General features: G+C 61.8%; 43 protein-coding genes and 7 pseudogenes (1 of these 50 cut by a window edge). 28 read left to right on the top strand and 22 right to left on the bottom strand.

Translation table 11 applies throughout. The annotated features are described in order from the left end of the window. The first annotated feature begins 11 nt into the window (after positions 1-11). Positions 12-191, top strand: a complete 180-nt coding sequence (locus C4Q26_RS27785; RefSeq protein WP_371919573.1) for a hypothetical protein — start codon at positions 12-14, stop codon at positions 189-191. 90 nt (positions 192-281) lie between these two features. On the opposite strand, the pseudogene C4Q26_RS27780 reads toward C4Q26_RS27785, so the two are convergent. Then, positions 282-1,278 (bottom strand): annotated as a pseudogene (locus C4Q26_RS27780) (GlxA family transcriptional regulator). Positions 1,279-1,437: 159 nt separating this feature from the next. Here C4Q26_RS27780 and pssA point away from each other — a divergent pair. Continuing rightward, complete coding sequence (gene pssA / locus C4Q26_RS27775) at positions 1,438-2,766, top strand: CDP-diacylglycerol--serine O-phosphatidyltransferase (RefSeq protein WP_104882534.1); 1,329 nt, start codon at positions 1,438-1,440, stop codon at positions 2,764-2,766. Positions 2,767-2,891: 125 nt separating this feature from the next. After that, on the top strand, positions 2,892-4,043 hold the full coding sequence (locus C4Q26_RS27770; protein WP_081669660.1) for a GGDEF domain-containing protein: 1,152 nt from the start codon (positions 2,892-2,894) through the stop codon (positions 4,041-4,043). A gap of 32 nt (positions 4,044-4,075) precedes the next feature. Here C4Q26_RS27770 and ppnN read toward each other — a convergent pair. Both ppnN and C4Q26_RS27760 read right to left on the bottom strand, forming a co-directional pair. Next, a pseudogene (gene ppnN / locus C4Q26_RS27765) lies at positions 4,076-5,448 on the bottom strand (nucleotide 5'-monophosphate nucleosidase PpnN). Between the two features lie 150 nt (positions 5,449-5,598). Beyond that, complete coding sequence (locus tag C4Q26_RS27760; protein WP_027907192.1) at positions 5,599-6,660, bottom strand: YeiH family protein; 1,062 nt, start codon at positions 6,658-6,660, stop codon at positions 5,599-5,601. Positions 6,661-6,771: 111 nt separating this feature from the next. Here C4Q26_RS27760 and C4Q26_RS27755 point away from each other — a divergent pair, with 111 nt between their 5' ends. Together C4Q26_RS27755 and C4Q26_RS27750 are read left to right on the top strand one after the other, a co-directional pair. Then, a complete protein-coding gene (locus tag C4Q26_RS27755; protein ID WP_104882533.1) occupies positions 6,772-7,659 on the top strand; it encodes a LysR family transcriptional regulator in 888 nt (295 codons plus the stop codon). A gap of 167 nt (positions 7,660-7,826) precedes the next feature. After that, a complete protein-coding gene (locus tag C4Q26_RS27750) occupies positions 7,827-8,696 on the top strand; it encodes an RHS repeat-associated core domain-containing protein (protein ID WP_104882532.1) in 870 nt (289 codons plus the stop codon). Positions 8,697-8,919: 223 nt separating this feature from the next. Here C4Q26_RS27750 and C4Q26_RS27745 read toward each other — a convergent pair whose 3' ends face one another. Next, positions 8,920-9,513, bottom strand: coding sequence for a cupin domain-containing protein (locus C4Q26_RS27745; RefSeq protein ID WP_023380252.1), 594 nt, complete (start codon positions 9,511-9,513; stop codon positions 8,920-8,922). A gap of 343 nt (positions 9,514-9,856) precedes the next feature. On the opposite strand from C4Q26_RS27745, the gene glnT reads away from it, so the two are divergent. The 4 genes from glnT to C4Q26_RS27720 all read left to right on the top strand — a co-directional run bounded on the left by glnT (position 9,857) and on the right by C4Q26_RS27720 (position 14,207). Beyond that, positions 9,857-11,191, top strand: a complete 1,335-nt coding sequence (gene glnT / locus C4Q26_RS27735) for a type III glutamate--ammonia ligase (RefSeq protein WP_023380254.1) — start codon at positions 9,857-9,859, stop codon at positions 11,189-11,191. Between the two features lie 66 nt (positions 11,192-11,257). Then, positions 11,258-12,163, top strand: coding sequence for a glutamine amidotransferase family protein (locus tag C4Q26_RS27730; RefSeq protein ID WP_023380255.1), 906 nt, complete (start codon positions 11,258-11,260; stop codon positions 12,161-12,163). A gap of 28 nt (positions 12,164-12,191) precedes the next feature. Continuing rightward, a complete protein-coding gene (locus C4Q26_RS27725; RefSeq protein ID WP_023380256.1) occupies positions 12,192-12,866 on the top strand; it encodes a glutamate synthase subunit alpha in 675 nt (224 codons plus the stop codon). 15 nt (positions 12,867-12,881) lie between these two features. Beyond that, on the top strand, positions 12,882-14,207 hold the full coding sequence (locus C4Q26_RS27720) for an FMN-binding glutamate synthase family protein (protein ID WP_027907194.1): 1,326 nt from the start codon (positions 12,882-12,884) through the stop codon (positions 14,205-14,207). A gap of 63 nt (positions 14,208-14,270) precedes the next feature. Here the strand turns inward: C4Q26_RS27720 and C4Q26_RS27715 are convergent, their stop codons facing one another. Next, on the bottom strand, positions 14,271-14,723 hold the full coding sequence (locus C4Q26_RS27715; protein ID WP_023380258.1) for an Lrp/AsnC family transcriptional regulator: 453 nt from the start codon (positions 14,721-14,723) through the stop codon (positions 14,271-14,273). A 111-nt stretch (positions 14,724-14,834) separates the two neighbouring features. On the opposite strand from C4Q26_RS27715, the gene C4Q26_RS27710 reads away from it, so the two are divergent. Next, positions 14,835-15,452 carry a LysE family translocator gene (locus C4Q26_RS27710; protein ID WP_023380259.1) on the top strand — a complete coding sequence of 206 codons (618 nt, stop codon included), beginning with the start codon at positions 14,835-14,837 and terminating at the stop codon, positions 15,450-15,452. 16 nt (positions 15,453-15,468) lie between these two features. Here C4Q26_RS27710 and C4Q26_RS27705 read toward each other — a convergent pair whose 3' ends face one another. From C4Q26_RS27705 to C4Q26_RS27665, 9 genes are all read right to left on the bottom strand, one after another. Then, positions 15,469-16,032, bottom strand: a complete 564-nt coding sequence (locus tag C4Q26_RS27705) for an NUDIX hydrolase (protein WP_027907195.1) — start codon at positions 16,030-16,032, stop codon at positions 15,469-15,471. Between the two features lie 2 nt (positions 16,033-16,034). Further along, positions 16,035-16,787 (bottom strand): GntR family transcriptional regulator, encoded by a 753-nt coding sequence (locus tag C4Q26_RS27700; protein ID WP_023380261.1) that lies wholly within the window; start codon positions 16,785-16,787, stop codon positions 16,035-16,037. An 87-nt stretch (positions 16,788-16,874) separates the two neighbouring features. Beyond that, positions 16,875-17,264, bottom strand: coding sequence for a carboxymuconolactone decarboxylase family protein (locus tag C4Q26_RS27695; RefSeq protein WP_023380262.1), 390 nt, complete (start codon positions 17,262-17,264; stop codon positions 16,875-16,877). Between the two features lie 135 nt (positions 17,265-17,399). Then, the gene (locus C4Q26_RS27690) at positions 17,400-17,885 is read right to left on the bottom strand and encodes a flavin reductase family protein (protein WP_104881861.1); all 486 of its coding nucleotides are present in this window, start codon (positions 17,883-17,885) and stop codon (positions 17,400-17,402) included. A gap of 13 nt (positions 17,886-17,898) precedes the next feature. After that, positions 17,899-19,380 carry an aldehyde dehydrogenase gene (locus C4Q26_RS27685; protein ID WP_104882531.1) on the bottom strand — a complete coding sequence of 494 codons (1,482 nt, stop codon included), beginning with the start codon at positions 19,378-19,380 and terminating at the stop codon, positions 17,899-17,901. Next, positions 19,377-20,210: an alpha/beta fold hydrolase gene (locus tag C4Q26_RS27680; protein WP_104882530.1), complete on the bottom strand. Its 834-nt coding sequence runs from the start codon at positions 20,208-20,210 to the stop codon at positions 19,377-19,379. The genes C4Q26_RS27685 and C4Q26_RS27680 overlap by 4 nt, the downstream gene beginning before the upstream one ends. A 66-nt stretch (positions 20,211-20,276) precedes the next feature. Then, complete coding sequence (locus tag C4Q26_RS27675) at positions 20,277-20,873, bottom strand: amino acid synthesis family protein (RefSeq protein ID WP_023380267.1); 597 nt, start codon at positions 20,871-20,873, stop codon at positions 20,277-20,279. A 303-nt stretch (positions 20,874-21,176) separates the two neighbouring features. Then, a complete protein-coding gene (locus tag C4Q26_RS27670) occupies positions 21,177-22,220 on the bottom strand; it encodes an LLM class flavin-dependent oxidoreductase (RefSeq protein WP_023380268.1) in 1,044 nt (347 codons plus the stop codon). Positions 22,221-22,286: 66 nt separating this feature from the next. After that, entirely contained in the window at positions 22,287-22,772 is a 486-nt protein-coding gene (locus C4Q26_RS27665; protein WP_023380269.1) for a flavin reductase family protein, read from the bottom strand. Between the two features lie 317 nt (positions 22,773-23,089). Here C4Q26_RS27665 and C4Q26_RS27660 point away from each other — a divergent pair, with 317 nt between their 5' ends. Then, positions 23,090-24,493 carry a cytosine permease gene (locus C4Q26_RS27660; protein WP_023380270.1) on the top strand — a complete coding sequence of 468 codons (1,404 nt, stop codon included), beginning with the start codon at positions 23,090-23,092 and terminating at the stop codon, positions 24,491-24,493. 62 nt (positions 24,494-24,555) lie between these two features. On the opposite strand, the gene C4Q26_RS27655 is transcribed toward C4Q26_RS27660, so the two are convergent. Together C4Q26_RS27655 and C4Q26_RS27650 are read right to left on the bottom strand one after the other, a co-directional pair. After that, entirely contained in the window at positions 24,556-25,707 is a 1,152-nt protein-coding gene (locus C4Q26_RS27655) for an acyl-CoA dehydrogenase family protein (RefSeq protein WP_023380271.1), read from the bottom strand. A 16-nt stretch (positions 25,708-25,723) separates the two neighbouring features. Continuing rightward, a complete protein-coding gene (locus tag C4Q26_RS27650) occupies positions 25,724-26,794 on the bottom strand; it encodes an enoyl-CoA hydratase/isomerase family protein (protein WP_104882528.1) in 1,071 nt (356 codons plus the stop codon). A gap of 395 nt (positions 26,795-27,189) precedes the next feature. Here C4Q26_RS27650 and C4Q26_RS27645 point away from each other — a divergent pair. The 7 genes and pseudogenes from C4Q26_RS27645 to C4Q26_RS27610 all read left to right on the top strand — a co-directional run. Continuing rightward, positions 27,190-27,435 (top strand): annotated as a pseudogene (locus tag C4Q26_RS27645) (type VI secretion system tip protein VgrG); the annotation flags it as partial. A gap of 131 nt (positions 27,436-27,566) precedes the next feature. Beyond that, positions 27,567-28,247, top strand: coding sequence for a hypothetical protein (locus C4Q26_RS27640; protein ID WP_256583349.1), 681 nt, complete (start codon positions 27,567-27,569; stop codon positions 28,245-28,247). A gap of 288 nt (positions 28,248-28,535) precedes the next feature. After that, the gene (locus C4Q26_RS28000; RefSeq protein ID WP_158664931.1) at positions 28,536-28,943 is read left to right on the top strand and encodes a hypothetical protein; all 408 of its coding nucleotides are present in this window, start codon (positions 28,536-28,538) and stop codon (positions 28,941-28,943) included. Positions 28,944-29,033: 90 nt separating this feature from the next. Next, positions 29,034-30,869 (top strand): annotated as a pseudogene (locus tag C4Q26_RS27625) (RHS repeat-associated core domain-containing protein); the annotation flags it as partial. An 18-nt stretch (positions 30,870-30,887) separates the two neighbouring features. Next, positions 30,888-31,484: an Imm26 family immunity protein gene (locus tag C4Q26_RS27620; RefSeq protein ID WP_158664868.1), complete on the top strand. Its 597-nt coding sequence runs from the start codon at positions 30,888-30,890 to the stop codon at positions 31,482-31,484. A 13-nt stretch (positions 31,485-31,497) separates the two neighbouring features. Next, positions 31,498-32,773: pseudogene (locus C4Q26_RS27615) on the top strand (RHS repeat-associated core domain-containing protein); the annotation flags it as partial. Positions 32,774-32,857: 84 nt separating this feature from the next. Then, positions 32,858-33,607 carry a hypothetical protein gene (locus C4Q26_RS27610; RefSeq protein WP_104884011.1) on the top strand — a complete coding sequence of 250 codons (750 nt, stop codon included), beginning with the start codon at positions 32,858-32,860 and terminating at the stop codon, positions 33,605-33,607. 33 nt (positions 33,608-33,640) lie between these two features. On the opposite strand, the pseudogene C4Q26_RS27605 reads toward C4Q26_RS27610, so the two are convergent. Beyond that, positions 33,641-33,796: pseudogene (locus C4Q26_RS27605) on the bottom strand (helix-turn-helix domain-containing protein); the annotation flags it as partial. Between the two features lie 15 nt (positions 33,797-33,811). On the opposite strand from C4Q26_RS27605, the pseudogene C4Q26_RS27600 reads away from it, so the two are divergent. From C4Q26_RS27600 to madM, 10 genes and pseudogenes are all read left to right on the top strand, one after another. Then, positions 33,812-34,588 (top strand): annotated as a pseudogene (locus tag C4Q26_RS27600) (RHS repeat protein); the annotation flags it as partial. Between the two features lie 147 nt (positions 34,589-34,735). Next, on the top strand, positions 34,736-36,397 hold the full coding sequence (gene mdcA / locus C4Q26_RS27595; protein ID WP_104884010.1) for a malonate decarboxylase subunit alpha: 1,662 nt from the start codon (positions 34,736-34,738) through the stop codon (positions 36,395-36,397). Positions 36,398-36,480: 83 nt separating this feature from the next. Then, positions 36,481-37,323 carry a triphosphoribosyl-dephospho-CoA synthase gene (locus C4Q26_RS27590; RefSeq protein WP_023380289.1) on the top strand — a complete coding sequence of 281 codons (843 nt, stop codon included), beginning with the start codon at positions 36,481-36,483 and terminating at the stop codon, positions 37,321-37,323. Position 37,324: 1 nt separating this feature from the next. Next, positions 37,325-37,624, top strand: coding sequence for a malonate decarboxylase subunit delta (locus C4Q26_RS27585; protein ID WP_023380290.1), 300 nt, complete (start codon positions 37,325-37,327; stop codon positions 37,622-37,624). Beyond that, the gene (locus C4Q26_RS27580; protein WP_023380291.1) at positions 37,617-38,465 is read left to right on the top strand and encodes a biotin-independent malonate decarboxylase subunit beta; all 849 of its coding nucleotides are present in this window, start codon (positions 37,617-37,619) and stop codon (positions 38,463-38,465) included. The genes C4Q26_RS27585 and C4Q26_RS27580 overlap by 8 nt, the downstream gene beginning before the upstream one ends. Then, positions 38,462-39,253, top strand: coding sequence for a biotin-independent malonate decarboxylase subunit gamma (gene mdcE, locus C4Q26_RS27575; RefSeq protein ID WP_104884009.1), 792 nt, complete (start codon positions 38,462-38,464; stop codon positions 39,251-39,253). Before C4Q26_RS27580 ends, mdcE begins: the two co-directional genes overlap by 4 nt. Before the next feature lies 1 nt (position 39,254). Then, positions 39,255-39,869 (top strand): malonate decarboxylase holo-ACP synthase, encoded by a 615-nt coding sequence (locus C4Q26_RS27570; RefSeq protein WP_027907785.1) that lies wholly within the window; start codon positions 39,255-39,257, stop codon positions 39,867-39,869. Then, complete coding sequence (gene mdcH, locus C4Q26_RS27565; protein WP_104884085.1) at positions 39,866-40,786, top strand: malonate decarboxylase subunit epsilon; 921 nt, start codon at positions 39,866-39,868, stop codon at positions 40,784-40,786. Before C4Q26_RS27570 ends, mdcH begins: the two co-directional genes overlap by 4 nt. 136 nt (positions 40,787-40,922) lie before the next feature. Continuing rightward, the gene (gene madL / locus C4Q26_RS27560; RefSeq protein ID WP_104884008.1) at positions 40,923-41,345 is read left to right on the top strand and encodes a malonate transporter subunit MadL; all 423 of its coding nucleotides are present in this window, start codon (positions 40,923-40,925) and stop codon (positions 41,343-41,345) included. Positions 41,346-41,347: 2 nt separating this feature from the next. After that, positions 41,348-42,112 (top strand): malonate transporter subunit MadM, encoded by a 765-nt coding sequence (gene madM / locus C4Q26_RS27555; protein ID WP_027907787.1) that lies wholly within the window; start codon positions 41,348-41,350, stop codon positions 42,110-42,112. An 89-nt stretch (positions 42,113-42,201) separates the two neighbouring features. Here the strand turns inward: madM and C4Q26_RS27550 are convergent, their stop codons facing one another. From C4Q26_RS27550 to C4Q26_RS27530, 5 genes are all read right to left on the bottom strand, one after another. Then, positions 42,202-43,113 carry a LysR substrate-binding domain-containing protein gene (locus C4Q26_RS27550; RefSeq protein ID WP_023380297.1) on the bottom strand — a complete coding sequence of 304 codons (912 nt, stop codon included), beginning with the start codon at positions 43,111-43,113 and terminating at the stop codon, positions 42,202-42,204. Between the two features lie 60 nt (positions 43,114-43,173). Continuing rightward, positions 43,174-44,274 carry an LLM class flavin-dependent oxidoreductase gene (locus tag C4Q26_RS27545; RefSeq protein WP_104881853.1) on the bottom strand — a complete coding sequence of 367 codons (1,101 nt, stop codon included), beginning with the start codon at positions 44,272-44,274 and terminating at the stop codon, positions 43,174-43,176. A 287-nt stretch (positions 44,275-44,561) separates the two neighbouring features. Continuing rightward, positions 44,562-45,356: a class II aldolase/adducin family protein gene (locus tag C4Q26_RS27540; protein WP_023380299.1), complete on the bottom strand. Its 795-nt coding sequence runs from the start codon at positions 45,354-45,356 to the stop codon at positions 44,562-44,564. Further along, positions 45,353-45,730, bottom strand: coding sequence for a hypothetical protein (locus C4Q26_RS28575; RefSeq protein ID WP_238546547.1), 378 nt, complete (start codon positions 45,728-45,730; stop codon positions 45,353-45,355). Before C4Q26_RS28575 ends, C4Q26_RS27540 begins: the two co-directional genes overlap by 4 nt. A gap of 215 nt (positions 45,731-45,945) precedes the next feature. Beyond that, positions 45,946-46,707 carry the 3' portion of a LysR family transcriptional regulator gene (locus C4Q26_RS27530; protein WP_023380301.1) on the bottom strand. 132 nt of this gene lie beyond the right edge of the window, so 762 of the gene's 894 nt are visible here — the last part of the coding sequence; the start codon falls outside the window, past its right edge; its stop codon occupies positions 45,946-45,948.

Below are 46,707 nucleotides of genomic sequence, written 5' to 3'. Positions count from 1 at the left end.
GTGGCTTTGCCTTGTGTTTCAACGTGGCCAATGCGCTGTTCGGCGGCACGGCTCCGTTCATCGCCACCTGGTTGATTCAACTGACGGGCAACAAGCTGGCCCCAGCGGGGTATCTGCTGGCTGCAGCGCTGGTGGCGTTGGTGGCGATGCTGATGTGCCGGGAAACGGCGCATGCGGCCTTGAAGGACTGAGCCGTCGATACGCGCCTGATGGGCGGCGAGCCGGTTACTACGCAGCGCAAGCCGAACCCGCCAGGCGCCGGCTTGCCGGCGATCAGGCTGTCAGTGCAACGAAGCCTGTCGCCGTTCGCCCAACGGCGACAAGCCAAAGAACCGGCTATAGCTCTTGGAAAAATGCGCCGGCGAGCTGAACCCGCAGGCCAACGCCACTTCCCGCACCTGCACATTGCTGCGCAGCAGCAACTCCCGCGCCCGCGACAGGCGCAATTCCAGGTAGTACTGGCTAGGCGTGCGCTGCAGGTACTTGTGGAACAAACGCTCAAGCTGGCGGACGGTCACCTCGTTGAGGCTGGCCAGTTCCTCCAGGCCCAGCGGCTCCTCAAGATTCGCCTCCATGATCGCCACCACCTGGCTGAGCTTGGGCTGTGCGCTGCCCAGCAGAGTGCGCAAGGGCACCCGCTGACGTTCCCGCTCACCGCGTACCCGGTCGCACAGCAGCAGCTCGGCGGCCTTGGCGGCGATGTCCTGCCCACCGGCTTCACGGGCCACCAGCTGCAGCATCATGTCCATGGCGGCCACACCGCCGGAGCAGGTATAGCGGTCGCGGTCGAGCTCGAACAGCTGGCTGGAGATGACGATGCCGGGGAAACTGCTCCTGCAGGGTCTGTAGGTCTTCCCAGTGGATGGTGCAGCGGTAGCCTTTGAGCAGGTCGGCCCGCGCGAGCAGGTAGCTGCCGGTACAGATACCGCCCAGCGGCAGCCGTTGTCGCGCCAGTTGACGCAGCCAGTCGATGAGTGGTCGATTGCTCTCGCGCCCTCGATCGATGGGGTTGGCGCCCACCACGAACAGGGCATCCAGCGCCGGGCTGTTGGCGATGCTATGGTCAGGCAAGACGCGCATGCCATTGCTGGCCATGACCGGGGCATCGCTGGCTGCGATCAGGACGGTGCGGAACAAGGTGCGGCGGGCTGCCAAGTTGGCCATGCGCAAGGTCTCCACCGCCGAGGCCAGGCCGATGGTGGTGAAGTTCGGCAAGACCAGGAATCCGAACGTTCTGGTCGTGGACGGCGTACCAATCGTTGAAGCGGGGTGGACCATTGCGATCTTCCTGTGCAAGCTGAGGCGTAATTCGTCAGGGGCAGTGAAAAATTGAAGCCTCATGTGTTTCTTGTAGTTATGGGTCGTTGCCGGGTCGATCTTACACCCCGCGTACAGCGACCAGGAATGGACCTGATTGCACAGAAAAGGTGAACGTTGGTGAAACCCGATTCCATGCTGGCTGCGCTGCCAGGTGTCTTCATGCCCGCCGAGTCGATCCAGGTACTGCCCGATGCCGCAGCCTATCGGGCCTGCCTGCTGGAGCGCATCAAGGCGGCCACCCGGCGCATCGTCATCGTCGCGTTGTACCTGCAGGAGGACGAGGCCGGCCAGGAGGTACTCGACGCGCTGTACCAGGCCAAAGCCGCGCGGCCGGGGCTTGAGATCGTCATCGTGGTCGACTGGTTCCGGGCCCGGCGCGGCCTCCTGGGGGCAGGGCGCCAGCCGGGCAATGCCGCGTGGTACCAGGCCCAGCGCCAGTTGCGCGGGTTGGATGTGGTGATTCACGGCGTCCCGGTGCAAACCCGCGAGCTGTTCGGCGTGTTGCACCTGAAAGGCAGCGTCATCGACGATTGCGTGATCTATACCGGCGCCAGCTTGAATAACGTCTATCTGCATCGATTCGACCGCTATCGCCTGGACCGCTACCATCTGTTTAACTCGCCGGCGTTGGCCGATGCCGTGGTCGATCTGGTTCGACGCCTGCTGCATCATACCGCCACGCCGCGCCTGGACCTGCCGGCTCCGCCAGTGAACCGTGGCCTGCGCGCCGATATCCGGCGCCTGCGGGCTCGCTTGCGGCGCATGGCCTATGAAGTGCCAGCAGCGCAGCAGGGGGAGGGTGTGCGGGTGATTCCGCTGCTCGGCGTTGGGCGTGGCAACCTGCTCAACCGAACACTTTGCACGCTGTTGGCCACCGCCCGATCACAGATCATCATCAGCACGCCGTACTTCAACCCGCCACGGGTACTGATGCGCGAGATCGACCATGCCTTGGAACGCGGCGTGCGCATCGAGCTGATCGTCGGTCACCGAACGGCCAACGACTTCTATATCACGCCCGGTGAGCCGTTCAGTGCCAGCGGTGCCTTGCCCTACCTGTATGAAGACAATCTTCGGACCTTCGCCCGCCGTCGCGATGGCGCCATCGCCAGTGGTCAGCTGGTGGTGCGGGTGTGGAACGATCCAGGGCATACCTTCCATGCCAAAGGGCTGTGGATCGACCAGCGTTATTCACTGCTGACCGGCAACAATCTCAACCCGCGCGGGTTCAACCTGGACCTGGAAAACGGTTTGCTGATCGACGACCCGCAAGGGCACTGGCTGGTACCTCGGGCATCCGAGCTTGAGTCGTTGCGCCACCATGCACCGAAGATTGCCTCGGCAGAAGAACTGGGTATCCAGGCCGAACATCCCAAGGAAGTGCGCAGGTTTTTGCGCAGGCTGCGCTACAGTCGATTGGAGCCTTTGATCAAGCGCGTGTTGTGAGGACGGGCCAGCGTCCAGGTTAACCTGAAGGCGGCATATTCAAATGAATGTGCCCCCTCTGAAAAGCCATGACAAGCGCATACAATCAGCGGCTTTCACGTTAACCAGATAGGCCAATCCGTATCATGGCGCTTGACCCTCCTACGATGCTGACCATTTCGATCGCCCTGGCCGCCGCGGCTGCCTTGTACCTGGCAATCGAGTGGCGTAGCGTTCGCGAACCTTCTTTGCTGTTCTGGAGTGCCGGGTTCGCCACGATCACCGTCGGTTCCACCTTGGCCTTGCTGCGGGGAGTCGGCCTGCTGCTGATCGGGATCTGGTTCGCCAACGGCTTGCTGGTGGTCGCCCACGCGTTCTTCCTGGCCGGGGTAATGCATTTCACCCAGGCGCGGTGGTCCAAAGCATGGCTGCTGATCGTGCTGGCGTGGTTCGCCTTGCTGCTGCTCCCCGTGGGGCCGCAGTGGTCAAAGGTCATGCTGATGGTCAACTCGCTGCTGGTGTCGCTGTTGACGCTCTGGGCCAGCTTCCTGCTGCGCCCGCATGGCAAATCATTGAGCGTGGGTGCGGTGCAACTGCGCTATGTGTTGCTCATCCATGGGCTGTTCTACGTCGCCAAGGCGGTCATCGCGATCATGCCGGGCACCTTGATCGACCTGGCCACCTTCGGCGGGCTGATCATCCAGATTTCCCTGGTCGAGGGGGCAATGGCGATCATGCTGATCGCCTTGTCGATGACGGGCACCGTGCGCTACAGGCGCGAAGAACGTATTGCCCGACTGGCCGCGCGCGACCCACTGACGGCCCTGTACAACCGCCGTGCACTGGAAGTGCGTGCAACCCACCTGTTCAAGGATGTCAGCCCGGCGCGACCGGGGGCCTTGCTGCTGATCGATATCGACAATTTCAAGCTGGTCAACGACCTGCATGGTCATGCAGCTGGTGATCGCCTGCTGGTTACCCTGAGCGAAATGATTCGTGCGCTGCTACCAGAGCGTTCGCTGGCCGCCCGGCTGGGGGGCGATGAGTTCGTCATTCTGCTCAGCGATGCCAGTCGTGAGCGCGTGGAGGCGTTGGGTGGTCGATTGCGGGAGCAGTTTCGGGAGGCGGCGGCGCAGAACCTGCCAACACCTGAGGCGGTGACCCTGAGCATCGGTGCCAACCTGTTCGACCAGCCGCCAGTCAGTCTGGCCGCGCTGATCGAACAAGGTGATGTGGCGTTGTATCAGTCCAAGCGGGGTGGGCGTAACAGCATTCGGTTGGTTGACCGCACGGTGTAGCGCCTGCTCGGCTGGTCGCCATCGGCCGTGGGTCAGGCCACTACCTGGTAGCATGGCACGTAGGCCGCGCCGCCGGGCAGTTTCATTCGGTGCTGGTCGACGAACGCCTGCAACAGACGACCCAATGGGTCCATCACGGCGCGGTCGCCGCGAATCTGGTACGGCCCGTGTTCCTCGATCAGGCGAATGCCCTTGTCCTTGACGTTGCCGGCTACGATCCCGGAAAACGCCCGGCGTAGGTTGGCCGCCAGCTCATGGGGCGGCAGCTCCCGGCGCAGGTCCAGATCCGCCATGTTCTGGTGAGTAGGGTCGAATGGACGCTGGAAGCTCTCCTCGATCTTCAGCAACCAGTTGAAGTGGAATGCGTCGTTTCGCTCGCGGCGGAACTGCTTGACCTCCTTGAGGCCCTCGACCATGTGCCGGGCCACCTCGGCCGGGTCGTCGATGATGATCTTGTACAGGCGGTGAGCGGCTTCGCCGAGGGTCGAGCCGACGAACTGGTGCAACTGCTGCAGGTAGGGTTCGGCACTGCGTGGGCCGGTGAGAATGACCGGGAACGGCAGGTCCTTGTTGTCCGGGTGCATGAGGATGCCCAGCAGGTACAGGAACTCTTCTGCAGTACCGGCACCGCCGGGGAAGATGATGATGCCGTGGCCGACACGGACGAAGGCTTCCAGGCGCTTCTCGATGTCCGGCAGGATCACCAATTCGTTGACGATCGGGTTGGGCGCCTCGGCGGCGATGATGCCCGGCTCGGTCAGGCCCAGGTAACGGCTGCCGTGCATGCGCTGCTTGGCGTGGGCAATGGTGGCACCTTTCATCGGGCCTTCATCACACCCGGCCCGCAGCCGGTGCAGACGTCCAGCTTGCGCAGGCCCAGCTCGTGGCCGACCTTCTTGGTGTACTGGTACTCCTCGCTGCTGATCGAGTGACCGCCCCAGCACACGACCATTTTGGGCTCGACGCCCGGACGCAGGGTGCGTGCGTTGCGCAGCAGGTGGAAGACGTAGTCGGTGATGCCTTGGGAGCTTTCCAGATCGATGCGCTGGCTGGCCAGCTCGCTTTCGGTGTAGACGATATCGCGCAGGGCGCAGAACAGCATTTCACGGGTGCTGGCGATCATTTCGCCATCGACGAAGGCATCGGCCGGGGCATTGAGCAGCTCCAGGCGTACGCCGCGGTCTTGCTGGTGAATACGGACCTCGAAGTCTTGGTAGGCCTCAAGTATGGTCTTGGCATTGTCGACATGGGCGCCGGTGTTGAGGATGGCCAGGGCGCACTGGCGGAATAGGGTGTAGAGGCTACCGGTACCGACTTCACTCAGTTGTTGGACTTCACGTTGCGACAGCGTTTCCAGGCTGCCTTTGGGGCTGACGGATGCATTGATGACATTGCGTTGGGGCATCTAAGTCTTTCCTGTGCAGGTAAAACATCCTTCTTTGACACCACCATACCGACAATTTCACCTGGCAACGAGAGGGGTCAATAAAATCTTGACGTGGCATGGCCCTCTTCGCGGGTTTACCCGCGAAGAGGGCCATGCCACGTCAACCGCTCATCCGAACAGCTTTTGCACCCCCAGGGTAATGGCCAGGCCACCCCCGACCAGCCACAGGTTGAGGATCGCGCCGGTGGCCAACGCCCGGGGGCCGGCCTGGCGAATCTGGCTCAAGCGGGTTTCCATGCCCAGAGCGGTCATGGCCATGGTCAGGGCGAAGGTGTCGAGGCTGTTGACCGTCTGGATCAGCCCGCTTGGCAGGACCTGCAGCGAATTCACCAGCACCAGCGCGAGGAAACCGAAGGCGAACCAAGGCATGGCGATGCGCCCGTTGCCGTGCACCTGGCCGGCCTTGCGCGAGCGGCTGATCCACACACCCACTACCAGCAACACGGGGACCAGCAGCATGACCCGGGTCATCTTGACGATGGTAGCGATGTGCGTGGCCTCTGAGCTGATGTTGCTGGCGGCGCCCACCACCTGGGCAACTTCATGGACGGTGCCGCCGAGGAACAGGCCGGCACCGAGGGTGTCGAGCGGGATCCAGCCAGCATTGATCGCCAACGGGTAGAGAAACATCGACAGGGTGCCGAACAACACCACGCTGCCGACGGCCATGGCGCTTTTGTGCGGGGCGCTGCGCAGGGCGGATTCGAACGCCAGTACGGCGGCGGCGCCGCAGATCGCGCTGCCCGCGGCAGTAAGCAGCGCGGTATCGCGGTCCAGCTTGAGCAGTTTCATGCCGCACCAGAGGCCGATCAGCAGGGTGCTGACGACAATCAGCAGCGACACCGTCAACCCCGACCAACCGACCTCGGCGATTTCCTGCAGACTGACCCGTAGACCAAAGAATGCCACGGCAATTCGCAGCAGCTGGCGAGCAGAAAAGTTGATACCTGCCGCCCAACTGTCAGGCACGCCATGGCGCAGCGCGTTGCCATACAGGGCACCTGCGACGATGCCGACGATCAGCGGGCTGATGCCAAGATTGGCGATGGCAGGCAGGCCGGCCAACTGGGTGACCGCAAGCGCGAATAGCGCGACGAACAGAACGCCATTGAGCCGCCCTCGGGTGGCGAGGGTAGGAGCAAAGGCAGGGTGGGACGGAACCGTGGCCATGTGAGTCCTCCGGAAAGGTGTTTCGACATGACCTACGTTAATCTGGTTATAAGCTTATAAAAAATCGTAATTTAGAATGGAAAATATCCGTTTAGCTGATATTTTATTCTCATGACCCCAGAACAACTGATAACGTTCGCCACGGTTGCGGAACACGGCAACATCAGCCATGCGGCCCAGGCGCTGCACCTGTCGCAGCCGGCGGTGTCTGGCCAGCTCAAGTTGCTGCAGGAGGCCTTTGGCGAACCTCTCTATCAGCGCGCCGGCCGGGGTGTGCGGCTGACAGCTGCCGGGGAGCAGTTGCTGGCCCATGCTGAGCGCCTGCGCGAAACGTTTCGTCAGGCCCAGGCATTGCGCGAGGCCATGCGTGGGCTGGAGCGCGGTACCTTGCGCATCGGCGCCAGCACCACGCCTGCCAGCTACCTGCTGCCGTACCTAATTGCCGATTTCCATGCTCGCTACCCGGAGGTGCTGGTGAGCACTTCCAACGGCAACACGGCGGAGATCGTCGCCGCGCTCGACAGCGTCGACATCGCCCTGATCGAAGGGCCGCCGGGACAGGAGCTGCCATTGGGCACGGTGGTGACGGCGTGGCGGGAAGACGAGATCGTCGCCATCGTGCCGCGTGGGCATCCGCTGGCTGGCAGTGACCAGCAAACGCTGGCGGCGCTAGGGGCCTACCCACTGGTGCTGCGCGAGAGCGGCTCGGGTGTGCGACAGATCGTCGAGCGGGCATTTGCCCGCAGCGGCGTGGCGATGCGTGTGGCGCTGGAGATTGCCGGGGTGGAAGGGGTGAAGGAGGCGGTGCGGGCCGGGATGGGGATCGGTTTCGTGTCGGCGATGTCGATCCGTCACGAGGATGGCGCGTTGCACCGGTTGCAGGTTGTGCCGCAGGCGTTGGTGCGGCGGTTTTCCATTCTGGTCCCGCATGCCGCCTCCCCGTCGCGGGCGGCGGCGCGGTTTCTGGAATTATGTATTGGCCTGCAAGCGTCGGGTTGACTGTGTTGGCCGCCAATTACCGGCTTTGTGATCGAAGTTTATTGCCGGGGCGGTATAGCGTCGGGGGGAATTGACGCGTCAGCCAAGTGGCCTGTTAAAACTGCCAGTGTTCAGGCCATGGCTTTCTCTTTAAAGTGGCCCTTCCGTCAGGCGCGGGGTGATTCACGATGGATCGTTGTTTTCGCAGTGCCAGCTGCCACAACCGTCAGTGCCATGACCTGGCCTACACGCCCTATGGTGTGTCCGTCAGTTCCCAATGTTCATCGCGTGTTGGTTTTGCGGGCCAATGGCAGGACACACTCAGTGGCTGTTATCTGCTGGGTATGGGGCGGCGGATGTACGATCCCTCACTGGGTCGTTTTGTCAGCCCCGACGTCTTGAGCCCGTTTGGTAGCGGCGGTGTAAATGCCTATGCCTACTGCGCTGGCGATCCAGTGAATTACGTCGACCCTTCAGGGCTCAGCAGGAGCGGCGTCGGAAGGCAAGCGAATCCTCAAAAGCGCTTGGATATCAGCGTTCTGAAAAGCGCGAATCTTCGACCAAGCTTGTATCCACAGCTCGCGAACTTCAGGCAACAGGCTAAGGGAATGACTGGATGGCCCATGGAAAGGGAAACAGTAGTTGCACGGATATATAAACACGAGGTTCCGCACTACGGTTACAGTAGGTTTGATTTAACGTACAACTTTGCTGCTGATGATTTTTCAGTGAATTTTGTGTATGGGTCACCTATTTTTCATCTGCCGGCTGGTAACTATGAGGTAAAAAAGGATACCTACGTATTGGGTGTTGGAGCGTTTCAGCCCGCACGTGGGCTCAGGAATTATAAATCTCGTGAAGTCAGTAAAGCAGATTTTGGAGGGTTTTCTCTTCCTGCTGTTCAGCACCCTAGAGCGCAACTTGCAGAGTCTGCATGGCCTGAAGTCGCCAAAGCAATTTGGGATGTGCGTCTTCGACGGGAAATTGACCAATTTGACAAGATGCTGCAAAGCTATTCACCACCAGACGCCCCCACGCCACCCCCCAGGCGGCGTTAACCTGGAAAGCGAGTGCGCCTGACACCTGCCGGGACACTCAGCGGCGAACCTTGCACCGCACCGATACACTGGCCGCCGCGCTCGACCATGGCGATGAAGAAGGTTACCCGGGGGATAGCCAGAGGGCACCGCTCAGGCCCAGCACCGGCGGGTTGCGCAAGGTAAGCGCATCGCCCAGGTGTTTATCCGATCGCGACATCGGTTGTGGCCTGGCTGCGCCGTGTCACTCGTCTGCGTAATTCATGATCGACAACAGGCGGATGGGTACTTGCACCAGCTGCTCGGGGCCGTGCGGGGTCTCGCCGTCGAAGGTCAGGCTGTCACCGGCCTGCATGTGATAGAGCTGGTTGCCGTGGCGATACACCAGCTCGCCCTCCAGCAAGTGGAGGAACTCGGTGCCGGGGTGAGCGAAGGTCGGGAATTCTTCACTGGCGTCGTCCATGGTCACCATGTACGCCTCGAAGTTTTTTTTCGGCCCCCTGGCGTGATTGAGCAGATGGTAGGTGTGGCCTTTTTCGGTCCCGCGGCGAACCACCTCCAATCCTTCGCCGGCCTTCACCAGCAAGGCATTGCCGTCGGGCTGGTCATATTGGCTGAACAGCTTTGCCATCGGCATACCCAGCACGTCGCACAGGCGACTGAGCGTGTCGAGGCTGGTGGACACTTGGGCGTTCTCGATCTTGCTCAGCATGCCTTGGCTGATGCCGGCGATGCGCGCCACATCGGCGAGCTTGAGGGACTGGGCCTGGCGCTGGCGCTTGATCTGCAGGCCCAGGTACTGCTCAAGGCGGAGGCGGGGTTCGGTCTCGGTCAACATCACGTTTCCTTTCACGCGTTGCACTGTTTCAGTTCAGGAATAAAGATTTCGCACTGGGAAAGCGCAGGGTGAGGCTGCAGCAGACGCCTCTTTCCTCGGGTGAAAACTAGTTTCCCACATATATAAAAGAAAAACTGCCCCATGGCCGGACTGGCTTCATCGTCGACAAGCCGGCGCCTGCACGGGTAAAGCATTACCCCAAGCGCCGGCTTGCTGGCGACAGGGGCACTCCTGGCAAAAAGTTGGCAAGGCTGTTGCATTCCTGATAGGAAAGTAAATTTCCCGTGCGGAATTACATGCAGGTCCACCATGCCTTGCCCCCTTACCCAGGAGTGTTCAACCCATGTTGCCAGCAGAAACCCAGCGCACCCTCGATCAACACGGCATCAAGTACGTGTTGGCCCAATTCGTCGATATCCATGGCTCGGCGAAAACCAAATCGGTGCCGGTATCGGGCCTGAAGATGGTGGCCGAGGAGGGCGCCGGCTTCGCCGGGTTCGCCATCTGCGGTATGGGCATGGAACCCCATGGTCCGGACTTCATGGCCCGTGGTGATCTGTCCACACTGATCCCGGTGCCTTGGCAGCCCGGCTATGGTCGCGTGGTGTGCGTCGGTCACGTCAATGGCCAACCCTGGCCTTACGACAGCCGCTACGTGCTGCAACAACAGGTACAGCGCCTGGCCGACAAAGGCTGGACCCTGAACACTGGCCTTGAACCGGAGTTCAGCCTGTTTCGTCGGGACGAAAGCGGCAAGCTGCAGTTGGTGGATGCCTCGGACAACCTCGACAAACCTTGCTACGACTACAAAGGCTTGTCGCGTTCGCGGCTGTTCCTCGAGCGCCTGACCGAGGCCCTGCAGCCGGTCGGCTTCGACATCTACCAGATAGACCACGAGGATGCCAACGGCCAGTTCGAGATCAACTACACCTATTCCGATGCCATGGAGTCGGCCGACCGTTTCACGTTCTTCCGCATGGCCGCCGGCGAGATCGCCAACGACCTGGGGATGATCTGCTCGTTCATGCCCAAACCTGACCCCAAGCGTGCGGGCAATGGCATGCACTTTCACCTGTCGCTGGCCAGCAGCACCAACAAGAACCTGTTCCACGATCCCTCCGACAGCAGCGGCATGGGACTGTCCAAGCTGGCCTACCACTTCGCCGCCGGCCTATTGGCCCATGGGCCGGCCCTGTGTGCCTTCGCCGCGCCAACGGTCAACTCGTACAAGCGCCTGGTGGTGGGCCGTTCGCTGTCTGGCGCCACCTGGGCTCCGGCTTTCGTCGCCTACGGCGCCAACAATCGCTCGGCCATGGTGCGCATTCCTTACGGGCGCCTGGAGTTTCGCCTGCCGGACGCGGGCTGCAACCCTTATCTGGTCACCGCCGCGATCATCGCCGCCGGCCTGGATGGTATCGACCGGCAGTTGGAGCCGGGCGAGATGTGCAACGAGAACCTCTACAACCTCAGCCTCGAAGAGATCGCCGACCGCGGCATCAAGACCCTGCCGCAGTCGCTCAAGGAAGCCGCCGACGCCCTGGAGGCCGACCCGCTGTTCCGCGAGGTGTTGGGTGCCGAGATCGTCGACGAGTTCATCAAGCTCAAGCGCATGGAGTGGGTGGAATACAGCCGCCATGTCTCCGACTGGGAAATCCAGCGTTACACCGAGTTCTTCTGACCGCCCCCAATCCCCTGGGCGGCTACAGCGAGCGCGGTCGCCCACTGCCTTGTAAGGAGTATCACCATGTGTGGAATCGTAGGTCTGTACCTGAAAAAGCCCGAGCTGGAGGCCCAACTCGGCAAGCTGTTCGAACCCATGCTGCAAGCCATGACCGATCGCGGCCCCGACAGTGCCGGCTTTGCCATCTATGGCGACGAAGTGGCCGAGGGTTGGGTTAAGTTGACCTTGCAGGCCAGCGACATCGACTACCCCTGGACCGCCCTGATGGGCGAGCTGGAAGGGCGTCTTGGCTGCTCGCTGGACTGGTTCCAGAACGCCAGTGCCGCCGTGTTGAAGGTACACAGCAGCGAGGCCGCCGTGCGCCAGGCACTGGTCGAGCTGGCGCCGAACGTGCGCATCATGAGCGCTGGGCGGAGCATCGAGATTCTCAAGGGCATGGGCCTACCGGCGGAGATTTCCAGCCGTTTCGGCCTGGCCACCATGAAGGGCAGCCACATCATTGGTCATACCCGCATGGCCACCGAAAGCGCGGTGACCATGGAGGGCAGCCACCCGTTTTCCACCGGCGCCGACCTGTGCCTGGTGCACAACGGCTCGCTGTCCAACCACTTCCGTCTGCGCCAGGAGCTCAAGCGCGAAGGCATCAGCTTCGAGACCGACAACGACACCGAGGTGGCTGCCGGCTACCTGACCTGGCGCCTTCGCCAGGGCGACACCCTGGCCCAGGCCCTGGATGGTGCGCTGGAGGACCTGGATGGCTTCTTCACTTTCGCCATCGGCACCCGCAACGGCTTTGCCGTGATTCGCGACCCGATCGCCTGCAAGCCGGCGGTGCTGGCCGAGACCGATGACTACGTGGCCATGGCCTCGGAGTACCAGGCCCTGGCCAGTCTGCCAGGCATCGACAAGGCCAGGGTCTGGGAACCAGCACCCGCCACCCTCTACGTCTGGGAGCGCGAAAGCGCCTGACCCTTTCACCGAACACTGGAGCACTTGCATGAAGACCATCGACCTTTCCAGCGCCTCGGTGCGCGAGCTCAACCAGGCCTTGCACGGCGAGGTGCAAGACCGTGAATGGCGGGTCAGCCACCCGGACGGCAAGCACAACCTGGCTGTAGGCATCAACCAGGCCGTTTCCGTGGACATCGACGGCCATGCCGGCTACTACTGCGCCGGAATGAACCAGAGGGCTAGCGTTACCGTGCACGGCAATGTCGGCGTGGGCGTTGCCGAGAACATGATGTCCGGCTCCGTGCGCGTCAAGGGCAGCGCCTCGCAAGCAGCCGGCGCGACTGCCCATGGCGGCTTGCTGGTGATCGAGGGCGATGCCGGAGCGCGTTGCGGCATTTCCATGAAGGGCGTGGACATCGTCGTCGGCGGCAGCATTGGCCATATGAGCTGCTTCATGGGCCAGGCCGGGCGCCTGGTGGTGTGCGGCGATGCGGGCGATGCACTGGGCGATTCACTGTATGAGGTGCGTATCTACGTCAAAGGCACGGTGCAGTCGCTGGGTTCTGACTGCATCGAAAAGGAAATGCGCGCCGAACACCTGCAAGAGCTGCAAGAGCTGCTGAACAAGGCCGGCCTCGACCACAAGGCCGCCGATTTCAAACGCTACGGCTCGGCTCGCCAGCTGTACAACTTCAAAGTCGACAACGCCAGCGCGTACTGAATCAGGAGCACCATCATGAGCGAGCAACCCACCCCGGTACTGCGTGAGTCGGCCACCTTCGACCGCCTGACCATCCAGGAAATCCAGCGCGCCGCCGAAACCGGCATCTATGACATTCGTGGCGGTGGCACCAAGCGCCGTGTGCCGCATTTCGACGATCTGTTGCTGCTGGGCGCCAGCGTGTCGCGGTACCCGTTGGAAGGCTACCGCGAAAAATGCGGCACGGACGTAGTCCTGGGCACCCGTTTTGCCAAGAAGCCGATACACCTGAAAATCCCGGTGACCATCGCCGGCATGAGCTTCGGCGCGTTGTCAGCCAACGCCAAGGAGGCTCTGGGCCGTGGGGCCACCATCGCCGGTACCAGTACCACCACCGGTGACGGCGGCATGACCACGGAAGAGCGCGGCCAGTCGCAGCATCTTGTCTACCAGTACCTGCCTTCGCGCTATGGCATGAACCCGGATGACCTGCGCAAGGCCGACGCCATCGAGATCGTCCTTGGCCAGGGCGCCAAGCCTGGCGGCGGCGGTATGTTGCTGGGCATGAAAGTGACCGAGCGGGTGGCCGGTATGCGCACCTTGCCGATCGGGGTCGATCAGCGCAGCGCCTGCCGCCACCCGGATTGGACCGGACCGGATGACCTGGCGATCAAGATTGCCGAGCTGCGCGAGATCACCGATTGGGAAAAGCCCATCTACGTCAAGATCGGTGCCAGCCGACCGTACTATGACGTGAAGCTGGCGGTGAAGGCCGGTGCGGACGTGATCGTGCTCGACGGCATGCAGGGCGGTACCGCAGCGACCCAGGAAGTGTTCATTGAGCACGTGGGTATCCCGATCCTGCCAGCCATCCCGCAAGCGGTGCAGGCGCTGCAGGAAATGGGCATGCACCGCCAGGTTCAACTGATTGTCTCCGGAGGCATCCGCAATGGTGCTGACGTGGCCAAAGCCATGGCCTTGGGCGCCGATGCCGTGGCCATCGGGACTGCCGCGCTGATCGCCCTGGGCGACAACCATCCACGGCTGGATGCCGAACTGAAAAAAATCGGCTCGGCTGCCGGCTTCTACGACGACTGGCAGAACGGCCGAGACCCAGCGGGTATCACCACGCAGGACCCGGAGCTGGCCAAGCGCCTGAACCCGGAGGAGGCCGGTCGTCGCCTGGCCAACTACCTGCGGGTCCTGGTGCTCGAAGCCCAGACCATGGCCCGCGCCTGCGGCAAGTCGCACCTGCACAACCTTGACCCTGAGGACCTGGTGGCGCTGACGGTGGAAGCAGCGGCCATGGCGCGGGTGCCGCTGGCGGGTACTGCCTGGGTACCGGGGCAGGCGCAGTACTGATGTTGTTGCACTGACTGCTCTGGTCTCATCGCCGGCTTGCCGGCGATGAGACCGATGCAACGCCTACATCGGCAACAGCCGATCCTGGATCACCTCTTTCATCACCAATGTCGAACTCAACCGTTTCACATTGGGAATGCTGGTCAATTGCTCGTCGTACAGCTTCTGAAACGCCGGCAGGTCCTTGGCCACCACATGCAACAAGTAATCTGGGTCGCCAAACAACCGCTGGGCCTCGACGATCTGCGGAATTTCACCCAGTGCGCCTTCGAAATCGGCCACGGGCTGGCGGGTGACTTCGCGCAAGGTGACGAACACCAATGCCGCGAAATTGAGCCCCAAGGCCGAGGGCGCCAAGCGTGCGTGATAGCCAAGAATCGCGCCGTTCTCCTCCAGCGCCTTCAGCCGCCTGTGGCATGGCGACAGGCTCAGGCCGACGCGGTCGGCGAGCTCTGTGACCGACAGCCGACCGTCTTTTTGCAGTTCGGCAAGTATCTTTCTGTCTGTTCTGTCCATTGGGAAGAATCTTCCACCAAATAACGTTCCGCGGGGAATATACGAAAGAAAATCCCCTGGCGGAACCCGTACGCTGTGTCCATCCCCTACCGCGTGCAAAGGAAGTTTAAAGTGGCTATGAGTGTGCTGATGGCGTTCTGGGCCGTGTCGTTGCTGTTCGTGATTACCCCCGGAGCCGACTGGGCATATGCCATCTCGGCGGGCATGCGTGGGCGCTGGGTGATGCCGGCGGTAGCAGGAATGCTGTCGGGGCATTTCATGGCCACACTGGTGGTGGCGGCGGGTGTTGGTACCGTGCTGGCGGGGCACCCCGTGGCCTTGATGTTGCTGACGCTGGCCGGCTGCATCTACTTGCTGTGGCTGGGCGGCAATCTGTTGCTCAGCCCACCGGTGCCGCAATCGGGGCAAAGCAGTATTGCTGACTCTGGCAAGCGCTGGGCACTGAAGGGCTTTTGCGTGAGCGGCCTGAACCCCAAGGTGTTCCTGTTGTTCCTGGCCTTGCTGCCGCAGTTCACCGACCCGCAATCGAGCTGGCCGGTACCGTTGCAGATTCTGCTGCTGGGCCTGGTGCACCTGTGCAGTTCGCTGGTGGTCTATTCGCTGGTGGGGTACGGCGCCAAGGCGGTGCTGAGCAGCCGTCCGGGCGCGGCCAGGATGGTCGGGCGGGTGTCAGGGGGGGTGATGATCCTGGTCGCAGTGGGGTTGATTGCCGGGCAGTTGGGCAGTTGATCACGCCTTTGTCGGCTCAGCGCATGAAATGCACTTTGCCGGTATCGTCATTACCCATGTAGATCCCATACACCCCCGCCTGCCGTTCAAGGATGTAACGCTCGAGAATCTGTCGGATCGCCGGGTAGTAGATGTCGTCCCAGGGAATCTCGTCAGGCTCGAAGAACTGGTAAGCCATTGTCTCGGGCCCGAACTGGCCGGTCTCTTCGGTGGCGATGGCGCGGAAGATGATGTACACCTCGCTGATCTTCGGCACGCTGAAGATCGAATAAGGCGAGACGATATCGGCGCGCACGCCGCTTTCTTCCCAGACTTCGCGCAGGGCCGCCTGTTCGGTGGTTTCACCGGCCTCCATGAAACCGGCCGGCAAGGTCCAGGTGCCTGGACGGGGAGGGATGGCACGCTGGCACAGCAGGTACTTGCCCTCGCGCTCGATGATGCAGCCGGCGATGATCTTCGGGTTGATGTAGTGGACGTAGCCACAGCCAGGGCAGTGCAGGCGCTCGTGGGTGTCGCCAGTGGGAACGCCCCGGGCCAGTTCCGTGGTGCAGTGCGGGCAGTAGCGCGGGGCGGTGGGCATGGTCAGCGGCCTATGCGAGGTTCCTTGAGGGCCAGGGGCTCGACGATATCGCGCACCTTGGTGTTGTCGTCCTGCTTCTGGCGCAGGTATTCCAGCGCTACCTTGGCGGCGGCGCGAACGTGGTCGACCGAAGCTTGGTGGGCAACCACTGGGTCGCCACTCTTGATCGCCTCGACAATCTTCTCCATCTCACGGTTGCTGGCGCCGCGGCGGTTCTCTTGCGACACCGAAGTGGCGCGCAGGTAGCTGATGCGGGCCTGAAGCTGGCGTAGCTGTTGCGCCGCCACCTGGTTGCCGGAGCCTTCGAGCAGGACGTCGTAGAAGCCTTGTACCGACTCGAGCACTTGCTGCAGTTCGCCTTCTTCGAGGGCTTCGCGGTTGACCTCGAGGGCGCGCTCAAGGGCGCGGATGTCCTTGGCCTTGGCGTTGAGCGTGAACAGCTGCACGATCAGGCCTTCGAGTACACAGCGCAGCTCGTAGATGTCGCGGGCATCTTCCAGGGTGATGATGGCAACGCGTGGGCCCTTGGCGTCGGCGAATTCCACCAGGCCTTCGGATTCCAGGTGACGCAGGGCTTCGCGCACCGAGGTGCGGCTCACGCCAAGGCGGTCGCAGAGGTCGCGCTCTACCAGGCGGTCGCCTGGTAGAAGGTGGAAATTCATGATCGCGCCGCGCAGCTTGTCGAGCACGATTTCACGCAGAGTAACGGGGTTGCGGTTGACCTTGAAGCTGTCGTCGAGTGGCTGGCGTTTCATCAGGTGCGCTCTTTATGAGGCTGTTGCGCCAACATCGCGGAGTGCCTTGAACCTGGCACTCCTTGCAGTGGTTCGAACAGCCCGTTGTTAACGGGTTGACTCCGCATCGGCTTCGGCGAACGCTTCGCGGGCCAGGCGGAAACTGTCCACCGCCGCGGGTACGCCGCAATAAATGCCGACCTGGAGCAGGATCTCGCGAATCTGTTCACGGCTCAGGCCATTGCGCAATGCGCCGCGAATGTGCAGCTTGAGCTCGTGGGGCCGGTTGAGCGCGGAAATCATGGCCAAGTTTATCATGCTGCGCTCTTTGAGCGACAAGCCTTCGCGGCCCCAGACGTGGCCCCAGCAGTACTCGGTGACCAGCTCCTGCAAGGGCTTGGTGAAGTCGTCGGCATTCTGGATCGAACGGTTGACGTACTCCTCGCCCAGCACCTGGGTACGGATCTGCAGGCCCTTGTCGTACTTTTCGTTGCTCATTGCCGTGCTCCGAATGAAAAAGGGGGCCGCAACCGAGGGTGAGAGGGTGGGCGCGGCCCCTGAAAACAGGGGAATGTGTGTGAGCTTCTGCGCGGCTTTACCCGCGAAGAAGCCAACACCGCTTCCTTGGGGGTCTTAACCCAAAGGTGGCAGGGCACCTAGCTTGCCTTTGTGGTAGACCATCGGCGTCACCGGCTCGGCTGGCAGCACCAGGTTCTTCACCGCGCCAACGATGATCGCGTGGTCGCCGCCGTCGTATTCACGCCACAGTTCGCACTCTATGATCGCCGTGGCCTTGCTCAGCAACGGGTTGCCCAGTTCGCTCAGGTGCCATTCGATGCCTTTGGCCTTGTCCTTGCCTTTACCGGCGAAGGCGTAAGCCTCAGCAGTCTGGTCGGCTGACAGCAGGTGAATGGCGAACTGCTTGCTGTCACGCAGGATCGGGTAGGTGTCGGAGGCGTAGTTGGGACAGAACAGCACCAGTGCCGGGTCGATCGACAGCGCGCTGAACGCGCTGGCGGTGATGCCGACGATGGCGCCGTCGGCATCGAGGGTGGTGACCACCGTCACGCCGGACGGGAAGGAGCCCATCACGTCTTTGTAGATGCCAGGTTCGATCATCTCGTGTTACCTCTTAGCGCATCACGAACGGGTCGGGCATCGGCGCGGTGGAGAGATTGATCCACACCGTCTTCAGCTCGGTATAAGCCAGCACCGAGTCGATGCCGCTCTCACGGCCGTAGCCGCTGTTCTTGAAGCCACCGATCGGCGCCATGGCCGACACGGCACGGTAGGTGTTGACCCAGATGATGCCGGAGCGTACGTCACGGGCCAGGCGATGGGCACGGCCCAGGTCACGGGTCCAGATCCCGGCTGCCAGGCCGAACTGGGAGTCGTTGGCGATTGCCAAGGCCTCTTCCTCGGTCTTGAAGCGGATCACCGCCGCGACCGGGCCGAATACCTCTTCCTGCATGATGGTCATCGAGTTGCTGTCGCACTCGAACAGGGTCGGCTCGTAGAACCAGCCGTCCCCCTCGACCTCGGCACGCTTGCCACCCATGTGCAATTTGGCGCCTTCGGCCTTGGCGGCCGCAACCAGGCCTTCGACCACGGCCAGTTGCTGGGCGGTGGCCATCGGGCCCATCTCGCTGGCATCGTCCTGCGGATTACCGATACGAATGCGCTTGGCGCGGGCGATCAGGCGCTCGACGAACTCATCGAAGATCTCATCCTGCACCAGCAAGCGCGAACCTGCCACGCAGCTTTGTCCCGAGGCGGCATAGATGCCGGCTATGGCGCCGTTGATGGCGCTGTCCAAGTCAGCGTCGGCGAAGATGATGTTTGGCGACTTGCCACCCAGCTCCAGGGACAGCTTGGCGAAGTTCTCGGCGCTGCTGCGCACCACATGGCGGGCGGTGGCAGCACCGCCGGTGAAGGCGATCTTGCGCACCAGTGGATGGCGGGTAAGCGCTGCGCCAGTGCTTGGGCCGTAGCCGGTCACCACGTTGACCACGCCAGCCGGGAAGCCGGCTTCTAGGGCCAGGCGGGCCAGCTCCAGAATGGTCGCTGAGGCGTGCTCGGACGGCTTGAGCACGATGGTGTTGCCGGCGGCCAGAGCCGGCGCCAGCTTGATCGCGGTCAGGTACAGTGGGCTGTTCCACGGGATGATCCCGGCCACCACGCCGATCGGCTCGTGCACGGTGTAGGCGAACAGGTCAGGCTTGTCCAGCGGCAGGGTGCCGCCTTCGAGCTTGTCGGCCAGGCCTGCGGTGTAGTGGAAGAACTCCGGCAGGTAGCCGACCTGGCCGCGGGTTTCGCGGATCAGCTTGCCGTTGTCGCGGCTTTCGAGCTGGGCGAGGTGCTCTTTGTTCTGGGCGATCAGATCGCCGAGGCGACGCAGCAGCTTGCCTCGGGCGGTCGCGGTGAGGCTGCGCCAGGCTCTGCTGTCGAAGGCACGCTGGGCGGCCTGCACGGCCAGTTCGACATCGGCCTCACCGGCGTCGGGCAGTTGCGCCCAGGCCTTGGCGGTAGCCGGGTCGAGGCTGTCGAAGGTCTTGCCGCTCTGGGCATCGAGCCATTGGCCGTCGATGCACATCTGGAAACGAACGAGGGTCATGCAACAATCCCCTTGGCGGATTCGGTAAGGGTGCGGGCTTGCGCCAGGAAGTCCAGAAGCATCTTGTTGACTTCCCGCGGCGCTTCCACCGGCATCATATGCCGTTGCTCGGCGAGGACCACGCTTTGCGCACCAGGAATGCGCGCGGCAAGCTGGCGAGTCATGGCCGGAGTGGAGCCTGCGTCGAGTTCACCGGTGGCGATCAGCGTCGGCACCTGGATGCTGCCCAGGTCGTCGGCGCGATACATGTCTTGGGTGGCGAACAGCGCATAAGTGGTGTGATAGCCCTGCGGATCGTTGCTCGCCAGCACCTGGCGGATGGCGGCGACCTGCGCGGGGTTGGCGGCTTTGTATTCGCGGCTGAACCAGCGGTCGAGCGCGGCATCGACGTTGGCGTCCGGGCCTTGTTGCGCAGCCTGGGCGGCACGGGCGATGACGCCGGCGCTCTGCTCGGGGGTGCGGTTGAACACGCTGTTGAGCACCACCAGCGCGGCAAGGCGCTGCGGGTGGTGAAGGGCGAATGCGCGCGCCACCAGGCCACCCATCGAGAAGCCAATCACGGTGGCTTGGGCAATCTGCAGGTGATCGAGCAGTTCGGCCAGTTGGTCGGCGTAGCCTTCCAGGCCCACGTCGGGCGGTGGCAGGGCGCTCTGGCCATGGCCGAGCATGTCATAGGCGATGACCCGATAGTCGTTGGCCAGGCCCACGAACTGCCCGCCCCACATTTCTTTGTTCAGGCCCACGCCGTGGATCAACACCACAGGTTGGCCCTGGCCTTGGACCAGGTAGCTGGTTCCGGCCGGTGTACGTTCAGCGACAGGCTGAATCATGGAGGGCGCTCCTTGAAGGTCGGGCGTGGCGCTTGCACGCAACGCCCCGGCCCGTCTTGGTTGTTGTTATTGAGCGTTGGCTTTTTCGGCAGCCAGTTCTTCCAGGTCGATGTAGCGGTTGCCGATGCGCGGGTGCAGGCGACCGCCGTCGGAGGCGCCCAGGACCACGACGATTTCATCGGCGCGCGGGGCGTCTTCGATCTGCATTTCCAGGGTGATGTAGTGAGAACGCAGGCCTTCGTCGTCCTTCTGCATCATCGGGATCTGAATCGAGGTGCCTGGGCCGCCGCGCTTGTTGGTGAAGCTCAGGTAGCTCTTGGCCTTGACGGCTTCGCGGTAATGGTTGCCGAAGCGCAGGGTGTGGATCACGGCGGAAGCGTGTTCGATTTCGCCATCGGCGCCGACCACGGCGGCCTTGCCGTAGGCTTCGATCTTGTCGGCACCGCCGATGGCGGCGGTCAGGCGCTCGACCATCAGCGCGCCCAGCTCGGAGCAGTTGGCGCGGATTTCCGGCTTCAGATCCTCAACGAAACCGCGACCGGCCCATGGGTTCTTGATCACCACGGCCAGGCCGACCATGGTCACTGGCTTGTCGGTGGCTTTGCCGCCTTCGATGCGGGTCTCTTCGGAGTAGGTGACGATCTTGCGGATTTCGAAACTCATGGGGGGCTCCTGGTGAGGGTTATCAGCTCTTGTTGTCTGATGGTATACCATAATATTTGTTGTGCAAGAGGTGCCGAACAATTTCTCTGGTCAGGGGGACGAAAGGTGGGCTGATCCCTTGGTTTTTGGGCTGTCTGTGCTGGACTTCTCGCGGGTAGCCATGCACCTGCAGGTGCTGCACTGTTCTCGATTTCAGTGGGCTGGCGATGGGAACGCCGCCCATGCAAAAAAATGCCCGCTCACGCGGGCCACGAGGGCCCGCGGGAGCGGGCTCATCCCGCAACGGTTTCAGGCAATGGGAATTCAGGCGAACGCCGGCACCACTTCCTTGATGAAGAGTTCGAGCGACTTTTTCTTCTCGGCGTGGGGCAGGCTGTTGTCGCACCAGAAGCTGAACTCGTCGACGCCCAGTTCCTGGTAGTACTTGATGCGCGCGATGATTTCTTCCGGCGTGCCGATCATGGTGTTCTTGCGGATATTCTCCAGCGCGAACGCCGGCACTTCAGCGAACTTGGACTCCGGGCTTGGCTCGAGGAATCCGTTGACCGGCGTGGTCTTGTTGCCGAACCAGGCGTCGAAGGTGCGGTAGAAGCGCGAGATGGCCTGGGCGCCAACCTTCCAGCCTTCGGGCTCCGACGGGCTGTGTACGTGGGTGTGACGCAGCACCATCAGTTGCGGGCGCGGTACTTCGGGGTTGTTGTCGAGTGCGGCCTGGAACTTGTTCTTCAGGTCCAGCACTTCTTCGTCGCCCTTCATCAGCGGGGTGACCATGACGTTGCAGCCGTTTTTCACAGCGAAATTGTGCGAGTCCGGGTCGCGCGCGGCGATCCACATCGGGGGCATGCCTTTTTGCACGGGCTTGGGCACGCTGGTGGAGGTCGGGAACTTGTAAACCTCACCCTCATGGGCGTAATCGCCTTCCCACAGCTTGCGTACGGCCGGCACCATTTCACGCAGCGCCTTGCCTCCGTCGGTGGCGGGCATGCCGCCGGCCATGCGGTCGAACTCGAACTGATAGGCGCCACGGGCCAGGCCCACTTCCATGCGACCGTTGCTGATCACGTCCAGCAGGGCGCATTCACCGGCCACGCGGATAGGGTTCCAGAACGGCGCGATGATGGTGCCGGCGCCCAGGCGGATTTTCTCGGTGCGCGCGGCCAGGTAGGCCAGCAGCGGCATCGGGCTCGGCGAGATGGTGTATTCCATGGCGTGGTGTTCGCCGATCCACACGGTGCTGAAACCGCCGTTCTCGGCCATCAGGGTCAGTTCGGTCAGGTCTTCGAACAGCTGGCGATGGCTGACCTGTTCATCCCAACGTTCCATGTGCACGAACAACGAAAATTTCATGGGGCTTTCCTCGGAGCTTTAAGGTGTCGCCTGGTGCGCCAGGCGTCATTGATGACGATAGGTGGCTCAGGCGAAGGCGGGCAGGCTGGCCATCTTGCCGCGGCAGTAGACCATCGGCCGTGGGGCCTCTTCGGGCACGATCAGGTTGTGCACCTTGCCGACCATGATGGCGTGGTCGCCGCCTTCGTATTCACGCCACAATTCGCATTCGATGACGGCGGTGGCGCCGGCCAGAATGGGGTTGCCAAGCTCGCTCAAAGTCCACTCGATACCAGCGGCCTTGTCCTTGCCTTTCTTGGCGAACGCGTAGGCTTCGGTCTGTTGCTCGCCAGAGAGCAGGTGGATGGCAAAGCGCTTGTTGCGCATCAGTACCGGGTAGGAATCGGAGCTGTAGTTCGGGCAGAACAGCACCAGCGGCGGGTCCATGGACAGGGAAGAAAATGCGCTTGCGGTAAGGCCGACGATCGAACCATCGTCGTCCAGGGTGGTGATGACCGTGACGCCGGACGGGAAGGAGCCCAGGACATGCTTGTAGACGGTTGCATCGATCATGGCGAATACCTCGAGAGGGCTGCGGTGGTCCGCGGTTTTTATCGTTGATGTGTCTGATGGTATACCGTAATACTCGATTTGCAAGTGGAATTTTACACCGGGTAAAAATCACGATGAATGGCGCAAGGCCGCATGAACAGCGGCTTTGAAAAAATCAAGCAAGCATTGCGGGTGCTGCTGAACCGGATCAGTTACACATTTTTCAGCCGCATCAGTGTTGTCAAAAGTTTGGAATACCATAATATGGTCTTCAGCTGAGAGGCCGCCCCGCGCGGTTTCCTTACAAAGATAAAAACGACCTTTCGAGCTGAAAACCTATGTCCCAACCGTCGTCGCAACACCAGTTTGTCGAGAATCACACGGTCGATTACGTTCCACCTGCCGAGCGCCATGGGAAGGCGCGTGATCTGTTCACCCTTTGGTTCAGCACCAACATAGCGCCCCTGCCCATCGTCACCGGCGCCATGGTGGTCCAGGTATTCCACCTGAATCTGTTGTGGGGGTTGGTCGCCATCGTGCTGGGCCATCTTGCCGGGGGCGTGGTCATCGCCTTGGCCTCTGCCCAGGGACCGCAGTTGGGCATTCCGCAGATGGTCCAGAGCCGTGGCCAATTCGGCCGCTATGGCGCCTTACTGATCGTGTTCTTCACGGCGCTCATTTATGTGGGCTTCTTCATTTCCAACATTGTGTTGGCGGGCAAGTCGATCCATGGCATCGCCCCCAGCGTGCCGATGCCCACTGCCATCGTCATTGGTGCGCTGAGCGCAACGGCCATTGGTGTGATCGGTTACCGCTTCATCCACACCTTGAACCGTATTGGCACCTGGGTGATGGGCTCGGCATTGCTGGCAGGCTTCATCATGATGTTCGCCCAGCAGCTGCCGGCTGACTTCTTCAGCCGCGGAGGGTTCAACCTGTCAGGCTTCATCGCCACGGTGTCGCTCGGCACTATCTGGCAGATCAGCTTCTCGCCGTACACCTCCGACTACTCGCGCTACCTGCCGCGCGAGGTAGGCATCGCCAAGCCATTCTGGGCGACCTATTTCGGCGCCACACTGGGCACCATTTTGTGCTTCAGTTTCGGTGCCGTGGCGGTGCTGTGCGTGCCGCAAGGTACCGATGCGATGGACGCGGTCAAGCAAGCCACCGGTTGGCTGGGGCCGATCCTGATGGTGCTGTTCCTGCTCAACATCATCAGCCATAACGCCCTCAACCTCTATGGCGCGGTGCTGTCGATCGTCACGGCCATCCAGACCTTCGTCGCCCAGTGGACCCCGAGCATCAAGGTGCGGGTGATTTTGGCGTCGCTGATCTTGGTGGGCTGCGGCCTGGTAGCGCTCAATGCATCGGCGGACTTCATCGGTCAGTTCATCGGCCTGATCCTGGCGCTACTGCTGGTGCTCGTACCGTGGGCCTCGATCAACTTGATCGACTTCTACCTGATCAAGAAAGGCCAGTACGACATTGCCTCGATCTTCCGCGCCGATGGCGGTATCTACGGGCGCTTCAACCACCATGCGATTGTCGCCTATGCCTGCGGGATCCTGGTGCAGTTGCCGTTCGCCAACACTTCGCTGTATGTCGGGCCCTACTCGAACATCGTCGAGGGGGCCGACCTGTCGTGGCTGTTTGGCTTGTTGGTGACGGTGCCGCTCTATTACTGCCTGGCGACCCGAGGCAAGGAAGAGAAAGCGGGGCAGGTTGTCAGTGCGAATGACTGACTGGGCTTCGTAACGACCGTGATGGCGCTGCTTTGGCAGCGCCATCTTCGTTTTCGGGGGGCCTACAACGGATAGTGCTTCAGTTCCCGAGCGATCAGCATCCGCTGGATCTCGCTCGAGCCCTCATAGATCTGCGTGATCCGCGCATCGCGGTAATACCGCTCCACCGGATAGTCTTCCAGGTAGCCATAGCCTCCGTGCACCTGAATCGCCATCGAACACACGCGCTCGGCCATTTCCGAAGCGAACAGCTTGGCCTGGGATGCTTCCGACAAGCACGGCTTGCCCGCGCTGCGCAGGCGCGCAGCATGCAGTATCAACAGGCGCGCGGCATTGACCTGTACCTGCATGTCGGCCAGCAGGTTAGCGATGCTCTGGTGTTCATTGATCGGCTTGCCGAACTGCACACGGTCGCGCGAATAGAGAAGGGCAGCCTCGAATGCCGCGCGGGCTATCCCCAAGGCTTGGGCGGCGATGCCTATCCGCCCGCCTTCGAGGTTGGAGAGGGCGATAGCCAGGCCCTTGCCGCGCTCGCCAAGGATGTTGGCGGCCGGGATACGGCAGTTGTCGAGGGAGACCGCGCAGGTATCCGAAGCGCGGATGCCCATCTTGTGCTCGCTACGGTCGACCTTGAACCCCGGATTGTCGGTCGGCACCAGAAAGGCAGAAAGACCCTTCTTGCCCAGCTCCGGGTCGGTGACGGCGAAGACGATGGCCAGTCCGGCACGGCGGGCGTTGCTGACGAACTGCTTGGAGCCGTTGATCACCCATTCGCCGTTGACCAGCTCTGCACGGGTGCGCAGGTTGTGCGCTTCGGAGCCGGCTTGCGGCTCGGTCAGGCAGAAGCAACCGATGACTTCGCCGCTGGCCAGGCGCGGTAGCCAGGCCTGTTGCTGCTCGGGCGTGCCATAAGCCAGCAGCGGGCCGCAACCGACGGAGTTGTGAATGCTCATCATCGCCCCGGTAGCGCCGCAGCCAGCAGCGATCTCCTCGACGGCCAGGGCGTAGGCGACATAGTCGGTGTAGCTGCCGCCAAAGTCTTCAGGCACCACCATGCCAAGCAGGCCCAGTTCGCCCATTTTCTTCACCACGGCGTCATCGATCCAGCCGGCCTTTTCCCAAGCCTGGGCGTGGGGGGCGATCTCGCCGCGGGCAAAGTCCCGGGCCATGTCGCGGATCATGATCTGCTCTTCGCTCAGTTCCAGGTCTTGCATGTGCGTACTCCCAGGCTCACAGGCCTTCGAAGAATTGGTCGACCCGCTGGCGGCTCAGCCCGCTCAAGGTCGGCGGATTCCAGCGTGGTTGTTTGTCCTTGTCGACGATCAGGGCGCGTACGCCTTCGATGATATCGCCGTGCTGGAACCACTGGCGGTCCAGGTGCAACTCCATGGCGAAGCAGTCTTCCAGTGCCAGGTGGCGGCCTCGGCGCAGCATCTCCAAGGTCACTGCCATGGCCAGCGGCGAACGGCTTTCCAGCAGGTCGGCTGTGGCTATGGCCCACGGGCGACTGTCACCGATGCTGACCGCGCGCAGTTGCTCGATGATTGCGAGCGGGTCGGGTTGGGCGAAGAAGTGGTCGATGACGGGGCGCAGCTTTTCCAGAGGGGCATCGTTCAGGGTCTGGGTGCCGAGGGTGGCCATCAGGTTTTGCAGGTCCTTGAGTGGGTATTCGCCGAACGTGATGTTATCCAGGCCTTGCTCCAGGGCAGTGAGGGCGTCGCTGGCCAGGTACCAGTCGGCCAGCCCGCAGTACAGGGCATCGGTGGCCTGGATCTGCACGCCACTGACCCCCAGGTAGATGCCTAGTTCACCGGGAATGCGCGGCAGGAAATAACTGCCGCCCACGTCCGGGAAGTAACCGATGCCCACCTCGGGCATGCCCAGGCGGCTGCGCTCGGTGACGATGCGCAGGTCCGCGCCTTGGGCCAGGCCCATGCCGCCGCCGAGGGTGAAACCGTCCATCAGCACCAGAACCGGTTTGCGGTAGCGATGGATGAGCAGGTCGAGGGCATATTCCTCGACGAAGAAATCTTCGTGAAGCCTGTCACCAGCCTTGAAGCTGTCATGCAGCGAGCGGATATCGCCACCGGCGCAGAAGCCCTTGGGGCCTTCGCCGCGCAGAACCACGGCCTTTACCTGTGCGTCCTCGGCCCACCGGTCCAAGTGCTGGCGCAGGCTGCGCACCATGTCGAGGGTCAGGGCGTTGAGGCCGGTAGGGCGGTTGAGGGTGAGGTGGCCAATGTGGTTGCGAACCTCGGCCAAAACGTGATCCGTTGCCGAGATGTGAGCATGCGCGGTCATCGCGTTCTCCCTGCTTTGTTATTGATTTTCCAAGTGAAGTCTGGAGTGCGCTGGAGTGTCGCAGGATCGTGGCATGCGAATTTACCGTGCACAATCGACAAATCTGCAGGGGTGTCCTGCATTTTTGCCTTATGTGCGCGCCTTCCGGACAAGTCATGCAACTTTAGCGCTGTCGCGTCCCCGCGTCGTCCGTCGCTGGCCACCTTCGATCCTTGCACCGTGAAACGTCACGCTTACCGATCTCGCTCGATGTAGTCCGTATCCCACGAGTCGTGTCGAACTGCATCTGACATACATGGGAAGCGCGTCCCCGTACCGTTCTCGCACCGCGACTTGCCACGTTCACCTGTCAGGTCGCAGTCGTTTTCACTACGTTTTCCTAAAGGAGGACAGGGATGTTTGCCGCCGCGAACCAGACCCATTTCAGCTTGCACATCGACGGCCTGGAGCACGATTTCCAGGTCCTCGCCTTCAACGGCACGGAAGCCATCAGCCACGCCTATGCCATTGACCTCGAGCTGGTCAGCGAACGCCCTTCGCTGGACCTGGAACGCCTGCTGCACAAACCCGCCTTCCTCCAGCTCGGCGACGCCGGCCGCAGTCTGCACGGCCTGATCCATCGCGCCGTCAAGGGCAAGTCCCTGGCCAGCACCGGCATGAAACTGGCCCAGAGCGGCCAGGCCGCGCTGCAACAGGTGCAACTGCCGACGCTGCCGACGCTGAGCCCTCCCGCCAACCCGGCCAAGCGCCCGCTGGGCAGTGAGGTGCTGGCATGAGTGGCGAAACCAAGCAACGTGAAGCGCAAGTCGCGGTCGCCCCACTCAACACCATCGACGCCAAGGACGTGGGCCGCGGCGCCGCCGCCTTCGACGCCTGGTTGCAGTCGGTCAGCAGCGGCTACGTCACCCTCGAACGGATCAAGACCGTGGCCGGTGCCTTGCCGGTGGTGGGCAACATCATGGCCCTGGTCGACGCCCTGGGCGATGTGGTCACCCTGGTCAAGAGCAAGCACCGCCAGGTGCTCGACTGGGTCAGCCTGGGCATCAACCTGATCGGCGTATTGCCAGCGCCGCCGACCATGGCCGCCGCCCGCATGAGCTTGCGCCCGACCTTGTTCCTGGTCCGCCAGGAGCTGCGCAACAGCGCCAAGATGCTGCTGGGCGACTCGCTGATCACGGTGCTGATGGGCCACCTCAACGCCACCATCGCCGGGACCCTCGACGACTTTGTGACCCAGGCACAGCCAAAGATCGCCGGCATTCTCAAGGACGCGGGCGATCTGGGTACCAAGGTGACTGGCGAAATTGCCACGGGCCTGGAGAAAGTCGTGCTCGGCCAACTCGACGCCCAGGGCGACAAGGCGGCGGCGAGCAAGCAGATGGCAGCCGCCAGCGACCAGTTGCTCAACGACCCCAAGGCGGCGATCAGCAACTTCTTCGGGGCGTACGTGTGAGAAGGATGGTACTCATGGGAATAGTCTCAATTCCACTAAACCCGCTATTGGATATACCTTGAGGGATGAAGACGATCATAGCGTTCTAAACTACGGTGAGACTACTATGGGTAAACGCAGGTATACAGAAAAATATCTCAAGGAAAATAACGCATATATGCAGGAGGAGGCATCAGGGACAAAGTGGGAAATGCATGCGTGGCAGCATCAGCAGATATTGGATTACAAGGCTGTAAGTAAAGACGGCAAAAGACCTCCTCTGAATAAAAGCGATTATTAAGGTGCCGTATGATTTTTAGCACTTCAAGTGAACAACATGTTATTGTCGGAAATGCCGCTCAAATTGCTCGAAAAAGAGTAAAAGATGTACTGGTAGAGACTCTGTCTGATGTTTCGCTAGAATGTGGCGCGAACTCGTGGACGTTCATTTCAATCTTAATGCCAGACGAGCGAGTCATTGACTATCCCGAAGTGAAGAAGTACCACAAGGCGCGTAAGGTTATTGAAGTTCGCGTTCAAATACCTGTCAATGAGTTCAAAGAGGCGGATGAGTCAAGGCAGGTGAGCTTAATGCTTGATGCCGTGCTTCGCTCAATCGAAATGATGAAGGAAATAAAGAGTCTGAAGATTACCGAGAGCGATGTTCTTTTGCTTAAGGATTCAGTTAACAAAGCCCGTGCGAAGTTAAGTGGCTAATTAGTGTCGCGCTAGACTAGGACGGCGTGGTCAACTGGTCAAAAGCAGGAACCGGCAACTGCTGGACTTGGTTGGGCAAGGTGCTAGGCAACTTTTGCCTACGACGGCAATGGCAAGCTGATCCAGGCCATCAATGCCGACAGCAAGCTGCAATGGTTCCATGACGAAGCGGGCAACCTCACTCGCGAGCATCAGTACTACCTCAAGACCGCTGTGCCGATGGTCGCGGTGTGGAGGCACGAGTACGACGCGCTGAACCTGCGCACGGCGACGATTCGTCCCGATGGCCATAAGGTCAGCACGCTCACCTACGGCAGCGGTCACGTGCTGGGCATGACCCTTGACCAGCATGAGCTGCTGGCCTACGAGCGCGATGCTCTGCACCGTGAGGTGGTCCGGCATCAGGGCAACCAGCTGATGCAGACCCAGGCGTGGGACCCGGCAGGTCGCTTGCAGGCGCAATGGCTGGGTAGCCACGACGGCAAGTCCACGTTGCTCAAGCGCCAGTATCAATACGATGCCATCGGCCAGCTGACCGACATCCACGACACCCGCCGTGGTCACCTGGCCTATCAGTACGACCCGGTGGGCCGTCTGCTGCAAGCCACCAGTCGCCTGGGTGTCGCGACCTTCGCCTTCGACCCGGCCGGCAACCTGCTGGACCAGAAGACCCAGGAACTCAACCGCCCGCTGGAAAGCGACCCGCGTCGCAACAAGCTGATGGACAACCTGCTGCGCGAGTACGCCGGCACGCATTACCAGTACGACGAACGCGGCAACCTCATCCACCGCCTGCATAACGGCGACAAGGCCCGCCTGACCTGGGACCTGTTCGACCGTCTGGTCCGCTTCGACGATGGCAAGCTCAGCGTGGCGTACAGCTACGACGCCCTGGGCCGTCGCCTGCACAAACACTCGACCGCGCATCACTACGACGATCCCCGTGCGGGCAGTGGCTGGAACCAGATGCAACGCGCCAAGCGCCAGCGCGAACTGGGTTGCGGTTACACCCTGTACGGCTGGGATGGCGACAACCTCGCCTGGGAAAGCTCGCCGCCGCAGGACGAAGGCGAAACCGGGCGGACCGTGCATTACCTGTACGAACCGGACAGCTTCGTGCCCGTTGCGCAGGCGCTGCGCAAGGCACCGATTCGCCTGTTACGGCAGCCGGACTGGCGTGGACGCGAATACGACATCGACCAGGACCCGCTGTGGCAACACGAAGTGAAGCCGCAGCCGATCGATGCGATTGCCTGGTATCAGTGCGATCACCTCGGTACGCCGATGGAGCTGACCGACCACCACGGAGAGGTGGCGTGGGCGGGGCAGTACAAGGCGTGGGGTGACGTGCGCGAGGTGCGCTCGGACTGGGCCAAGCAGGTTGGGATGAGCAACCCGATTCGCTTCCAGGGGCAGTACCACGATCACGAGACCGGGCTGCATTACAACCGGTATCGGTACTATGATCCGAGGGTTGGGCGGTTCGTGAGTCAGGACCCCATTAGTTACGGCGGTGGCTTGAACCTGTATGCCTATACTCCTAACCCTATTTATTGGTACGACTCTCTTGGGCTCACGCCAACAGTATTGGACGCACCGGGTTATGCAGTATATGGCCTATACAATCCCGGTAAGGAAAAGCCATTCTATGTTGGACATACAGCTCAGGACCCAGCTGCTCGAGAACAGCAGCATAAGCAGACCCAGAGGCTGGGGCAGGGCGAGCTTAGAGTGATAGAAAGTGATTTAACATATACTCAGGCGAAAGGTAAGGAACAATTCTATGTCGAAAGCTATGGGGCTAAAACTGGCTTCCCTAGAAACGTAATTGAGCCAATCAACAAGTCAAGAACTGATGAGCGTGGACTTTCGCATTTGGCGGAGTATAAGAATGCCAAGAAAAGTACTGCGCTGTGCGAGTTGTGAGGAGGACGAGTGGGAAAAGTGAATAAAAGCATCACTCCGGGAGATTTTTTTTGTATTCCTGCGCTAAGCGAAATGGATGGAAAGGGCTTTGTTATGGCTCGCTATATAGGTGCGGTTTCTGGAAATGCGGGCTATTTGATAGAGGTCTTCAAAAAGTTTTACAAGGCGCTACCTGCAGATATCGGCGAGGTAGATACGAGTGAGCGTCTTTTTAGACCTGTTCTTTGCTCTTTTAATTTCCCGGAGATTCCCCGTTGGAGGGTGGTTTTTCATGACCCTGATTACGACAGATCTAAATCTGGCTACCAAGATATTGTTCTAGAGTTTGTGCCATATCTCTGGGTCGGTGGTGAGAAGCAACCTAAGGGTATTAAGTCTGAAGGAAAGGGTTTTGAACGGTCAATCTGTTGGCGTACGTTGCACTTGATTTTTAGGGTCAACGCGCATCTAGCAGGCAGATTTGAAAGTGACGAACCATATGACTACCACAAGCTGAATGCTGCGGAACGTGTCGACGCCCCTGATGCTGTCAGCGATGTAATTGCCTTGGCAGAGTCTGTCGAAGCAAATTTGGCGAAGCAATTCAGCGTTTGGAAAAAGAAAGTTAAGGGCTGAGCCTTCATTTCGTCACGACACCCGCCGTGGTCACCTGGCCTATCAGTACGACCCGGTGGGCCGCCTGCTGCAAGCCACCAGTCGCCTGGGTGTCGAGACCTTCGCCTTCGACCCGGCCGGCAACCTGCTGGACCAGAAGACCCAGGAACTCAACCGCCCGCTGGAAAGCGACCCGCGTCGCAACAAGCTGATGGACAACCTGCTGCGCGAGTACGCCGGCACGCATTACCAGTACGACGAACGCGGCAACCTCATCCACCGCCTGCACAACGGCGATAAAGCCCGCCTGACCTGGGACCTGTTCGACCGTCTGGTCCGCTTCGACGATGGCAAGCTCAGCGTGGCATACAGCTACGACGCGCTGGGCCGTCGCCTGCACAAACACTCGACCGCGCATCACTACGACGATCCCCGTGCGGGCAGCGGCTGGAACCAGATGCAACGCGCCAAGCGCCAGCGCGAACTGGGTTGCGGTTACACCCTGTACGGCTGGGATGGCGACAACCTCGCCTGGGAAAGCTCGCCGCCACAGGACGAAGGCGAAACCGGGCGGACCGTGCATTACCTGTACGAACCGGACAGCTTCGTGCCCGTCGCGCAGGCCCTGCGCAGGGCACCGATTCGCCTGTTGCGGCAGCCGGACTGGCGTGGACGCGAATACGACATCGACCAGGACCCGCTGTGGCAGCACGAAGTGAAACCGCAGCCGATCGATGCGATTGCCTGGTACCAGTGCGATCACCTCGGTACGCCGATGGAACTGACCGACCACCACGGAGAGGTGGCGTGGGCGGGGCAGTACAAGGCGTGGGGTGACGTGCGCGAGGTGCGCTCGGAGTGGGCCAAGCAGGTTGGGATGACCAACCCGATTCGCTTCCAGGGGCAGTACCACGATCATGAGACCGGGCTGCATTACAACCGGTATCGGTACTATGATCCGAGGGTTGGGCGGTTTAAACCTGTTTGCCTATGCGCCGAACCCTGTGGAGTGGATTGATCCTCTTGGATTAGCGAAAAAGCAGCCAGTAAGACTCGTTAATGGCTGTCCAATTATCGGTACTGGGCAGAAGACTGGTGGTGATGGTCATGCTCAAATATCCGAGGGTATGGCGGAGCAGATGGCCAACAGCGGCCAATATGAAAAAATTGGCGTTAACGTAGCAGTCAAGACCGTGACAGGGGTACCTACAGACCCGATTACTCGTCCGGATGTTACTGGGCTAAGGAAAGATGGGGAAGTAGATATTGTTGAAGTACCTTCACCAACCGATAACCTGAAGGAGTTGTAGTCGAAAGGAAGAAGTACCTTGAAAGGCTTGGGTGATCGTGCTGGTGGTTACACAGAGACAGAGAGAACTCGTCGGAGAATTTAGATGGTGGACTACTATAATTTTCTTGTCGCTCATTCGGTGGCAGGAGAGAAATTAGACTTCGTTAAGAACTACTCTGCGTTCGAGCAATGCATGCAAAATGTGGGTGGAAAAATTGAACGTTGTGGTGGTAAAAACGGGAGGGTAATTAAGTTTGGTCGGGAGAAGTATCTAAAGGAACTTAATGAGGGGAAGGTTGATGTAATTGAGCTTTACTCAGAAAGGATATGGGAGAAAGGGGAGGGAAGTGAGACACTTAATTGCGATTTTTCGTCAGTTTTGTCTGCGGATGAAGGGCTCTTGCTAACAGCGTTTTCGGAAAAGCTCAGTTTGAAATCGTTGGTTGAGTCTTTTCTAAGCTGTCCAGAATGGTATGTCGATTTTGATTATGCATACGCCTATACAGAAAGCCACGCGTTTGGTTTTGGTTACGCGTTTGGGCGACATGTTCCAGATGAAGAACATCCGTTAATGTGGTCTAGGCGTGACGAAACTATTATGTGGCTCAAGATGCAGTGGGCCGGTAAAACTGATGAATATATTAGGGATGTATATCCGGTAAATCTTTTTTCTGTGCGTAAGCTACAAGCGCTTCCTCCCAAAAAGCTCGAATTATTATATGCTGTGATGTCACAGCATGGTGAAATTCTTGACAAGTCTGGATTCAAGGTGTGGGCTTTATCTGATGTTGATCGTGAAAGTGCTAGGGAGAAACTTTCTGAGGTCGATTTGCTAGCATCATGTATGGCCTAGTTCTCTATTTTAATCGGCGGAGTCGGATGGCGAGGCCATGCTACGGCAGCTCCAGCGCGGCTGACCGATGCGCGGTTGAGTGACTTGCTCAAGGGTTCGCCTCAAGGCTTCGGCAGGCAATAATGGCTTGCGACCTCGCCCCGGTAGATCCACTAAACCTTGCAGGCGCTGGGCTTGAAAACGTTTGCATCAGCGGGTGACTGAAACGACAGAGAGCAGACCCAGGCGTGGGACTCGGCGGGTCGCCTGCAGGCGCAATGGCTGGGTAGCCACGACGGCAAGTCCACGTTGCTCAAGCGCCAGTATCAATACGATGCCATCGGCCAGCTGACCGACATCCACGACACCCGCCGTGGTCACCTGGCCTATCAGTACGACCCGGTGGGCCGTCTGCTGCAAGCCACCAGTCGCCTGGGTGTCGCGACCTTCGCCTTCGACCCGGCCGGCAACCTGCTGGACCAGAAGACCCAGGAACTCAACCACCCGCTGGAAAGCGACCCGCGTCGCAACAAGCTGATGGACAACCTGCTGCGCGAGTACGCCGGCACGCATTACCAGTACGACGAACGCGGCAACCTCATCCACCGCCTGCATAACGGCGACAAGGCCCGCCTGACCTGGGACCTGTTCGACCGTCTGGTCCGCTTCGACGATGGCAAGCTCAGCGTGGCGTACAGCTACGACGCCCTGGGCCGTCGCCTGCACAAACACTCGACCGCGCATCACTACGACGATCCCCGTGCGGGCAGTGGCTGGAACCAGATGCAACGCGTCAAGCGCCAGCGCGAACTGGGTTGCGGTTACACCCTGTACGGCTGGGATGGCGACAACCTCGCCTGGGAAAGCTCGCCACCGCAGGACGAAGGCGAGACTGGGCGGACCGTGCACTACCTGTACGAACCGGACAGCTTCGTGCCCGTTGCGCAGGCGCTGCGCAAGGTACCGATTCGCCTGTTGCGTCAGCCGGACTGGCGTGGACGAAGCCGTGCTGATCCGCCTGCAGTCGTCACGGTGCTCAATGCCCCGCCATCGTTAACCTGAGCGTAACGATCACGCACCCAGCTTGATTGATCGAGCCGACAGTACCGCCCTAATGTGCCTCCACGACAGCGAACCGTGGAGTCACCCATGACCATAACAACGAATCCACCGCCGCAATGGTCGAGGCGGCGCGCCGAGAAGCAGCGTCGTCTCGATCGGGTCCGGCACCTCGCCGACAGTGTGGTGCTGCCCACCGAGCGGATCGTCGAGGCCCTGGAGTTGCTGATCGCTCCCGGCGACCGGGTCGTGCTCGAAGGCAACAACCAGAAGCAGGCCGACTTTCTCTCGCGCGCCCTGGCCAAGGCCGACCCCGAGCATCTGCATGACCTGCACATGATCATGCCCAGCGTGAGCCGTGCCGAGCACCTTGACCTGTTCGAACGCGGCATCGCCCGCAAGCTCGACTTCTCCTTCGCCGGCCCGCAGAGCCTGCGCATCGGCCAGCTGCTGGAAGACGGCCTGCTGGAAGTCGGCGCCATTCACACCTACATCGAACTGTATTCGCGGCTGCTGGTCGACCTGATCCCCAACGTCACCCTGGTCGCAAGTTTCATGGCCGACCGCGACGGCAACCTGTATACCGGCCCCAGCACCGAGGACACCCCGGCCTTGGTGGAACCGGCAGCCTTCAGCGATGGCATCGTCATCGCCCAGGTCAACCAATTGGTCGAGCGTACCGATGACCTGCCACGGGTGGACATTCCGGCTTCCTGGGTCGATTTCGTGGTCGTTGCCGACAAGCCGTTCTATATCGAGCCGCTGTTCACCCGCGACCCGCGTCACATCAAGCCGGTGCATGTGCTGATGGCGATGATGGCCGTCCGTGGCATCTACGAAAAGCACCAGGTCCAGTCGCTCAACCATGGCATCGGCTTCAATACCGCCGCGATCGAACTGATCCTGCCAACCTACGGCGAGTCCCTGGGCCTCAAAGGCAAGATCTGCCGCAACTGGACCCTCAACCCGCACCCAACCCTGATCCCGGCCATCGAGACCGGCTGGGTCGAAAGCGTGCACTGCTTCGGTACCGAGCTGGGCATGGAGGACTACATCGCTCAGCGCCCTGACGTGTTCTTCACCGGCCGTGATGGCTCGCTGCGTTCCAATCGCATGATGTGCCAGCTGGCAGGGCAATACGCAGTGGACCTGTTCATCGGCGCCACCTTGCAGGTCGATGGCGATGGACATTCCTCGACCGTCACCCGTGGCCGCCTGGCAGGTTTCGGCGGTGCGCCGAACATGGGGCACGACCCCAGGGGACGGCGCCATGCTACTCCGGCCTGGCTTGACATGACCGTGCCGCAAACCCTGCTCGAGCGTGGTCGCAAACTGGTGGTGCAGATGGTCGAGACCTATCAGGAGGGCGGTAAACCCACCTTCGTCGAGACGCTCGACGCGGTCGAGGTCGCGAAGAAAACCGGCATGCCCCTGGCCCCCGTAATGATCTACGGCGACGACGTCACCCACCTGTTGACCGAAGAGGGCATCGCCTACCTGTACAAGGCACGCAGCCTTGAACAACGTCAGCAGATGATCGCCGCCGTGGCCGGGGTTACCGCCATCGGCCTGCGTCACGACCCGAAAGTCACCCTGCGGCTGCGCCAGCAAGGCCTGGTGGCTTTGCCCGAAGACCTGGGCATTCGACGCACCGACGCCGGCCGCGAACTGCTCGCCGCGCGCAGCATCGCCGATCTGGTGGAGTGGTCCGGCGGTTTGTACAACCCGCCTGCGCGTTTCAGGAGTTGGTGATGGAAACCTTGAATCCCCAATCGGATTGGCCATCGCGCCGCCCCCTGAGCCTTGAGCCTCCTGCAGGAGCGAGCTTGCCCGCGATGAGGCCCGAACGGTCATCGGCCATCACCTTGCCCGAGCACCTCGCCGACCTCGCTGTGGCGGCCTTGATCGACGAGGCCGACCTGTCGCCCAAGCCTGGGTTGGTGGACCGCCGCAGCAGCGGTGCTCACAACGACATGACCCTGAGCTTGATGCATGCTTCGGCAATGGCGCTGTGGCCTTGTCTGCGACAGATGGCCGAGGCTGCCCAGGATCATGGGTATATCGACCAGCCACTGCGCGGCGCGCTCGGTCGCATCGGCCGTGAAGGCGAAGCCGCCATGCTGAGTGTCACGGCCGGGGTGAATACCCATCGAGGCGCAATCTGGGCGCTTGGCCTGCTGGTTGCGGCCTGCGCCCTGGACCCTGGCGCAGGCGCCCAGGTAGTGGCCGCCCGCGCAGGGCGTATTGCGCTGCTCGACGACCCGGCCGCCATCGCCCCGGACAGCCACGGCAACCAGGTACGCCGTCGCTACGGCGCCAGTGGGGCGCGTGAGCAAGCTCAGCAAGGCTTCCCAGCCGTCATCGAGCATGGCCTGCCGCAACTGCTGCGAAGCCGCGCCGCCGGAGCCAGCGAAACCCATGCCCGTCTGGACGCCTTGCTGGCGATCATGGCCGCACTGAGCGATACCTGCGTCCTCTGGCGCGCTGGGCCACAGGGTCTGGCCACGGTCCAGCAGGGGGCCCGCGCCGTGCTCGATGCTGGGGGCAGCGCCACCCTCGGCGGGCGCCGGCAACTGCGTCAGCTGGAGATGCAACTGCTGCAACTGAATGCCTCACCGGGCGGTGCCGCCGACTTGTTGGCCGCTTGCCTGTTCCTCGACTTTGCCGGGAGCCTGTGACATGCAAACCCTTACGTTTCAATTTCCCGCCGCCGGACCGGGGCGTGGCCGCACCCTGGTGGGGTGCGTCAGCTCCGGGGACCTGGAGGTACTGATCGAGCCCGGCACCGCCGGCCGCCTCGATATTCAGGTGGTAACTTCGGTCGACGGCAGCGACGCCCGCTGGACGCAACTGTTTCAGCGCTTGTTCGAAGGCCGCACATTGCCGGCGGTGAAGATCGACATCCACGATTTCGGCGCCACTCCAGGAGTGGTGCGACTGCGCCTGGAGCAAGGTTTCGAGGAGATTGCCCATGACTGACATCGACCGCCTGCTGCGCAGCCGCAGCTTCGTCGAACTCGGCGCACGCCAACGCGCCCGCGCCTTGTTCGATCCTGGCACCTTTCGCGAACTGCTTGGCCCGTTCGACCGGCTCATGTCGCCTTGGCTACCGCGTCAGGGCATCGTGCCCCAGGCCGACGATGGCGTGGTGATCGGCAAAGGCCGTTTGAAAGGCACACGTGCAGTGATCGCGGCCATCGAGGGCGGCTTCCAGGGTGGCAGCATGGGCGAAGTAGGAGGTGCCAAGATCGCTGGGGCGCTGGAGTTGGCCATCGAGGATAACCGCAAGGGTATTCCCACGTGCGCGGTGTTGTTGCTGGAAACCGGTGGTGTGCGCCTACAGGAAGCCAACCTGGGCCTTGCTGCCATTGCCGAGATTCAGTCCGCCATCGTCGAGTTGCGCGCCCATCAACCTGTGGTAGGCCTGATCGCAGGCTCGGTCGGCTGTTTCGGCGGCATGTCCATCGCCGCTGGCTTGTGCAGCCACTTGCTGGTCACCCGCGAGGCCCGGTTGGGGCTCAACGGCCCCCAAGTAATCGAACAGGAAGCCGGTATCGAGGAATACGACGCCAAGGACCGTCCTTTCATCTGGAGCCTGACCGGCGGTGAACAGCGTCATGCTTGCGGGTTGGTTGACGCCTACGTTGCCGATGATGTCGACCGTATCCGCCAGCGACTGGTGCAGTTGCTCGACAGTCCCTCTGCCAATCGGGTCGCTCGCCATGCCTGGTTCCTCGATCGCCTGGCAAGCCTCGGTGATGACTGCCCGCAATTGGACGCCGCTGCCGTGCGAACTCTCTATCAAGGAGCAATCTCATGAACCGTGCCTTGAACTGGCTGCCCGGCCTGGCCGGAGGTGAGGCTCTGCCTGGTTACCCGGCGTCGATACAGGTGATCGATGGTGAGCTGGATAATCGTCTGGCGCGCTTCATCGCGGTGGTGCCAGATGCCAGCAACCCCTTTCCCCGCGCGCGCTCGGGGGAGGTTGGGCTACTCGAAGGCTGGGGCTTGGCCAAGGCGGTGAGCGAAGCTGTGGAAGCCGATCGCTCGGGTGAAAAACGTGCCATCGTCGCCGTCATTGACGTACCGAGCCAGGCCTACGGCCGACGGGAGGAGGCGTTGGGCATACATCAGGCCTTGGCCGCCGCGGTGCACGCCTATGCCCAGGCGCGCCTGGCCGGCCACCCGGTGATAGGCCTGCTGGTCGGCAAGGCCATGTCTGGCGCGTTCCTGGCCCACGGCTACCAGGCGCAGCGCCTGATTGCTCTGGAGGATGACGGCGTCATGGTTCATGCCATGGGCAAGGCCGCCGCGGCGCGCATCACCCTGCGCAGCGTCGAGGCACTGGAGGTGCTGGCCGCCGAAGTTCCGCCAATGGCCTACGACCTGGCCAGCTATGGGTCGCTTGGCTTGTTGTGGCGGCGGCTGTCGGTCGACAACGCCCAGACCCCGAGCGTCAGGGACCTGGCTCAGGTGCGCGCCTGCCTGGCTGATGCCGTGCGCGATATTGGCAGCTCCACGTCGCTTGCATCACGCCTGCTGGGTGAAAACCGCCGTGCTTCGCGCGAAGTTCGCGAACAGTTGCGTCGCCAGTGGCAGGAGGCCTGAGATGGGCGTCCCATACCCCCACGACCTGCTCTGGGGCATGACCCCGCAGAACCTGCCTGATGCAGCGCCGGCCTGGGCGCATCAGGTATTGGCAGGTGGCGAGCCCGTGGTGGTCCGTCGGGCCTGCAGTCCACCCGGCTGGGTGGCGGTGGGGCTTCGTGGGCACGGACGCGAGCAGCGCCTGGGCGTGCAGATGCCTCTGGCCAAAGTCCAGCGGCGGTTGAGCCCGCAAGCGCTGCGCTGGCAGGGCGATAGCCCCTGGCCGGCACTGCAGGCCCTGGCTTCGGTGGCTCCGGTGCTCGATAGCACAGGCTTGGAATGGGGGCCGACCGGAAGCGTGGGGTACCAGATCGCCACCGCTCGCAATGTGCTGCACCTGGCCAGCGATCTGGATCTGCTGCTGCGCACACCGCAGCCGGTAGCACGGGCAAAGGCGCGGGAACTGCTGGCCATTCTGGACTGCGCTCCCTGCCGTATCGACCTGCAACTGGACACCCCAAATGGCGCCATCGCCCTGCGCGACTGGGCGGGGATGGCGCGGCGGGTTCTGCTCAAGTCGGCCAATGGCGCCCGCCTGGTGACAGACCCCTGGAACGCCTTGGAGTGTGCGGCGTGAGCAGTCTGTTCGCATTTCCCGGCCAGGGCGTTCAGCAGCCAGGCATGCTGCATCGTTTGCCCGAGGGTTCCGGGCGGCTGCTCGAAGAGGCCAGCGATACCTTGGGCGAACAGGTGCTGGACCTGGACAGTGAAGCAGCCCTGCACTCCACCCGTGCCGTGCAGTTGTGCCTGCTGCTGGTCGGCGTCGCGTGGGCACATTGGCTGATGCAGCGCGGCCCAGCCCCGGATTACGTGGCGGGGCTGTCGATCGGGGCCTATCCCGCCGCAGTGACCGCCGACGCGCTGGATTGGCGTGATGCCGTGCGCTTGGTAAGCCTGCGTGGCGAGTTGATGCAACGCGCCTATCCGCAAGGGTACGGCATGATCGCCATCAGTGGCCTGGACCTGGCCTGTGTCGAGCGTCTGCTGGCGCAGGTGGGGGGCGAGGTGTTTCTGGCCAACCTCAACAGCGACAACCAGATCGTCATCGCCGGCCGAGACACTGCGCTGGATGAAGTCGCCGCTCGCGTTCGCCGCCAAGGCCAGGGCGTCGCTCGTCGCCTGGCTGTCAGCGTGCCGTCCCATTGCGCCTTGCTCGACGAACCCGCGCGGACGTTGGCCGAAGCCTTTGCCGATGTGCCATTGCGCCGTCCACGTATCACCTACCTGAGCAGCACCAGCGGCCGGCCGATCTTCGACCCAGAGCGCCTGCGCGACGACCTGGCAGGCAACATGGCGCGGCTGGTGAACTGGCGTGCTACGTTGCGCAACGCATATGAGCGCGGTGTGCGCCTGCACCGGGAACTGCCGCCAGGCAGCGTATTAAGCGGCCTGGCGCGTCCTGTATTCGAACAGGGCAGGGTGCTGGCAGTCGAGTCGACCCGGCCCGATACCATGGACGTCTTGTTGCGTCAGGAGGTGGCCAACGACCGATGATGTCCCTGGGCTAGCTGTCTCCTTCAGCCGCGGTAGCCGTCGGCTTGCCGGCGATGAGGCTGGCACGGGCAGCGCAACAAAAGCGTTATCGAAGAACAACAACAAGCAACTTCGACACAAGCTGAGGACAACGACAATGATTATCTATGGTGTGGCTCTGCTGGCGGTATGCACGCTGGCCGGCGTTATCGTCGGCGACTTCCTGGGCGTGCTGCTTGGGGTCAAATCCAATGTGGGCGGGGTTGGCATCGCCATGATCCTGCTGATCTGCGCGAGGCTGTACATGCACCGCCACGGCGGCATGAGCAAGGAATGCGAATTCGGCGTTGGGTTCTGGGGCGCGATGTATATCCCGATGGTGGTGGCCATGGCGGCCCAACAGAACGTGGTCACGGCCCTGCATGGTGGGCCTGCCGCACTGCTGGCGGCGGTCGGTGCCGTGCTGGTTTGCGGCTTGACGATCGCCCTGATCAGCCGCAGCCATCGCGGCGAACCCTTGCCCGCGCTGAATGCGGACCCCGCAACCCAGACGCAGGTCGTCCCTGCGGGAGGTCGTTGATCATGTGGCCGATCATTGACAATGCCCTGGAGCACAACGGCCTGATCACCGCGTTCGCGGTGGTGGGTGGGATCATGTGGTTGTCGGTACTGCTGTCGAAATACCTGACCTTCGGCCGGGTGCACGGATCGGCCATCGCCATCGTCATTGGCCTGGCACTGGCCTGGGTCGGCGGCACCGTGACCGGCGGGCAGAAAGGCTTGGCCGACATGGCGCTGTTCTCGGGCATCGGCCTGATGGGAGGGGCCATGCTGCGTGACTTCGCGATTGTCGCCACAGCGTTCGAGGTGCAGGCCACCGAAGCACGCAAGGCGGGGATGATCGGTGCAGTATCGCTGCTGCTGGGAACGGTGCTGCCGTTCATGGTCGGGGCGGCGGTTGCTTATGCCTTCGGTTATCGCGATGCGGTGAGCATGACCACCATCGGAGCCGGCGCAGTGACCTATATCGTCGGGCCGGTCACTGGCGCCGCGCTGGGGGCGAGTTCGGACGTGGTCGCGCTGTCGATTGCCACCGGTTTGATCAAGGCGATCTTGGTAATGGTGTTCACTCCGGTCTCTGCGCGCTTGCTGGCCCTGGACAACCCACGTTCGGCCATGGTGTTCGGCGGGCTGGCGGGAACAGTCTCGGGTGTAACAGCGGGCCTTGCGGCGACGGATCGACGGTTGGTGCCCTATGGCGCTCTGACGGCGACCTTCCATACCGGGCTGGGGTGTTTGATGGGACCTTCGATACTGTACTTCTGTGTGCGTGGGCTGGTGGGCTAGGCGTCTGCGTTGCGGTGCAGCCTATCGCCAGCAAGCCGGCGCCTGCAGGTTCAATCGGCAGGCGTCGGCTTGACGGCAATGAAACTCGCTCAGTTTTCCCGGCTATACATCCGGCATTCAGCCAACAACGCCAACAGGTTCGGCTCTCGCTCCCGGGCCTTGAGAAACACCACGCCAATGTGCTGTTGCAAGCGGTAGCGCGGTTGCAGCGGTAGCAGCCGCACGCGGTTCTCGTACACTGCGGCGATGCGCCCCGGTAGCAGGGCATAACCCACGCCCGAGCTGACCATGCTCAGCAGTGTGAAGATATCGTTCACCTGCATCGCTACCTTTGGCTCGAACCCGGCCTGTTGGAACACCCGCGCGCCATCACGGTGGGTGGCGAAGCCCTGGGTCAGGGTTATGAAGGTAGAATCGGCCAGGTCCGCCAAGTCCACCTCGGCCTGTGCCGCAAACGACGAATCGGTGGGCGCGGCAAGGAAGATATCGTCCGAGAACAGCGGCAACTGTTCGCAGGTCGGGTCATCGACGCTGTCGTCCAGCGACACCAGAATCGCATCCAGTTCGTGGTTTTTCAGGCGCTGTAGCAGGTCGATGTTCGAGCCAAGGGTCAGGTCGATATTCAGTTCGCTGCGCCGCAGCTTCAGGCCCATCACCAGCTTGGGCACGGTCTTGACCGTCAGCGAGTACAGCGCACCCAGCCGAAAGCGCTCGGCATAGAAGCCTGCCGCTTCCCGGGTCTGCCGCACCATTTGCTCAGCATCCTGAATCAGCTGGCGGGCTTTCTTCTCCAGCACATAGGCGCTTTCCAGCGGAATCAGCTGACGGCCTTCGTGCTTGAACAGCGGGCAGCGCAGGGCGCTTTCCAGGGAGTGGATCGCCCGGTGCACGCTCACCGCGCTGGTCGACAACTCAGCGGCGGCACGGCCGAGGTTGCCGCTGCGCATGAAGGCGAGAAAAGTCTCGAGCTTCTTGAGGGTCAGTTCTTCGTCGATGAGCATGGAATGGCTCGCAGTCGAGGGAGACTGATCTTGCCACAAGCGCAGTGGATTTAGGTCAGCTCAAGCTTGCAGCGCCTGGCCCTCGGGCGGTTGTCTCTGCACCCGCGACTTGATGCGTGGAATCAGCGCTTGGCCGTACTCTACGGCATCGCGAAGCTGATCGAAGCCACGGAACAGGAAGGTGGTAACACCCAGCTCGTAGTAGGCCAGTGCTGCCTCGGCGACCTGATCGGCAGTGCCAACCAGCGAGGTGGAGTTGCCAGCTCCGCCGCCCAGCGCAGCGATCTCGGTCCACAAGCGGGTGTCGTGAACCTTGCGTTGGCTGGCCAATTGCACCAGGCGCTCCGAGCCGACGTTGCTCTTGCCGACGTTTTTATCGCGGCGGTTGCCCTGGCGCAAGCCGATGCGGTGCTGAGCGTCGGCGAGGATGCGTTCGGCCCGTGCCCAGGCCTCTGCCTCGGTGGCACCAAGGATCGGCCGTAGCGACAGGCTGAAGCGGATCTTCTGTTCGCGGCCATAGCGTGCCGCGGCCTTGCGCACCTTGCCGATGCGCTCGCGTACTTGCTCCAGCGGTTCGCCCCACATCATGTAGACATCGGCATGCTTGGCCGCCACCTCCACCGCCGCGTCAGAGGCACCGGAGAAGTAGACAGGCAGCTTGGCCACCGGCTTGACCAGGGTCAAGTTGTCCTCGACCCGGTAGTGTTCACCGTGGTGGTCGAAAGGTTCGGTGTGGGTCCAGGTCTTGCGCATCACCTCCAGGTACTCGTCGGTGCGGGCGTAACGTGCATCCTTGTCGAGGAAGTCGCCGTCGCGTTGCAGATCACCGCTATCGCCGCCGGTGATGATGTTGATCGAGGCGCGGCCACGGCTGAGCTGGTCGAGGGTGGCGAGCTGTCGAGCGGCGAACGTCGGCGCTTGGAACCCGGGGCGGTGCGCCACCAGCAGGCCGATGCGCTCGGTTAGCGCCGCCACATAGCTGGCCAGAATCAGCGAGTCCGGCTCGCTGGTGTTGACTGCCAGCAACGCTTTGTCGAAACCGCCGTATTCCTGGGCGTGGGAAAAGGCCCTGATGAATTCGAGGTCGACCAGCGGGCCACGCGGCGCCTGCGATTCGCTACCTTCCTGGGGGCCGATGAGGCCGATGAATTCGAGACTCATGAATCAGAACTCTCTGTCGTGGTGGGCTCAGGCCGCCGCGTCTGTCCGGTCGAGGCGAGCCAGGCGGCCGGGAAGTGGGTGGTTGTCGGCCTCCGCCAGGAAAGGGGTCGGTCTGCAGTGAACTTAGCGGTTGTGGGGTGAGGTTGTGAAAGGCTTTGTGGTTCTATTCTAATTATGTTTATGATTCATAAAAAATATAGATATAAATGCATTATTGTAATTTTTTGCGATGGGCTTGGGTGCCGATCCAGAACGCCGCCGACGTGCAGTCGATGAGGCCGATCCAATCAGCGCTGGTAATCAAGCCCCTCCCGGTCCAGTTGCCGAATCAGTGCATCCCAGTGCCGCTTGATGCCCTCACCCTGCCCATCGGAAAACCGCTTGGATTGCTCATGGACCTTGGCGATCGCTGCCGGCGATGCATGCAACAACTGATCATGGCCGCCAACTTGCGCCGCCACTTGGATGTTGCAGGCGCGCTCCAGCCCATGCAGTTCGCGAAAGGCATGCTCGACACTGATGCCGCCCGTCAGCAGGCCGTGATTGCGCAGAATCAGGATATTGCCGGTGCCCAGGTTGGCCACCAGTCGTTGTTGCTCGTCAAGGTCCAGCGCGACGCCTTCATAGTCGTGGTAGGCCACCCGGCTGTAGTAAGCCAGGGCATGTTGCGAGATCGGCAGCAGACCCTTGCGCTGGGCCGACACGGCGGCACCGTCACGGGTATGGGTATGCAGCACCGCCTTGAGGTCGGGGCGGGCACGATGGATAGCGCTGTGAATCACGTAGCCGGCCTGGTTGATGCCCAGGCCCAGTGGGTCGTCGATGATCGTGCCGTCGACATCCACCTTCACCAGGTTCGAGGCGGTGATTTCGTCGAACAACAGGCCAAACGCGTTGATCAGGAAGTGTTCATCCGGCCCAGGCACGCGGGCCGAAAAATGTGTGTAGATATGGTCGGTCCAGCGGAACAGTGCCGCCAGCCGGTAGGCTGCGGCGAGCTTGACTCGCACCTCCCATTCCTCGGCGCCGACCCGCTGGCGCACGCCGCTTTCGTTGGGGGATACCGCAGACAATGAACTCATGATGCTCTCCAGAAGTCAGGAACGGTAGCCGCGCTGGGTGTCCACCCGCGCAGCGGGGCTTGCTTGGGGTAACGGGCACAGTTGTCGAGGAAGGCGTCCTGCAGGGCGAGGTAGCCTTCTTCGAAAATCACCGAGGCGTGAGGCGACAGGTACACCCGCCGATGGCGATAGAGCGGATGTCCGACAGGAAGTGGCTCCGGGCGGTGACCTTGAGGCTGGGCCGAGCGATCAGGCCCCATCGCATCGGCCGGCTCGTCCAGTTGCAATTGGCCGGTGATCACCGATTGGCTCTTGCGGCCACCTCCGCCAGCGCAGTGCGCACGGTCTGGCCGAGCACCATATCGTCTTGCGGGGCGTGGACGGGGGTGACTCATGGGGCATTCATCCCTGGAACACGTTAGGTTTCAAAGAACGTATTCGTAGGAGCGGATGCTGTAAAAGTCTTTTTGGTTCTATGCTAATTATTTGTTTTGAGAATAAAATAATTTCTTATTTATGCGGTATGTGCATTTAGTGATGGTGCCGGCGCGGATCGGCTCGCCCCTCGCAAGCCCACTCTCACAAGGGCCGGCGATAGGAGCGTGCGAGCTCACTCCGCTTTCAATCGATTGCCCGCGATTTCCCCGAACAACTCAACCGGCTCTTGCAGATTCCCCAGGTATCGGGGGTGGAACAACCACAAGTCGACCTGCGGCTTGAAGTCGGACACATTGACCACCTCCAGTGCATCGCGATGGCGGCTGCCCTCCAGCAGCGGTTCTGGCACAAGGCCCAGTCCTTGGCCTGTGGCGACCAGGCCCAGTTGCAACTCGGTACCGAAGGTCTCCAGGTTGATCGTCAGGCTCAGGCCCTGTTCGCTCAGTGCCCGCTGCAACCCGGCGCGAAAGCCGCAACCATCGGGGTTGAGTACCCAGCCGCGGGTGTAGCAGTCCTTGAGCTTGAAGCTACGTTTGCTGGCACTCCCCTTGGCAGCCACTACTCGCAACGGCATTCGTGCAACCGACTGGCTGGCGATGCCCTCCGGGAAAATCTTGCCCGGCGGGAACAGCGCCGCAGCGGCGTCGAGTTCGCCATTTTCCATACGGGCGATCAGGCTGCTGCCCCAACCGCTGGTGACTTGGGTACGCAGTTGCGGATAGGTTTCGCGCAACTGCGCCAGGGCATCGAGCAATATCACATCGCCCAGTGTCTGTGGCACGCCAAGTCGCAGGGTGCCGGACGGTGCACCGTCGTTGGCCACCAATTCGCGCAGCGAGTCGATCTCGCGCAGGATGGCCTTGCACTGCTCGTATACCCGCAGTCCCATGGGTGTCGGTCTGAGCGGTTTGGTGTTGCGGTCGAGGAGGGTGGC

This window comes from Pseudomonas sp. SWI44 (genome assembly GCF_002947915.1).
Classification (GTDB): Bacteria; Pseudomonadota; Gammaproteobacteria; order Pseudomonadales; family Pseudomonadaceae; genus Aquipseudomonas; species Aquipseudomonas taiwanensis.
This window is presented reverse-complemented; position numbering and strand designations above follow the sequence as displayed.

Coding starts and splice junctions, on each gene's coding strand:
- C4Q26_RS27770 (WP_081669660.1), top strand. CDS start 2,892: ATGGCGCTTGACCCTCCTACGATGCTGACCATTTCGATCGCCCTGGCC.
- C4Q26_RS27760 (WP_027907192.1), bottom strand. CDS start 6,660: ATGGCCACGGTTCCGTCCCACCCTGCCTTTGCTCCTACCCTCGCCACC.
- C4Q26_RS27755 (WP_104882533.1), top strand. CDS start 6,772: ATGACCCCAGAACAACTGATAACGTTCGCCACGGTTGCGGAACACGGC.
- C4Q26_RS27750 (WP_104882532.1), top strand. CDS start 7,827: ATGGATCGTTGTTTTCGCAGTGCCAGCTGCCACAACCGTCAGTGCCAT.
- C4Q26_RS27745 (WP_023380252.1), bottom strand. CDS start 9,513: ATGTTGACCGAGACCGAACCCCGCCTCCGCCTTGAGCAGTACCTGGGC.
- glnT (WP_023380254.1), top strand. CDS start 9,857: ATGTTGCCAGCAGAAACCCAGCGCACCCTCGATCAACACGGCATCAAG.
- C4Q26_RS27730 (WP_023380255.1), top strand. CDS start 11,258: ATGTGTGGAATCGTAGGTCTGTACCTGAAAAAGCCCGAGCTGGAGGCC.
- C4Q26_RS27725 (WP_023380256.1), top strand. CDS start 12,192: ATGAAGACCATCGACCTTTCCAGCGCCTCGGTGCGCGAGCTCAACCAG.
- C4Q26_RS27720 (WP_027907194.1), top strand. CDS start 12,882: ATGAGCGAGCAACCCACCCCGGTACTGCGTGAGTCGGCCACCTTCGAC.
- C4Q26_RS27715 (WP_023380258.1), bottom strand. CDS start 14,723: ATGGACAGAACAGACAGAAAGATACTTGCCGAACTGCAAAAAGACGGT.
- C4Q26_RS27705 (WP_027907195.1), bottom strand. CDS start 16,032: ATGCCCACCGCCCCGCGCTACTGCCCGCACTGCACCACGGAACTGGCC.
- C4Q26_RS27700 (WP_023380261.1), bottom strand. CDS start 16,787: ATGAAACGCCAGCCACTCGACGACAGCTTCAAGGTCAACCGCAACCCC.
- C4Q26_RS27695 (WP_023380262.1), bottom strand. CDS start 17,264: ATGAGCAACGAAAAGTACGACAAGGGCCTGCAGATCCGTACCCAGGTG.
- C4Q26_RS27690 (WP_104881861.1), bottom strand. CDS start 17,885: ATGATCGAACCTGGCATCTACAAAGACGTGATGGGCTCCTTCCCGTCC.
- C4Q26_RS27685 (WP_104882531.1), bottom strand. CDS start 19,380: ATGACCCTCGTTCGTTTCCAGATGTGCATCGACGGCCAATGGCTCGAT.
- C4Q26_RS27680 (WP_104882530.1), bottom strand. CDS start 20,210: ATGATTCAGCCTGTCGCTGAACGTACACCGGCCGGAACCAGCTACCTG.
- C4Q26_RS27675 (WP_023380267.1), bottom strand. CDS start 20,873: ATGAGTTTCGAAATCCGCAAGATCGTCACCTACTCCGAAGAGACCCGC.
- C4Q26_RS27670 (WP_023380268.1), bottom strand. CDS start 22,220: ATGAAATTTTCGTTGTTCGTGCACATGGAACGTTGGGATGAACAGGTC.
- C4Q26_RS27665 (WP_023380269.1), bottom strand. CDS start 22,772: ATGATCGATGCAACCGTCTACAAGCATGTCCTGGGCTCCTTCCCGTCC.
- C4Q26_RS27660 (WP_023380270.1), top strand. CDS start 23,090: ATGTCCCAACCGTCGTCGCAACACCAGTTTGTCGAGAATCACACGGTC.
- C4Q26_RS27655 (WP_023380271.1), bottom strand. CDS start 25,707: ATGCAAGACCTGGAACTGAGCGAAGAGCAGATCATGATCCGCGACATG.
- C4Q26_RS27650 (WP_104882528.1), bottom strand. CDS start 26,794: ATGACCGCGCATGCTCACATCTCGGCAACGGATCACGTTTTGGCCGAG.
- C4Q26_RS27640 (WP_256583349.1), top strand. CDS start 27,567: ATGAGTGGCGAAACCAAGCAACGTGAAGCGCAAGTCGCGGTCGCCCCA.
- C4Q26_RS28000 (WP_158664931.1), top strand. CDS start 28,536: ATGATTTTTAGCACTTCAAGTGAACAACATGTTATTGTCGGAAATGCC.
- C4Q26_RS27610 (WP_104884011.1), top strand. CDS start 32,858: ATGGTGGACTACTATAATTTTCTTGTCGCTCATTCGGTGGCAGGAGAG.
- mdcA (WP_104884010.1), top strand. CDS start 34,736: ATGACCATAACAACGAATCCACCGCCGCAATGGTCGAGGCGGCGCGCC.
- C4Q26_RS27590 (WP_023380289.1), top strand. CDS start 36,481: ATGAGGCCCGAACGGTCATCGGCCATCACCTTGCCCGAGCACCTCGCC.
- C4Q26_RS27585 (WP_023380290.1), top strand. CDS start 37,325: ATGCAAACCCTTACGTTTCAATTTCCCGCCGCCGGACCGGGGCGTGGC.
- C4Q26_RS27580 (WP_023380291.1), top strand. CDS start 37,617: ATGACTGACATCGACCGCCTGCTGCGCAGCCGCAGCTTCGTCGAACTC.
- mdcE (WP_104884009.1), top strand. CDS start 38,462: ATGAACCGTGCCTTGAACTGGCTGCCCGGCCTGGCCGGAGGTGAGGCT.
- C4Q26_RS27570 (WP_027907785.1), top strand. CDS start 39,255: ATGGGCGTCCCATACCCCCACGACCTGCTCTGGGGCATGACCCCGCAG.
- madL (WP_104884008.1), top strand. CDS start 40,923: ATGATTATCTATGGTGTGGCTCTGCTGGCGGTATGCACGCTGGCCGGC.
- madM (WP_027907787.1), top strand. CDS start 41,348: ATGTGGCCGATCATTGACAATGCCCTGGAGCACAACGGCCTGATCACC.
- C4Q26_RS27550 (WP_023380297.1), bottom strand. CDS start 43,113: ATGCTCATCGACGAAGAACTGACCCTCAAGAAGCTCGAGACTTTTCTC.
- C4Q26_RS27545 (WP_104881853.1), bottom strand. CDS start 44,274: ATGAGTCTCGAATTCATCGGCCTCATCGGCCCCCAGGAAGGTAGCGAA.
- C4Q26_RS27540 (WP_023380299.1), bottom strand. CDS start 45,356: ATGAGTTCATTGTCTGCGGTATCCCCCAACGAAAGCGGCGTGCGCCAG.
- C4Q26_RS28575 (WP_238546547.1), bottom strand. CDS start 45,730: ATGAGTCACCCCCGTCCACGCCCCGCAAGACGATATGGTGCTCGGCCA.